Genomic DNA, 57,671 nt, shown 5'->3' with positions numbered 1-57,671 from the left:
CTGATGGACGGCTTCGACGCCGTGGTGGTCCGCAACAGCGGTCCGGTGCTGCACTACCAGGAGCAGTACGAGGCGTTCCGGGAGCAGGCCGCGGCGCGCGGTACCCGGGTCTACAACCCGCTGTCCGGCCGCGGCGACATGGCCGGCAAGCAGTACCTGCTGGACCTGACAGCCGCCGGGTACCCGGTCATCCCCACCGTCGACCGGCCCGAGGACCTCGGTCTGCTCGGCGGGACGGGCCGGTACGCCGTGAAGCCGAAGGCAGGGGCGGACTCCATCGGCCTGCGCTTCGTCGGGGAGGACGAGCTGGTCGCCCTCGCGTACGGCGACGTGCTGGTCCAGCCGCACGTCGACTTCCGCTACGAGGTGTCGTTCTACTTCGTCGACGACGCCTTCCAGTACGCCCTGCACGCCCCCGACCCGGACCGGCGCTGGGTCCTGGAGCCCTACGAGCCCAGCGGGGCGGATCTCGCCTTCGCCCGCCGCTTCGTCGAGTGGAACACCCTCGACCACGGCATCCAGCGGGTGGACGCCTGCCGTACCCGGGAGGGCGGGCTCCTCCTGGTCGAGCTGGAGGACCTCAACCCCTACCTGTCCCTGGACCGCGTCCCCGAGCCGGTCCGCGACGCCTTCGTCACCGCGCTGACGGCCTCCCTCCACCGCTTCCTGGGCACCCCGCGGGCCCTCTGAGCAGCCCCCGGAACCTCCTGGGAAGCATCTGGCAGCCCCTGAGCGCGCGCCGAACGCGCGCCGAGCAGGCAGAGCGGGCGCGGATCGGCCCGGCGGCGGACACCCTGGTCCGCCGCCGGGCCGGATCGGTTCAGCACCGAGGGTTCAGCACTGAGGCCGCCTGCCGTGGTTGGCTGCGTGCTTCCGGCGGCCCTTCTTCTTCCGGCGTCGCTTCGACGACATGGCCACTCCTCCCTGCTTCGCCCCCCGTCCAACGTCTCACACCGGCGCCCGGCCGTCGCGTCGGCGAGGGGCGGTCCGCGAGGGGTGGCCCGAGAGGGGGGTCGGCGAGGGGCGGTCGCCCAGGAACGGTCCACGCCGTCCGCGCGCGACGGGCTCGGCTCCCTCACCGACCGTAGCCGCCGGACGGGCCCGGGGGCGGCCCCGGGCGGACCGGTCGGCGCGGCCCCGCGGCACCGGTAGCCGCAGGCCGGGGGCGGTGGGGAGGGTCGCGCCGGAAGTCCTGCCCGAAGGTGCCATGAGTGCTGCCCCGAGTGACTCACCGTCAGAAGTTGTCATGTCCGAGGGATAGGATCTTGGTTCCGCGCGGAACGCCGCGTGAGGTGACGAGGCAACAGGAACAGGGGTCCTTCGGCATGGTGAAGACCGGGTTTGTGCGTTCGGCGGCGGTCGCGGTGGTCGGCGCGCTGCTGGTGGCCGGCGCCGGGGCGGGCAGCGCCGCCGCGGACCAGGTGGCGGCCGCGGCGCCGACGCCGGACCGGACCGCGGTGCGTGCGGCACTGCAGAACACCCTGAACGCGGGTGCGCCGGGCGCGTTCGCCGTGATCCGGGACCACGGCAACCCCGAGCTCGGCTGGTCGCTGAGCCTGGGCAAGGCCGACCTCGACGGCACGCCGATGAACGCCGACTGGCGGTTCCGGGTGGGCAGCAACAGCAAGATGTTCGGCGCGGTGCTGGTGATGCGGCTCGTCGAGCAGGGCCGGATCGACCTGGACAAGCCGCTGCGCGACTACCTCCCGGAGGGCACGCTGCCGGCCGACTGGGCGATGACCGTCCGGCAGGTGATGCAGCACCGCGCGGGCGTCTTCGACCACACCAACGACCTCCTGGAGCAGTCCGGCGAGGAGACCACCAGCGCCTTCGAGGCGCGCATCCGCAACAACGTCTACACCCCCCAGGAGCTGGTGGCGGACTCGGTCCGCCACGGGGTCCAGTACACGCCGGGCACCCGGTACTCGTACTCGAACACGGACTTCGTGCTGCTGGGCCTCGCGGTCGAGCACCTCACCGGCCGCCCCTACGCCGACGTGCTGCGCGATGAGGTCATCAACCCGCTGGACCTGCGCCGGACTTCCTTCGTCGTCCCGGACAAGGGCATCGCCGGCTCGCACATCACCGGCTACCTCACCAACGACGACCGCAGCAAGCCGCTGCTGGACTCCACCGAGCAGACCGCGTCCTGGCTGTGGAGCGCCGGGGCGGTCATCTCCTCGGCGAGCGACATGGACCGCTTTCTCACCGCGCTGCTGGCCGGCAGCGCCGGCGGACTTGTCACGGACGAGTCGCTGGCGCAGATGACCAGCGCGCTCCCCACGCCCACCGCGACGATCGGGTACGGGCTCGGCCTGCGCCGGATCTCGCTCTCCTGCGGGACGGTCTTCGGCCACGGCGGCATCGTCCAGGGCTACCAGACCCAGAGCTTCGTCACCCCGGACGGCAAGCGCAGCGTCGTCGTCTTCGCCAACGCCTCCAACAACGGTGCGGTGACGCAGGGGCTGATGGGCGCGCTGGAGCCCGCCTTCTGCGGTAAGAAGCCGGCCGCCGCCGCGCCCCGCACCGCCCTGAACGCGCCCGCGTCGGGTGCGCGGCAGGACGGCGCCGGCGCGGCGAACGGCCACCTCGTCCCGGTGGTGGAGGACACCCGGATCTGACCGCGGGGCACTGCGGCCACCGTGGCCGCAGTGCCCTCGGGGACCCTCCGGGGTTGTCCCCGGGGGCCCCGGTGGCTCAGCGCGGCGCTCGGTGGCCGCAGCGGAACAGCGGTTCGCGGGTGTCGAAGGGGACGTCCTCGCGGGCGGCCTCGACGGCGGCCATCGAGGACGGCAGGTCGAAGGGGAGCACGCCGGGCGGCTCGGTGCGGCCGAGCGCGGCGTCCAGCACCACCTCGTCCGAGGCCCCGAACTCGCCGATGAGCAGGGCGGCGTGGGGCGCCAGCGGGGTGAGCACGGCCGGCCGGTCGAGGTGGACGGCGAAGGCGGTGGGGGTGGCGGCGGCGATCGCGAGCAGCCGGTCGGCCTCCGCGGGCGGGTACTCCAGCGAGCCGCTGTGGAAGAAGGGCTCCAGGAAGCCCTCGCGCGGCTCGTACGGCGCGGCGATCCGGATGACGGCGGCGTCGGCGTCCTCGGGCCGGTCGACGAGGGTGCCGTAGGACGCGGCGGTCGCGGGGTCGATCCCCTCGACGTACAGGCGCGGTCCGGTCACCGGCTGCCCGGCGAGGTGGACCAGGGAGCGCTGCTGCACCCGGCGGCCGAGGGCGCGTCCGGCCGGGGTGCCGACCGTCTCGGCCGCGGCGTCCGGGTCGACGTACGGGTCGTCGAAGAGGCCGAGGCGGAACTTGTCGCGCAGGATCCGCCGGGCGGACCGGTCGATCCGCTCCTCGCTCACCGCGCCGGAGCGGACGGCGGCCAGGATCAGCTCCGGGTCGCTCTCCCCGCCGAGCTGGTCGGCGCCGGCGTCCAGGGTGAGGACCACCTGCTCGGCCACCGAGAGCTGCTCGACGCCCCAGTTGCGCGGGGGCAGCGTGACGATGCCGGGGACCTCCATGCCGGTGATGGCGTTGAAGTCGGTGCAGACCACGCCGTCGAAGCCGTAGCGCCCGCGCAGCAGACCGGTGATGACGTCCCGGTTGAAGTTGGCGCCGACCTCGGACACACCTGCCTTGGACGGGATCGCGTAGGCGGGCATGATCTGTGCGGTGCCGGCCGCGAAGGCCGCCTCGAAGGGGCGCAGGTGGTGCTCGAACGCGCCGCCGGGGTAGACCAGTCGGCGGCCGGCGGTGAAGTGCGAGTCCTCGCCGCCCTCCTGCGGGCCGCCGCCGGGGAAGTGCTTGGTCATGCAGGCGACGCTGTCCGGGCCGAGCCGCTCGCCCTGGAGGCCGCGGATGTAGGCGGCGATCATGCGGGACGCCCGGTCGGCGTCCTCGCCGAAGGTGCCGCTGATCCGGGCCCAGCGCGGTTCGGTGGCGAGGTCGGCCATCGGGTGGATGGCGAGCCGGATGCCGACGGCGCGCAGCTCGCGGCCGATCAGGGCGGCGTACTCCTCGACCAGGGCGGGGTCGTCGGTGGCGGCGAGGCCGATGGGCTCCGGGCCGGCGCTGAAGCCGCCGCCGGTGAAGGAGGTGGCGGGGTTGGTGGTGAAGCCGTGCCGGGGGTCGGAGGCGAGGGTGGCCGGGATGCCGAGGCGCTCGGCGGCGGCGAGGTCCTGGACGTGGTTGTTCCACTCGGCCATGGTGCGGGCGTCGGGGACGGCCATCATGGCGAACGCGGTGAGGCCGCGGTCGCCGATCAGCGCGGCGCCGGAGGGGAACGGGCCCTGGTCGCCGGGGAGCATCCGGGCGTGGCACATCAGGGCGGCCTTCTCGGCGAGGGTCATCCGGCCGAGCAGGTCGTCGACGCGCTCCTCGACGGGCAGCCGACGGTCCTCGTAGGGCTCCATGGTGCCGTTGTGGTTGAGGTCGCGGAACGGGGTGCCGTCGTGGTGGCGCAGGGTGGTCAGCATGCGACGACCTCCGCGGCGGCCTTGGCGCGGAAGGCGTCCAGGGTGGCGGGGGCGACGCCGCAGGCGGTGAGGAACGCGGCGGAGCCGCCGTGCCGGGCGCGGACGAGGTCGAGGAAGACGGCCATCGCCTCGGCGGGGGCCTCCAGCAGCGGGGCGGGGACGTGGAACTCCCGGCTGTCGTTGAGGGCGGCCCGGTGGCGCTCGGCGAGGCCCGCGAAGATCTGCGGCAGCGCCTCGGTGGTGCGGGCGTAGTCGGCGACGATCCGCTCGGCGGGCACGTCGAGGAGGTCGAGCAGCAGGGCGGTGAGCAGGCCGGTGCGGTCCTTCCCGGCGGCGCAGTGCAGCAGGACCCCGCCGGGGCGGGCGGCCGCCTCGACGGCGGCGGCCAGGGCCCCGGGCGTGGTCTCGGCCATCAGCAGGTAGAAGGCGCCCAGGTCGGCGGCGGTGGTCATCGTGCGCATGGCGGCGTCGAGGGCGTCGCCGGTGGGCTCGAACCGGGCGGCGACGACGGTGACGCCGGAGGCCTCGGCGGCGGCCCAGTCGGCGGTCTCGCACTCGGCGGTGCCGCGCAGGTCCACGATCGTGCGGATGCCGGCGGTGTGCAGCTGCGCGACGACGGCCTCGTCGGCGGCGGGGAAGGGCTGGGCGGAGCGGTAGAGCGCACCGGGGCGGATCCGCAGGCCGTCGGGGTCGGTGAGGACGGCGGGGTCGCGGAAGTTGACCAGGGACATGCGGGACCTCTCGGTGGAGCGGGCGCGGGCGAGCGGGTTCTCGCCGCGGCGCGGGCGGGGTCGAATCCGTCGGGGTCGAATCCGGGGGAGTGGGGCCGCCGGACCGGAACCGGTGGGCGGCGGACCGGCGGAGTGGGGCCGGTAGGTGGGAAGGGGTCGCGCGACCTCTACGGGGTCGGCGGGCCCGGGGCGGATTTCGCCGCCGTTGGCAGCGAATCACGCCCGGTCAGGGCCGTTCAAGGGGCGTGCCAAGTCTTCGATGGCCCGTCACTGGAAGTTTGCACAACTGCCTTTTGGCAGTACTGCCACTTCCGGGGCGGGGTCGGTGGCGGGGGCGGAAAACGCCACCGCCGCACCGGTGGAGACTGCCCGTCGGGCACCGGTGCGGCGGTTGGCGGTCCGAGCCACAGGGGCGGTCGGACGAGCTTGGTTGGTCGGTCAGACGGGCCGGGCCGCGTCGCGGGCGCAGCGGAATCCGGCGTGGCCGCTGGAGCTGTCGGGGGTGTTGGCGCTGCGGGCGGCGACGCGGTACCGGTTGCAGTAGGACTTGTGGCACATGTGGGAGCCGCCGCGGATGACCTTGGCCGAACCGGTCGCCGGGCCGGTGGGGCCGGGCAGCGGCCGCTGCGCCGGGTGCTCGGTGGTCCACCAGTCGGCGCACCACTCCCAGACGTTGCCGGACACGTTGTACAGGCCGAAGCCGTTCGGCTCGAACGCGTCGACGGGGGCGGTGCCGCGGTGGCCGTCCGCGGCGGTGTTCCTGGTGGGGAAGGTGCCGCGCCAGATGTTGCAGCGGTAGGTGTCGTCCGGATTCAGTTCGTCGCCCCACGGGTAGCGGGCCTGCTCCAGGCCGCCGCGGGCCGCGTACTCCCATTCCGCTTCGGTGGGCAGGCGCTTGCCGGCCCAGGACGCGTAGGCGTGGGCGTCGTTCCAGGAGACGTGGACGACGGGGTGGTCGCCGCAGTCCGCCACGGAGCTCCCCGCCCCCTCCGGGCGGTTCCAGGCGGCCCCGGTCACCGCGCACCACCAGGGGGTGCGCTCCACCCGGGCGGCCGCGCGGCGGTGCTCGGCGGGGAGGAAGCCGGCGAAGACGTAGGACCAGCCGAGCTGTTCGGCCTCGGTCCGGTAGCCGGTGTCGGCGACGAACGCGGCGAACCGGTCGTTGGTGACGGCGCAGGTGTCGATCAGGAACGGGTCCAGCCGGACGCGGCGCACCGGGCCCTCGCCGTCGTCCGGGAACCCCTCGCGGTCGTCGGTGCCCATCAGAAACTCGCCGCCGGGCAGCAGCACCATGCCGTCCGGGGAGCCCTCCGTGCGGGCGGGGGCGACGTCGAGCAGGCGGATCGGGCCGCCGCCGCGCGAGGGTGTGCAGCAGGGCGCCGGGACCGGGGACGAGGACATGGGCTACTCCGGAGGTCGGACCGGCCGGCCGTGGTACGGCCGGCCGGGATCGGGGCGGGATCCGCGGTGGGACCGGGACGGGGGCGGGGGGCGGGGGTGGGACCGGGGCGGCTGCCCCTGCGTCAGGACGGGTGCCGGATGGACCGGGCCCGCATCAGAGCGCGGCGAGCTCCTCGGCCACCAGGCGCAGCGCGGACACGTCCGTCAGGCCGCCGGCGAGTGCGGCGACGTCGATCAGCGGGGTCGGGCCCAGGAACTGGAGGAACTCGGAGTCGACGATGCCGGGCAGGTGCCTGCGCAGCACCTCGACGGCGGCCGGGTCGGAGAGCAGGCCGAACACCGGGGTCCGCAGGGAGAGGCGTCCCGAGGGGTAGTCCTCCGGGCTGGGCAGCGGTTCGGCGGCCTTGCGGGCCTGCTCGTGCTGGGCGCGCACCAGCAGGTGCTGCCCGCCGACCGGGCCCTCGGCGGGCAGGCCGAGCCGCTCGTACTGGCTCGGCGGGGCGTCGCCCGCGCGCAGCAGCTCCACCAACAGGGTCGCCATCCGCTGCTCGACCGCGTCGTCGACGATCGGGGTGCGCTGCTCGGGGTCGGTCTCCAGGTCGAACAGGAGGGTGCCGTGCTGGTGGGGGTTGATGAAGGTGCGGCCCTTCAGGCGCAGCGTGCGCACGCCCTTGGTGAAGGTGAACGGCTCGGCGAGCTCCAGGTCCGCCAGCTCGGCGGGGGTGAAGCGGCCGCGCATGTGGGTGGGCATCAGGGTGTGCTCCAGCAGCGGCGTGTTGTCCGGCGAGGCCGGGGCGCGCATGTAGACGTACCGTCCGTCGGCGGCGTTGACGTGCCCGCCGTGGACGCCGAACAGCGCCGCCTCCCGCACGGGGGTGTCGGCGGCGACCGGCAGCGGGCTCCCCTGGACGTCCGCCGGCCGGTCGACGCCGAAGTACTCCAGCAGCGTCGGCGCGAGGTCGATCGTCTGGACCAGGGACTGCCGGCGCTCGCCGGCGGCACCGGCCCGCGGGTCCCAGACGAACAGCGGGAGGTGGACGAGCTCGTTGTACCAGGGCTGCACGACCTTGCCCCACCAGCCCTTCTCACCGAGCAGCAGGCCGTGGTCGGTGTTGACGATCAGCAGCGTGTCGTCCCAGAGGTCCTGCTCGTCCATCAGGTCGAGGACCCGGCCCAGCGACCGGTCGCACATCGACAGCAGCGCCGCGTACTCCAGGCGGGCGTGCTCGACCTGGCCGGGGGTCTCCACCACGCGCTTGTAGTCGGGCCAGTCGAAGTGCGGGCCGTCGTAGTCGTGCGGGTAGAGGTCCTTGTAGCGCTGGTGGCTGAAGAACGGCTCGTGGGGGTCGAAGGTCTCGATCTGGACGAACCACCGGTCGGCGTCCCGGTTGGTGCGGATGAACTCCAGGCCGGCGTCGAAGGTCAGCGTCTGCGGGTGCCGGTCCTCCGTGGTGAGGTACGAGCGGTTCACCCAGTCCTGCCGGTAGGCCTCGAAGCGCAGCTTCTTCAGGTCCTCGGGGGGTTCGGGGTCGGCCACGTGCCCCTTCCAGGGGTCGCCCTCCTGACCGCGGAAGAACTCCCAGGTGCTGTAGCGGCCGTGGTACGTGGCGCCGCCGTCCTCCCAGTAGTGCGGGTGGTCGCTGACCAGGTGGGTGTACACGCCGTTCTGCTTGAGCAGTTCGGGCATGGAGTCGTCGAACGGCTCCAGCGGGCCCCAGCTGCGGTGCAGGAAGTTGTACCGGCCGGTGTGGATCTCGCGGCGGGCCGGCATGCAGGGCATCGAGCCCGCGTAGGCGTTGTCGAAGGTGACCGACCGCTCGGCGAGGCGGGCGAAGTTCGGGGCGTGCGTCCAGTCCCCTCCGTACGGCGGCAGCATGTGCCGGTTGAGGCTGTCGAACATGACCATGATCGCCTTCATCGGGCGTTCTCCTCTCCAGCCGGCGCGGCCTTCGCCTCCGGCTGCCAGTGCTCAGGGTGGTGGAGCGGGCGCTCCGGCCGGGCCGCCCGGACATCCACCGGGCCGGTCGGGCCCGCCGGATCGGTCGGGCCCCACCGGACCGGCCGGATCGCCGCCGCGCGGCTCGGCGGCGAAGGCGAAGATCATCCAGGTGCACAGTGTTCTGGCCGTCGGCCGGGGGCCGTCAACGGCTGTGACGTTCATTTATCAGGCCGTTCACCGGGCGAAACAGGCCGCCGTGCGGTGCGGCGCCGGGGCGCGGTGCCGACGGGACGGCGCAAACGGGACGGTGCAGAGGGCGCGGTGCAGAGGGCGCGGTGCAACGGGGGCGGTGCAAAGGGGGACGGCGGCCGACGGCTACGGCGCCGTCAGCTCGCGGAACGCCGCCGTCCACGCCGACAGCAGCCCCTCCTCGCTGCCGACCATGATGTGCCGGCGGATCATCCCGCCGAGCGCGGTGCCGAGCGCCTGCGGCCGCAGGTCGGTCTCCGGGTCCACGCCCAGCCGCTCCCCGGCGACGGCCACCGCGCGCTGGGCGAAGGCGTCGATGGTGATCAGCGCGTGGTCGTGGACGGTGCGGATGCCGATGAAGCGCCGGCGCAGCGCACGGCGGCGGGCGGTGTGCTCGGCGGGCTCCTCCAGCCGCCCGCCGGTGGCGGTCAGGGCGTGTTCGAGGGCGGCCCAGGGGGCGAGGCCGACGGGGGCGGCGGCGAAGGCGTCGAGGATGACGTTGCCGAAGTCCCAGCCGAAGAGGAGGGCCTCCTTGTTGGCGTAGTAGCGGAAGAAGGTGCGGTGGGCGACGTCGGCGCGCCGGCAGATCTGGTCCACCGTGGTGCCCTCGAAGCCCTGCTCCTCGAAGAGGTCGAGTGCGGCCGTGCGGATCGTCTCCCGGGTCCGCGCCTTCTTGCGGTCGCGCAGCCCGGTCTCCGCCGCGCTGTCCGTCCCCTGCCCCTGCATGCGTGGTCGCTCCTTCTGCTTCTGCCTGCCGTCGCCGGGCCGTTCCCGGTCGGACCCGGTCGTTCCCGGCCGCCGGACCCGGTTGTTCCCGGCCGGACCTGGTCGGCCAACTGTCCTCATCCTCAAGGAAACACGGCTGATGGGGCGCGCTCAAGGCGAGTTCCGATTCGTCGACAGCTCGTCACGCGAAGTTTGCACTACTGCCTTTTGGCAGCTGTGCCACTTCCGAAAGGTGGTCCACGACGGCGGTCGCGCACCGCAGTCCCACCCCCCGATCCGAGGAACACCGAGGAACCATGAAGCGGCACAAGCACGTTCTGGCAGCGGCTGTCTGTACGGCGGCCATCACCCTCACCTCCTGCTCGGCCTCCGACGACGCGGTGTCCGGCGCCGGCACCGGGGCCGCCGCCGCGCAGGACGGCCCGGCGGCCGACGGCGGCACCCTGAAGGTCGGACTGGACCGCCCGTTCGCCAAGCTCGACCCGGCCGACACCGGGCTGACCTCGATGCCGATGATGATCCTGGCCAACGCGCTGTACGACCCGCTGATGGTCAACGGCGACAACGGGACCGTCCAGCCCTACCTGGCCAAGGCGTTCACCCCGAACGCCGACGCCACCGCCTGGACCCTCGAACTGCGCGAGGGCGTGACGTTCAGCGACGGCAAGCCGCTGGACGGGCAGGCCGTCGCCGACCACGTCGCCCGCCTCGCCAAGCCGGAGAGCAAGTGCTCCTGCGCCGCCGACGCCGCCACCATCGGCGGTGTCACGGTGAACGGCCCCACCACCGTCGCCTTCACCCTCAAGGCGCCGAACGCGGCCTTCCCCAACCTGTTCACCCGCTCCCTCGGCTACGTCTCCGAGGCCCCGGCCGGTGACGCCCCGGCCGTCGGATCCGGCCCGTACACCGTGGAGAGCGTCCAGCCGGGCGTCTCGGTGACCGTCGCCCGCAACGCCTCCTACTGGGGGGCCAAGGGCCACGCCGACAAGATCGTCTACCGGGTGCTGCCGGACGCCGACAGCCGCTACCAGTCGCTGCGCTCCGGCGACGCCGACCTGGTCTGGGGCGAGACGCCCTCCCAGCTGAAGCAGGCCGCCGCGGACGGGCTGCGCACCGCCACCGGCCCCGGCTCCACCTCCACCGTCCTGTTCAACACCAAGGTCGCGCCCTTCGACGACCCCCGGGTCCGCCAGGCCCTCCAGTACGCCATCGACCGGGAGGCCGTCGAGAAGGTCGTCTACCTCGGCCAGGGCAGGGTGTCGGACGGCCCGGTCAACTCCGCCTCCCCGTACCGCGCCGCCGGGGCGAGCGGCTACCCGGCCCACGACCCGGCCAGGGCCCGCGCCCTGCTCGCCGAGGCCGGGCACCCGGACCTCGCCTTCGAGTACCAGGTCGACAACCGCCCCGAGGGCCAGCAGCGCGCCACCGTCCTCCAGCAGATGCTCGGCGAGGTCGGCGTCAGGATGACCGTCAAGCCGCTCGACCCGGCGGGCCTGGGCACCGCCCTGATCCAGCGCAAGTTCCAGGTGATGGACTTCGTCACCAGCCTGTTCGGCGACACCGACACCGCGCTGAGCAGCCTGTACGGCACCGGCGCCGCGTACAACTTCACCGGCTGGAGCAGCCCGAAGGCCGACCAGGCCATCGCCGCCGGGCGGGCCACCGTGGACACCGCCCAGCGGGCCGCCGCCTACGGCGAGGCCGCCAGGGCCGTCGTCGAGCAGGCCCCGATGCTGTTCCTCACCGAGAACCCGGCCGGCTTCATCGCCTCCGCCAAGGTCGGCGGCCTGCCCGACCTCTCCAGGCGGACCGTCATCAACGTCTCCCCGGCCACGCTGTGGGTGAAGCCGTGACACCGCGGATCCCCGACCTCGCCGGGCGGGCCGGCCGCGCCGCCGCCGTCCTGCTGCTGGTCACCGTCGCCGCGCTCGCCCTGCCGCACCTGATGCCCGGCTCCCCGGCGGCCGCCGCCCTGGGCGCCACCGCCACCCCCGAGCAGATCGCCGCCTACGAGGCCGGGCTCGGCCTGGACGACAACGTGCTCACGGCCACCTGGCGCTGGCTGTCCGCCGCCCTGCACGGCGACCTCGGGCACTCGCTCGCCAACGGCTCCGCCGTCACCACCGAACTCGCCCACCGGATCCCCGTCACCCTCGAACTCTTCGTCGCCGCCCAGCTGGTGGCGCTCTGCATCGCCGTCCCGGTCGCCCTGCTCTCGGCCTGGCGCCCGGGCGGCGCGGTGGACCGGATCGCCACCGCCGGCGCCTTCGTCTGGCTCGCCGTGCCCGGCTTCGTGCTCGGCCTGCTCCTCATCTGGATCGCCGCCGTCCAGCTGAAGGTGCTGCCCGCCACCGGCTGGGTGCCGTTCACCGAGGACCCGGTGGAGAACCTGCGCCACCTGGTGCTGCCCGCGCTCACCCTCGGCCTCACCGAGGCCGCCGTCTTCACCCGCACCCTGCGCGGCCAGCTGCTGGAGACCCTCGACCAGACCTACGTCGCCGCCGCCCGCAGCCGCGGCATGGGCACCGCCCGCCTGCTGCTGCGCCGCGCCCTGCGGCCGTCCTCGCTGCCGCTGGTCACCCTGATCGGCATCGGCGTGGGCACCTCCCTCGGCGGCTCGGTCCTGGTCGAGACCCTGTTCGCGGTGCCCGGGGTCGGCAACCTGGCCTCCACCGCCATCGCCGGCCGCGACTTCCCCGTGGTGCAGGCCGTCGTGGTGGTCAGCGCCGCCGGAGTCGTGGCGGCCACCCTCGCGGTGGACCTGCTGTACCGCACGATCGACCCGAGGATCGCCCATGACCACCGCTGACACCGCGCCCGCCCAGCCGGCCGCCCTCGCCCAGCCGGCCGCGCCCGCCCGCGCAACCCGGCGCCGGCCCCCGCCCGGGGTCCTCGCCGCGACCGCCTGGCTGGCCCTGGTCGCCCTCGCGGCGCTGCTGCTGCCGCTGCTGCCCGGCTTCGACCCGCTGCACGGCGACTTCGCCCACCCCTCCGCCGCCCCGGGCCCCGGCCACTGGCTGGGCACCGACGCCTCCGGGCGGGACGTCCTGCAGCGGACCGTCGCCGGGGCCCGGGCCTCCTTCGCGGTGGCCGCCCTGACCATCGCGGTCGGCCTGCTCGGCGGGGGCGCGCTCGGCGTCGCCGCCGGGTGGTTCCGCGGCCCGCTCGACAAGGCCATCGGCTTCGCCACCGACCTGCTGATGTCCGTGCCCACGCTGATCCTGGTGATGATCGTGGTCGCCCTGCGCGGCCCCAGCCTGCCCGTGATCGGCGCCCTGATCGGCCTGTTCACCGTCCCGCACTTCACCCGGGTCGTCCGGGCGGTGGTGCTGTCGCTCACCGAGCGCGGCTTCGTCCTGGCCGCCCGGATGATCGGCACCGCGCCGCTGCGCATCCTGCGCCGCGAGATCGTCCCGCACGTCGCGCCGATCGCGCTGACCTTCGCCTTCACCGCCACCACCGTCGCCATCGTCGCCGAGGGCTCGCTCAGCTTCCTCGGCTTCGGCCTCCGCCCGCCGGAGCCGTCCTGGGGCGGCATCATCGCCGAGGGCCGCACCACCCTCGGCAGCGCGCCGTGGATCTCGCTCGCCCCCGCCGCCGTGCTGTGCGCCACCGTCCTCGCCCTCAACTACCTGGGCGAACACCTGCGTTCGCCGTCCCCCGCGTCCGCACCGAAGGGAGCGTCGAAGTGACCACCCCGGTCCTGGAGATCCGCTCGCTGAACACCGCCCTGGCCACCCCCGACGGCCGCACCGTGCAGATCCTGCACGACATCGACCTCTCGATCGGCGCCGGCGAGTGCCTCGGCGTGGTCGGGGAGTCCGGCTCCGGCAAGTCCGTGCTCGCCCGCACCGTCCTCGGGGTGCACCCCCGCACCACGCGGGCGCGGTCCACCGGCCAGGTGCTGCTGCACGGAGAGGACCTGCTCGGCGCCACCCCCAAGCGGCGCACCGAACTGCTCGGCACCGGCATCGCCATGGTCCACCAGGACCCGATGACCTCCCTCAACCCGGTGGTCCGGATCGCCGACCAGGTCACCGAGTCGCTCACCAACCGCCGCCGGCTCGGCCGCCGGGCCCGGCTGGAGACCGCCGCCGAACTGCTCGCCGCCGTCGACGTCCCCGACCCCGCCCGGCGCGCCCGCGCCTACCCGCACGAACTCTCCGGCGGCCTGCGCCAGCGCGTCGGCATCGCCGCCGCCCTCGCCGGCAGCCCCGCCCTGCTGCTCGCCGACGAACCCACCACCGCCCTCGACGTCACCGTCCAGCGCACCGTCCTCGACCTGCTCGACCGCCACCGCGAGACCCGCGGCCTGGCCACCCTGCTGATCACCCACGACATCGGCCTGCTGTACGGGCGGGCCCGCCGGATCGCCGTCATGTACGGCGGCCGGGTCGTCGAGAGCGGCCCCACCGAAGCCGTCACCGAACGCCCCGCCCACCCCTACACCGCCGCGCTGCTGCGCTCGGTGCCGCGGGTCACCGGCCCGCTGCGACGCACCCTGCCGGCCATCCCCGGCTCGGCGCCGGACCTTTCCCGCCCGGCCGCCGGCTGCCCGTTCGCGCCGCGCTGCGAACGCGCCGAGTCGCTCTGCGGCACGACGCCCCCACCCGTCCACCGGGCCGGCCCCGGGCACACGGCCGCCTGCCACTTCCCCCTCAGCACGATGGAGAACGCGGCATGAGCGCCGTCCCGACCGACCCCGTCCTGCACGCCACCGGGCTCTCGGTGGTCCACCGCACCCGCTCCGGGCCGCTGCACGCCGTCAGCGACGTCGACCTGACGCTGCGCGCGGGCCGCACCCTCGCCCTGGTCGGCGAGTCCGGCTCCGGCAAGAGCAGCATCGCCAAGGCCCTGCTCCGGCTGCCCCCGCCCACCGCCGGAACCGTCACCCTGGACGGCACCGACCTCGCCGCGCTCACCCCCCGCTCGCTGCGGGCGCTCCGGCCGCGGATGCAGATGGTCTTCCAGGACCCGCTCTCCTCGCTCAACCCGCGCCGCCGGGTCCGCGACCTGGTCGCCGAACCGCTCGACGCCCACCCCGACCCGGCGCGCGACCGCGAGGCCTTCGCGGCCGAGCAGCTGGACGCGGTCGGCCTGCCGCCCGCCCTGTTCGGCGACCGCCGGCCCGGCCAGCTCTCCGGCGGCCAGGCCCAGCGGGTCGCCATCGCCCGGGCGCTCGCCGCCGAACCCCGGGTCCTGATCGCCGACGAGGCGGTCTCCGCGCTGGACGTCTCCGCCCAGGCCACCGTGCTCAACCTGCTCCGTCGGCTCACCGAGGAGCGCGGCCTGGCGAGCCTGTTCATCTCGCACGACCTGGGCGTGGTCCGGGCCGTCAGCGACGACGTCGCCGTCCTGCAGCTCGGCCGGCTCTGCGAGCAGGGCCCGACCGAGGAGGTACTGGCCGCCCCCGCCCACCCGTACACCGCCGCGCTGCTCGCCGCCGTCCCCGAACCCGGCCGCCCCCTCGGCGACACCGGCCTGCTGCCCGCCGACCCGCCGTCCCCGCTCGACCCGCCCTCCGGCTGCCGCTTCCGCACCCGCTGCCCGCTCGCCGACGCCCGCTGCGCCGACGAGACCCCCGCCCTGCGCGAGGTCTCCCCGGGCCGGACGGTCGCCTGCCACCGGCCACTGCCCACCGGCCCCTGAGGCGCGGCGCCGACCCGTCCGACCTGCCCTTTGAGGCAGCGCCGCGCCGGACGGCCGGGCGGTTACCGGGCCCGGGTGTTGACCACGGGTCAGCCCGGCCTGGAGGCTTGTGGAAGGCCCGGACCGTCGGAACCGCCGCCTCCGGCACCCGGCCGGCCGGGCCCGCCGCGCCGACGGGCCGGCGCCCCGCAGACCAGGCAGGCCCCGCCATCTCCCCCCCCGGGGTGGCGGGGCCCAGCCGGCTCCCCGTGCACCGGTCGTGCCGTACCGATATCCGGCCGCCGCCGTCCGCGTACCGTGCCGTAGGCTCCGCCGTGTCCGTCGACGATCAAGGTGGAAAGGGGCGGAGCCATGGCGTACCGGATCGAGCGGATCGGGACGGCCGACTGGGAGCGGATGCGGGAGGTGCGGCTGGCGATGCTGCAGGACACCCCGCTCGCGTTCCGGGAGACGTACGAGACGGCGCTCGGCCACGGCGAGGAGGAGTGGCGCTCGCGGGTCGCCCGGGTCAGCGCGCCCGGGAGCGTCGGCCTGGTGGCCGTCGACGCGGCGGGGGAGTGGGTGGGGACGATGATCTCCTTCACCCCCGAGCCGGGCACGGCGCTGCTGGTCGGCGTCTGGGTGCACCCCGAGCACCGGGGCCGGGAGCGCGGTGTGACGGACGCCCTGCTCGACGCGGTCGAGGCCTGGGCCCGCACCGAGGCCGGGGCGCAGCGGCTGGTGCTCACCGTCCACGAGGGCAACCCCCGGGCCGCCGCCTTCTACCGCCGCCGCGGCTTCGACCTCACCGGCGCCCGCGAGCCGTACGTGCTCGACCCGACCGCCATGCTGCTGGAGATGGCCCTGCCCCTGCACTGAGCGGGCGTTGACGTCGCGTCGGCGCCGGGGCGCCGGGTGCCGGGGCGCCCCGGGTCAGGCCCTACGGCTTCGGCAGGGAGGCGTGCGGCCCGGGCCCGTGATCACTCGCCGACTCGGTCTCCGACCGGGCTCCGGGGCGCAGGACCGGCAGTCCGGCCCGTAGCCGGTCCAGGAAATCCTCGACCCGCAGGCTGCCGTCCTCCGCGTCCACGACCTCGGGCACGAACGCCTCGATGATGCCGTCCCCGACGGCGAAGTCGGCGTCGTCGTCGTCTTCGTAGTTGTTCACCCAGCGCGCGCCGCGGGCGCCCACTTCCATGTGGTGGTCGTAGTCGATCACCCAAGGGGTGTCGACGATCCCGGTCTGCAGAGAGCCGTGGTTGTACCAGCCGTAGACCAGGTGGGTGAAGACGCCGTCGTGGATGCAGATCTCCGCGTCGCCGCCCTCCAGGGTCTCGGCCTCGGTGCGTCCGCCGACGTAGAGCCCGGGCCGGTCCTCGTAGAGCGCGATCGGACCTCTGACCGTCAGGTCGCCGGTGACCACGATCAACTCGACGTCGTGCTCGTCGTCCCCCCGGCGCAGTTCGTTGATGGCGTCCAGGAAGTCCCCGTCGAGCGTGAGGTCGCCGTCGAAGAACAGCACCTCGTCGTAGCCGGGCGACGCTCCTGCCCCTTCGAACACGGCGGACAACGCCCCGCCCAGGCGGGCGTCGGCGTCGGCATAGGACAGGGCTGCGGGGACGGCGGATGTCGGCATGGGAAGAGTGTAGATACGTGCCATGACAGCGGAACGGGCTGTCCGGTGCCGTGGTGGGGCTGCTGGCCCACCCGTCGTGCACCACCGGCAGCGGAGGTTCAAGCACCGACCGGCCAAAGACTGTTGGAGAAGGCCGGAGGCGGGGGCATCTCGCCGGCCGGGGTGGGGTGCCGCGGGCTGAGCCGTTGTGGGTGGAGACGTTCGTGAACTGCCTGGTCCGCCCCGCCCGGTAGGCGGGCCCGCTCTCCGGCCGGCCCGCCCGGGTCGGGGTGGCTCCCGGGGCGGTCAGGCGCCGGTGCGGCGGTCGAGGCCGTCGAGCAGCAGTCGCAGGCCGTACTCGAAGCGGTCGTCCGGCGTGCGCTCGGCCCAGTGGCGGATGGCCGTGCCGATGGCCGGGTAGTCGCCGGTCGTGGCGGCGTCCGGGGTCGGGGTGCGGTCGGTGGTGGCGAGCTGGTGCTCCCGGCTCTGTTCCTCGATGACGTGGCCGAGGACGTAGTCCTGGACGGCGAAGAAGGCGAGCGCGGTCTCCGCCTCCGGCACTCCGGTGGCGGCCAGGGCCAGGACGGCGACCTCACCGAACCGGAGGGTGTTGGGCAGGCGGACGTACGTGCCGGACAGGACGCGGGCGCCGTCCCGGCGGGCGAGCAGTGCGAGCCGCAGCCGCCGGGCGAGTTCGGCGGTCCGCTCGCGCGGCGGCAGTGCGGCGTCGACGTCGGCGACGCCGCTCATGATCTCCTCGGCGATGGCCTCCAGCAGGGCCTGCTTGTCGCGGTAGTGCCAGTACAGGGCACTGGGGCCGACGCCCAGGGACGCGGCGAGGCGGCGCATGGTGAGCCCCTCCAGGCCTTCCTGGTCGAGCAGGCCGAGGGCTCCGGCGAGCACGTCCTCGCGGTGCAGGCGCACGCGGATCTCCTTGCTGGGCGGGCGGGTTGGGCCGAGTTCGCGGCCGTGGTCACCCGCGTTGACACACCGTTGAGCCTACCCTAACCTGAACACCGTTCTACTAGAACACTGTTCAGGTTAGGAGTCGACATGCCCCTGCCCTCCTCCTCGGGGGACCCCGCCGCGCCCCCTCCGCCCACCGTGTCTCCGCCCGCCGCGCCGCCGCCCACCGATCCGCCACCGCCCGGACCGCCGCGCCTGCTGCGGCCCGGCCTGCCCGTCGCGGCGGCGGTGGCGATCGCCTGCACCGCGTCGTTCATGGTCGTCACGGACGGCGCCATCGTGAACGTGGCCCTGCCCGCCATGAGCGCCGACCTCGGACTCGGATCCGCCGCCGCCCGCTGGGTGGTGGACGCCTACCTGCTGGTGCTCGGCGGCTTCACCCTGCTCGCCGCCCGCGCCGGCGACCTCTTCGGACGCCGGGCCACCCTCCAAGCGGGCCTGGTGCTGTTCACCGCCGCCAGCGCCCTCGGCGGACTGGCCGACAGCGGCCAGGCCCTGATCGCCGCCCGCGCCGCCCAGGGGCTGGGCGCCTCGGCACTGGCGACCTCGACCCTCGGCGTCGTCCTCGCCGCCACCGCCGACCGGCCGGAGCTGCGCCGACGCGCCATGTCGGCCTGGGCCGCCGCCGGTTCGTCGGCCGCGGCACTCGGCGTGCTGCTCGGCGGCGTCCTCACCGAACACGCGGGCTGGCGCTGGGTGATGTACGTCAACGTGCCCGTCGGCACCGTCCTGCTGATCGCCGTCCACCTCTGCCTGTGCCCCGCCGGTGCCCGGGGCTCCTTCGGCCGCCTCGACCTGCCCGGGGCGTTCGTCTCGACCGCCGGCGTGGGCCTGCTCCTGTTCGGCATCACCCGCGGCGGCGAGAGCGGTTGGACGTCCCCCACCACCCTCGCCACCCTTGCCGCGGCAGTCCTGCTGCTCACCGCCTTCGTGCGCATCGAGGCACGCAGCGCGAACCCGCTGGTCCGCCTGCCGGTCTTCCGGCTGCCCGGCGTACCGACCGGGAACCTCGTCGTACTCCTGCTCGGTTCGAGCCTGACGGCGTCGCTGTTCCTGGTCTCCCAGCTGATGCAGCAGGCCCTCGGCTACTCCGCCCAGCAGACCGGTCTGGCGATGCTGCCGATGGGTGTGTGCCTGGCCGCGGCCGCGCTGGTCTCCCGGCGCCTGCTGGACGCCGGGGCGCGCCGACTGCCGCTGTACGGGGGCGCCGTCGCGGCGGCCGCGCTGCTGTGGCTCGCCGCCGTGCCCTCCGACGCCCGCTACCCGGTCGACCTGCTCGGCCCGCTACTGCTGATCGGATCCGGCCTCGGCCTGATGCTGATGTCCGCCACCACGGCGGCCACCGCCGCCGTCCCGCCCGCCGAGGCCGGTCTCGCCTCGGGCCTGCTCAACACCTCCCGCCAACTGGGCGGCGCCCTCGGCCTCGCCCTGCTCGGCGCCATCGCCCAGTCCGCCACCGGCACGGCCGACGGCACCGCCTCCGGAGCCGCTGCCGCCCTGCTGCGCGGCTCCCACCCGGCGCTGCTCGCCGCCGCGGTGCTCAGCCTGCTGGGCGCGCTCGCCTCCCTCCTCCTGCCCGGCGCCCGGAGCGCCGACCGGGCCGCCGACCCCGGCCCGCAGCCGGACACCCGTACCCGAAGCCGCACCCGAAGCCGTTCCTGAACCCGTCTCAGCACCAGCCCCAGTGTTCCCTCAACACCCCTCAACACCCCCTCAGCACCAGCCCGGAGGACAGCCCGTGCACACCGGCAAGCACTACCCCGTCCTGGTCGTCGGCGGCGGCATCGTCGGCCTGACCGCCTCCCTCGCCCTCTCCCACCACGGGATCCCCTCGCTCCTGGTCGAGGCCCACCCCGGCACCCACGACCACCCGCGCGCCCGCAGCCTCAACGCCCGCGCGATGGAGATCTTCCGCGAACTGGGCGTGGCGGACGCCGTCCACGAAGCCGGCGCCCCACTCGCCCGCGCCGAGGGCCTGCACCGCGGCCCCGACCTCGCCACCGCCCTCGCCGACATCCCGCGCCGGACGAACCCCGGCGACCGGCCCGGGAGCATCTTCGCCCCCGCCGCGATGGCCCGCTGGAGCCCGACCACCGGCCGCCGCGCGACCCTCGACGCCGTCGAACCCGTCCTGCTGGCGGCGGCCCGCCGCCGACCGGCCGAGATCCGCTTCGGCACGCTGCGCACCGGCCTGCGGCACGGTGGCGACCACCTCGCCGTCGACCTGGCGGACGCGGCCATCGGTGCCACCGAGACCGTCACGGCGGACTACCTGATCGCCGCCGACGGCGCGGGCGGCGCGCTGCGCCACGAACTCGGCGTCTCCTCGACGTACGGCGCCGGCCACGGGCACCAGCTCAACATCCTGTTCCGTGCCGACCTCGAACAACTCGTCCGGGGAAGGGAGTTCAGCGTCGTCCTGATCTCGCGCCCGGGCGTGCGGGGCATGCTCACCGCCATCGACGCCCGCACCCGCTGGGCCTTCCACCTGCGCTACGACCCGGCCGTCGAGAGCCCCGCGGACTACCCGCCCGGGCGGTGCGAGCAGATCCTGCGGGACGTCCTCGGGGTGCCCGGCGTCGCACCCGAGGTGGTCAGCGTGCTGCCCTGGGAGGCCCGCGAGCGCACCCTCGACCGCCTGCGCGCGGGCCGGGTGTTCTTCGCCGGCGACGCGGCCCACCAGATGCCCCCGGCCGGTGCCCGCGGCGCCAGTACCGGCATCGCCGACGTCCACAACCTGGTCTGGAAGCTCGGCGCCGTCCTCGGCGGTCGAGCGGACGAGACCCTGCTGGACACCTACCAGGACGAGCGCCACCCCGCCGCCGTGCACGCCGTCGCCGCCTCGGGCGCCAACGCCCGGGCCATGACCCCCGGTAGCGCCGCCTCACCCGATCCCGACTGGTCCGCCCCGGCCGCCCACGGCCTCGGCGACCGCTACCGCTCCGCCGCCGTCCTGACCGGTGCGGGGGAGGACCGGGCGGGCCCCGTCGCCACCGCCCTCGACGGCGGCCCCGGCACCCGGCTCCCGCACGCCTGGACCGACGCCGCCCGCTCGGTCTCCACCCTCGACCTGTCCGCCGGGGACTGGATCCTGCTCGGTCCACCCGCCTGGCGCCTGCCCGCCGACACCGCCGGCCTGCGCCACGCCGACCCCGGTCCCGAGTTCGCCGCCCTCGCCGGTACCGGCCCCGGCGGCGCCGTCCTCGTCCGCCCCGACGGCCACATCGCCTGGCGCTCCACCGACCGGCCCACCGACCGGCCCACCGACCGGCCCACCGTCGGCGCCGCCGATCCGGCCGCGGCCGTCGCCGCCGCCCTGCGCCGGCTGCCGTTCCACGGCCGCCACGGCACGCACCGCCGGGCGCCGGGGCTCGCAGGATCCGAGGTCCACCCGTAGCCCCGGAGCCGTCAGGCCGCACCCGTGACCTCGCTCGGCCCTGCGGCGGCCCGGTCGGCCGACCGGGCCGCCGCAGAGCCGCCGCCCACAGGCCGCCGCCCAGTGGACGGCGCCCGCCCCACCGCTCGCGGGCCGTTCGGGTGAGAATGCGTGGATGGACAACGCGGTGGGGATGGCGGAGCGCCTGATGGTGGCGGCGCGAGTGGCGCAGGCATCGGAGGCGGACCACGACGGGCACGCCTACTGGGAGCTGCTCCGGGAGGCGGCGACGGGGGAGAGTGCGGAGACGGCGCTGTCCTGCGGATCGGGGTTGCTGGCCTCGGCCGAGCCCCTGGGGCGGACGGTGGGCTGCGACCTGGTGGGCAACGCGGCCGGTGCGCACGAGTCCCTGCGGGGCGAGGCGGCGACCGCCCTGATGGCATTGGCCGAGGTGGAGACGGAGGTCTGCGTGCTGCGCTCCCTCGTCGCCGGCCTGGGCTCGGCGCGGGACCGGCGCGCCGTTCCCGTGCTGGTGAGGCTCTCCGGACACGAGGACGCCGAGCTGCGGCGCCAGGTCGCCGCGGACCTCAGCAGCGTCAACAGCGGACTGCCCGACGGGCCCGATGTCCGGGCGCTGATCCGGCTCACCCGGGACCAGGACCCCGATGTCCGCAACTGGGCGGCCTTCACCCTGGGATTCCAACTGGAACAGGACTCGACCGCCATCAGGGACGCGCTGTGGACGTGCACCACCGACGCGGACGGCGAGGTCCGGGAGGAGGGCGCGCGGGGGCTGGCCAGGCGGCACGACCCGCGGGCCGTCCCCCTGATCGCGCACCTGCTGGACTCCGATGACGGGTCCCAGATCTTCACCCTCGACGCAGCCGAGATCCTGGGCGTTCCCGAGCTCCTGCCTGCTCTGACCGCCTACGGGTTCCACGCACCCGAGACCGACCGGGCCATCGCGGCCTGCGACCCGGTACGGCGTGCCCGGATGGAGGACGACGCCTGGAAGGTCGTCATGGAGCTGGAGCGGCTGCGCCCCGACCTCGGCGCGGCGCTCGGCTCACCGCGCTACGAGTCGGTGTACGAGATGCAGCTGACCCACCGGGGGTGGGCCGAGGCGGGCTACGACGCGGCCGCGCTGCTCACCCGCGCCGACGGGGACCCGCTGCGGGCGGCCGAGCTGGTGGTGGCCGACCTCACCGCTCCCGCGGTGCCGGGGTGAGGCCCTGACCCCGCATCCGCGCGGACGTGACCGCCCCGGTGCCGGGGTGCCGCCGCGCCGCAATCGCCGTCGAAACAAGCAGGCATGATTGCTTTTTTCCCGGGCCGGTGCCACGCTGCTGCCCGACGGCAAGCGTTGGGCCACCGGTTGGGGAGGCGCTCCTGTGGGGTCGCGTTCGGTACTGCGGATCGGCAATTCCTCGGGTTTCTACGGCGACCGCTTCGCGGCCGTCCGGGAGATGCTGACGGGCGGGCCGCTGGATGTCCTGACCGGCGACTACCTCGCCGAGTTGACGATGCTCATCCTGGCCAGGGACCGCCTGAAGGACCCCTCGCTCGGCTATGCCAGGACCTTTCTGCGGCAGCTGGAGGAGTGCCTCGGGCTGGCGCTGGAGCGCGGGGTGCGGATCGTCGTCAACGCGGGCGGCCTCAATCCGGCCCGACTCGCCGACCGGATCGGGGAACTGGCGAAGAGTCAGGGACTCGACCCGGCGGTCGCCCACGTCGAGGGGGACGACCTGCTGCCCCGCCGCTCCGAACTCGGCCTGCCGGACGGGCTGCTGGCGGCCAACGCCTACCTCGGGGCCTTCGGCATCGCGGAGTGCCTGACCGCCGGCGCCGACCTGGTGGTCACCGGGCGGGTCACCGACGCGGCCCTGGTCGCCGGGCCCGCCATCGCCCACTTCGGTTGGGGCGTGGGCGACTTCGACCAGCTCGCCGGGGCGGTGGTCGCCGGACACGTGCTGGAGTGCGGCGCGCAGGCCACCGGTGGGAACTACGCCTTCTTCCAGGAGCACGACGTCACCCGCCCCGGCTTCCCGCTCGCCGAGCTGCACGCCGACGGCTCCAGCGTCATCACCAAGCACCCGGGCACCGGAGGCGCCGTCACCACCGGTACCGTCACCGCCCAACTGCTGTACGAGACGGGCGGAGCACGCTACCTCGGCCCGGATGTGACCGCCCGGCTGGACACCGTCCGGCTCACCCAGGACGGCCCGGACCGGGTGCGGATCGACGGCGTCCGCGGCGAGGCGCCACCGCCGACCCTCAAGGCCGGACTGAACCGGCTCGGCGGCCACCGCAACGAGGTGGTGTTCGTCCTCACCGGGCTCGACATCGAGGCCAAGGCCGCCCTCGTGCAGCGGCAGCTGTCGGAGTCGATCGCCCCGCAGGACCGCCCGGCCGAGCTCCGCTGGACCCTCGCCCGCACCGACCACCCCGACGCGGACACCGAGGAGACGGCCTCCGCGCTGCTGCGGCTCACCGCCCGCGACCGCGACCCGGCCAAGGTCGGCCGTGAACTCGGCCGCACCGCAGTGGAACTGGGCCTCGCCGGCTACCCGGGCTTCCACCTCACCGCCGTACCCGGCGCGGGCGCGCCCTACGGGGTGTTCACCGCCGCGTACATCGACCCCGGGGAGGTCGAGCACACGGCCGTCCTCCCGGACGGCCGCCGGGTCACCGTCCCGCCCGCGCCCCTCACCCGCGCGGACCAGGCCGTCCCCGCACCCGCGCTCCCCGAGCCGCTGCCACCGGGCCCGACCCGGCGCGCCCCCCTCGGCCTGGTGGCCGGGGCCCGCAGCGGGGACAAGGGCGGCGATGCCAACCTCGGCGTCTGGGCCCGCACCGACGACGCCTGGCGCTGGCTCGCCCACACCCTCACCGTCCCGAGGCTGCGCGAACTCCTCCCCGAGACCTCGGAGTCGGAGATCACCCGGCACCTGTTCCCCAACCTCCGCGCGGTCAACTTCACCGTCACCGGGCTGCTCGGCGAGGGCGTCGCCGCCCAGGAGCGGTTCGACCCACAGGCCAAGGCCCTGGGGGAGTGGCTGCGCTCCCGCCACCTCGACATCCCGGAGGCGCTGCTGTGACCGTCCTGCCCACCCGCCTCGACCCGGCCGGCGCCGACCACGCCGAGCACCGTGCCGCGATGCTCGGCAAACTCGCCGACCTGGCCGCCGAACACGCCAAGGCGCTGGCCGGCGGCGGCCCCAAGTACGTCGAACGCCACCGCACCCGGGGCAAGTTGCTGCCACGCGAGCGGATCGAGCTGCTGGTCGATGCGGACTCGCCGTTCCTCGAACTCTCCCCGCTCGCCGCCTGGGGCAGCGACCACCCGGTCGGCGCGGCCCTGGTCACCGGCATCGGCGTGATCGAGGGCGTCGAGTGCGTCATCACCGCCAACGACGCCACCGTGCGCGGCGGCGCCAGCAACCCCTGGACGCTGCGCAAGGCCCTGCGCGCCAACGAGATCGCCCTGAACAACCGCCTCCCGTTGGTCAACCTGGTCGAGTCCGGCGGAGCCGACCTGCCCAGCCAGAAGGAGATCTTCATCCCGGGCGGGGCACTGTTCCGCGACCTCACCCGGCTCTCGGCGGCCGGGATCCCCACCGTGGCCGTGGTGTTCGGCAACTCGACGGCCGGCGGCGCCTACGTGCCGGGGATGTCCGACCACGTCGTCATGGTCAAGGAACGCGCCAAGGTCTTCCTCGGCGGCCCGCCGCTGGTGAAGATGGCCACCGGCGAGGAGTCCGACGACGAGTCGCTGGGCGGCGCCGAGATGCACGCCCGCACCTCCGGCCTCGCCGACCACTTCGCCGTGGACGAGCCCGACGCGCTGCGCCTCGCCCGGCGGATCGTCGCCCGCCTGGACCACCGCCGCCACGGCCCCGCGCCGGACCCGGCCGCCGCTGCGCCGAAGTACGCCGAGGAGGAGCTGCTCGGCATCGTCCCCGGAGACCTCAAGGTGCCGTTCGACCCGCGCGAGGTGATCGCCCGGATCGTCGACGGCTCGGACTTCGACGAGTTCAAGCCGTTGTACGGCACCAGCCTCGCCACCGGCTGGGCCCGGCTGCACGGCTACCCGGTCGGCATCCTCGCCAACGCGCAGGGCGTGCTGTTCAGCGCGGAGTCGCAGAAGGCCGCACAGTTCATCCAGCTCGCCAACCAGCGCGACATCCCGCTGCTGTTCCTGCACAACACCACCGGCTACATGGTCGGCCGGGCCTACGAACAGGGCGGCATCATCAAGCACGGCGCGATGATGATCAACGCGGTGTCCAACTCCCGGGTCCCGCACCTGTCCGTACTGATGGGTGCCTCCTACGGGGCCGGGCACTACGGCATGTGCGGTCGCGCGTACGAGCCGCGCTTCCTGTTCGCCTGGCCCAGCGCCAAGTCGGCGGTGATGGGGCCGCAGCAGCTCGCGGGCGTGCTGTCGATCGTCGCCCGGCAGTCGGCGGCGGCGAAGGGGCAGCCGTACGACGAGGACGCCGACGCGGCGATCCGGGCGATGGTGGAGCAGCAGATCGAGGCGGAGTCGCTGCCGGTCTTCCTCTCCGGGCGGCTCTACGACGACGGGGTGATCGACCCGCGCGACACCCGGACGGTTCTCGGCCTCTGCCTCTCCGCGATCCACAACGCGCCCGTCGAAGGCGCGCGCGGCTACGGCGTCTTCCGGATGTGAGGGGTACCACCGTGCTGACCACCGACCTGCCGACCACCGAGGCCTCGGCCACCGAGGCGCCGACCACCGGGGCCGCGACCGCACCCGCCCCGGCCGCCGGCCCGCTGATCACCAACCTGCTGGTCGCCAACCGCGGGGAGATCGCCCGCCGGGTCTTCCGCACCTGCCGGCGGCTCGGCATCGCCACCACCGCCGTCTACGCGGACCCGGACGCCGACGCCCCGCACACCCGGGAGGCCGACTCCGCCGTCCGCCTCCCCGGCGCCGCGCCCGCCGACACCTACCTCCGCGCCGACCTGCTCGTCCGGGCCGCGCTCGCCGCCGGCGCCGACGCCGTCCACCCGGGCTACGGATTCCTCTCCGAGAACGCGGAGTTCGCCCAGGCCGTCCTGGACGCCGGCCTGGTCTGGGTCGGACCGCCCCCGGCGGCCATCGCCGCGATGGGCTCCAAGACCGAGGCCAAGCGCCGGATGGCCGCCGCCGGCGTCCCCGTCCTGGCCGCCGTCACCGCGCCCACCGAGGCCGATCTGCCCCTGCTGGTCAAGGCGGCGGCCGGCGGCGGCGGGCGCGGCATGCGGGTGGTCCACCGCCTGGCGGAGCTGGAGCAGGAGCTGGCCGCCGCCCGGGCGGAGGCCGCGAAGGCCTTCGGCTCCGACGAGGTCTTCTGCGAGCGCTACCTCCCGACCGGCCGGCACATCGAGGTCCAGCTGCTCGCCGACACCCACGGCACGGTGTGGGCGGTCGGCGAACGCGACTGCTCGCTCCAGCGCCGCCACCAGAAGGTGATCGAGGAGGCCCCGGCCCCCGGCCTCGACGAGGAGCTGCGCACCGGGCTGCACACGGCCGCCGTCGCCGCCGCCCGCGCGATCGGCTACACCGGCGCCGGCACCGCCGAGTTCCTGCTCGGCCCCGACGGCCGCTTCCACTTCCTGGAGATGAACACCCGCCTCCAGGTCGAGCACCCCGTCACCGAATGCGTCACCGGCCTCGACCTGGTCGCCCTCCAACTGCGCGTCGCCGAGGGCGAACCGCTGCCCGCCCCGCAGCCGCCCGCCCCGCGCGGCCACGCCATCGAGGCACGGCTGTACGCCGAGGACCCGGCGCACGACTGGCAGCCCCAGACCGGCACCCTGCACCGCCTCGAACTACCGGACACCACCGTCGAGTTCGGTACCGCCCCGGGCGACACCGGGCTCCGCCTGGACTCCGGCGTCGAGCCCGGCAGCACCATCGGCATCCACTACGACCCGATGCTCGCCAAGGTCATCGCCTGGGCGCCCACCCGGGCCGCCGCCGCCCGCCGCCTCGCCGACGCCCTGACCCGCGCGCGGATCCATGGACCGGTCACCAACCGGGAGTTGCTCACCGCCGCGCTGCGCCACCCCGCCTTCCGGTCCGGCCGGGTGCACACCGCCTTCCTCACCGAACACGCCGCCGAGCTGCTGCCCGCCCCCAAACCCGACCCGCTGCCCGCCCTCGCCGCCGCGCTGGCCGACGCCGCCGCCCGCCGGGCCGGCCGGGCACTCCCCTCCGGCTGGCGCAACCTGCCCTCCCAGCCGCAGACCAAGCGCTACACCGACCTCCACGGCACCGAGTACGAGGTCCGCTACCGGTTCACCCGGGACGGCCTGGTGGCCGACGCCCACCCGGGCACCGCCCTCGTCCTCGCCACCCCCGACCGGGTCGTCCTGGACGTCGACGGACGGCGGCTCGGGTACGACCTCGCGGTCCACGGCGCCCAGGTGCACGTCGACAGCTGCACCGGGGCCACCGTGCTCACCGCACTGGACCGCTTCCCCGATCCCGCCGCCCACAGCGACCCCGGCGCCCTGCTCGCCCCGATGCCCGGCACCGTCGTGCGCACCGCGGCCGCCCCCGGGGACGCCGTCACCGCAGGCCAGCCGCTGCTCTGGCTGGAGGCGATGAAGATGGAGCACCGCGTCACCGCCCCCGCCGACGGCGTCCTCGCCGAACTGCGGGTGGCCCCCGGCCAGCAGGTCGAGCTCGGCACCCTGCTCGCCGTCATCCACCCGGCCGCCCCGCCCACCGCCTGACGGCCGACCCCCGCCCGGTCGTCCACCCGACGGCCGACCCCCCTGCCCGGCCGCCCACCCGACGGCCGACACCCCGCCCGGAAGGACCCCAGGATGTCCGCACCGCGCACCACCACCCCCGGCAGCCCGCTGATCGAGACCCCCGAACGCCAGGCGCTGCGCCGCGCGGTGGCCGACCTCGGCCGCCGCTACGGCTCCGACTACTACTTCGGCAAGGCCCGCGCCGGCCTGCCCGCCGACGAACTCTGGGCCGAGGCGGGCAAAGCCGGCTACCTCGGCGTCAACCTGCCCGCCGAGTACGGCGGCGGGGGCGGCGGCATCACCGACCTCGCCATCGTGCTGGAGGAACTCGGCACCGCCGGCTGCCCGTTGCTGATGCTGATCGTCTCCCCGGCGATCTGCGGCACGGTGATAGCCCGCTACGGCACCGAGCAGCAGAAGCGCGCGTGGCTGCCCGGACTCTCCGACGGCACCCGGAGGATGGCCTTCGGCATCACCGAGCCGGACGCGGGCTCCAACTCGCACCGGATCTCCACCGTCGCCCGCCGCGACGGCGAGGACTGGCTGCTGACCGGCCGCAAGGTCTTCATCTCCGGCATCGACCACGCGGACGCCGTGCTGTTCGTCGCCCGCACCGAGGACGCCAGGACCGGCAAGCTGAAGCCCGCGCTGTTCATCGTCCCGCGGGACAGCCCGGGCTTCGAGTACCGCCCGATCCCGATGGAACTGGTCTCCCCCGAGAAGCAGTTCCAGGTCTTCCTGGACGACGTCCGGCTGCCCGCCGACGCCCTGGTCGGCGACGAGAACGCCGGACTGCTGCAGCTGTTCGCCGGCCTCAACCCCGAGCGCATCATGACCGCCGCCTTCTCGCTCGGGCTCGCCCGCCAGGCGCTGGGCAAGGCCGTCGAGTACGCCCGGTCCCGGACGGTGTGGGACACGCCGATCGGCGCGCACCAGGGCCTCGCCCACCCGCTCGCCCAGTGCGCGGTGGAGATCGAACTCGCCCGGCTGATGACCCAGAAGGCCGGGCTGCTCTACGACGCGGGCGAGGACCTCGCGGCCGGCGAGGCCGCCAACATGGCCAAGTACGCGGCCGGCGAGGCCGCCGCCCGGACGGTCGACCAGGCGGTACAGACCCTCGGCGGCAACGGCCTCACCCAGGAGTACGGGCTCGGCGCCCTGCTCACCGCCACCAGGGTCGGCCGGGTCGCCCCGGTCAGCCGGGAGATGGTGCTCAACTACGTCGCCCAGCACACCCTCGGCCTGCCCAAGTCGTACTGACGCGGGCGTGCCGCGCGCCCGCCCCCGCTCGTTCGTCACAGGGGCGCAGCGCACATCCCCCGTCCGAATGCCCCCTGGCCGCGCGCCCGGACGACCCGGCAGTCTTGGTCCGGCCGACGGATCCGACTGTCCGTCACCCATCCAACTGGAGGCATGCCTTGGTGTTCCACAGCGAGTTCCCGGACGTCGACATCGTCGATCTGCCCATCCACGACGCGGTGCTCGGCGCCGCGGAACGCTTCGGGGACCTGCCGGCACTGGTGGACGGCATCACGGGGGAGACGGTCAGCCACGCCCGGCTGGCCACGGCGGTGCGCCGGGTCGCCGCCGGGCTGGCCGAGGCGGGCGTGCGCCGCGGCGACGTGGTGGCCCTGTTCAGCCCCAACACGATCGGCTACCCGATGGCCTTCTTCGGCGCCACCCGGGCCGGCGCCACCGTCACCACCGTCTCCTCCCTCGCCACCCCCGCCGAACTGGCCGCCCAGCTGTCCGACAGCGGCACCCGCTGGCTGGTCACCGTCTCGCCGTTCCTGTCCACCGCCCGCCAGGCCGCCGAGAAACTCGCCGCCGACGGCCGCCCGCTCGCCGAGATCATCGTGCTGGACGGCGCCGAGGGCCACCGCTCGCTCGCCGACCTGCTGGCCGCCACCGGCCCCGAGCCCGAGGTCGCCATCGACCCGGGCGAGGACATCGCCGTGCTGCCCTACTCCAGCGGCACCACCGGCCTGCCCAAGGGCGTGATGCTGACCCACCGCTCGATCGCCACCAACCTCGCCCAGACCGACGCCCTGTACCGGCCCAAGATCGGCGAGCGGATCCTCGCCGTGCTGCCGTTCTTCCACATCTACGGCCTCGCCGCGCTGCTCAACCAGCCACTGCGCTGCGGCGCGACCGTCGTGGTGCTGCCCCGCTTCGACCTGGAGCAGTTCTGCCGCACCATCGAGGAGCAGCGCGTCCAGGCCCTGATCGTGGCCCCGCCGATCGCGCTCGCGCTGGCCAAGCACCCGATCGTGGACCGCTTCGACCTGTCCTCGGTCGAGTACCTGCTGTGCGCCGCCGCCCCGCTGGACAGCGAGCTCTCCGAGGCCTGCGCCCGCCGACTGGGCCTGCCGCACCTGCTCCAGGGTTACGGGATGACCGAGCTCTCCCCGGTCTCCCACATCGTGTCGCCCGAGGAGAGCGACCCCTCGCCCGGCTCGGTCGGCCGGATGGTCCCCTCCACCGAGCTGAGGGTCGCCGCACTGGACGGCTCCGGCTCCGACCTGGGCCCCGGGGAGGCCGGCGAGCTGCTGATCCGCGGCCCACAGGTCATGAAGGGCTACTTCGGCCGCCCCTCCGACACCGCCGCCACCATCGACGCCGACGGCTGGCTGCACACCGGCGACATCGGCTACGTGGACGGCCGCGGCTACCTGCACGTCGTCGACCGGGTGAAGGAGCTGATCAAGTACAAGGGCTACCAGGTCGCCCCCGCCGAGCTGGAGGCCCTGCTGCTCAGCCATCCGCAGATCGCCGACGCCGCCGTGATCGGCGTGGTGGACGCGGAGGGCACCGAATGCCCCAAGGCCTTCGTGGTCCGGGCCCCCGGCTCCACCCTCTCCGAACAGGACGTCACCGCCTTCGTGGCCGGCCAGGTCGCCCCCTACAAGAAGGTGCGGTCGGTGGAGTTCCTGGAGGCCGTCCCCAAGTCGGCCGCCGGCAAGATCCTCCGCCGGGAGCTGCGGGCCCGCGAGGCCGCCCGCTGAGCCGTTCCCGCGGATCTGCGAGGATCGAGCCGCGACCCACCCGGAACACCCGTACGAACAGGACCAGCCCCCGCCGATGACCGCCCACGCCGCCGCCCGCACCCCCCAGCAGGACCGCAGCCGCGCCACCCGCCGGCGACTGCTGGCGGCGGCCGTGGACTGCCTCGCCGAGGTGGGCTGGAACGGCAGCACCGTCGCCGCGGTCGCCGAGCGGGCCGGCGTCTCCCGCGGCGCGGCCCAGCACCACTTCCCGACCCGCGAGGACCTGTTCACCGCGGCCGTCGAACACGTCACCACCGAGCGGCTGGCAGCCGTCCGCGCCCACGCGGACGAGCTGCCTGCCGCCGGACCGGACCGCACCGAGGCGGTGGTCGACATGATCGTCCGCCTCTACACCGGCCCGCTGTTCCGCGCGGCCCTCCACCTGTGGACCGCCGCGGCCACCGAGGACCCGCTGCGCGAACGGATCATCGCCCTGGAGGGCCACGTCGGCCGGGAGGCCCACCGGGCCGCCGTGGAGTTCCTGGACGCCGACGAAACCACCCCCGGCGTGCGGGAATCCGTGCAGGCCACCCTGGACCTCGCCCGCGGCCTCGGCCTGGCCAACCTGCTCACCGACGACAGCGCCAGACGAGCTGGTGTGATCCGGCAGTGGGCGAGCGTTCTGGAGGGTACGCTGCGCCCGGTACGCCCATGACGCCCGGGCACCCAGGGCGCCCGGCCCACTCCTGACCAAGGGGTCGCCGGGCGGCCGATGTCCGTGCAGTCTGGAGAAGAACCCCGGCCGGTACGGACCGCAAACGCCCCGGCCGGGAACGAGCCGAACCGGGGTGCTGCCTGATCATGCACGGACACGAGTGGGATGCGACCGCCGCCACCGGCCCAGCACCTGGTGCCACCCCCGCACGCCTCGACGGCCATCGGCTCGTCCCGCTCGCCACCGCCCTGCTCCAGGACGACGGACTGATCCTGCACTGGAGCGAGGACGCCGAGGCCCTGCTCGGCTACCCCGCCGACGAGGTCGTCGGCAGCTACGCCGCCCGACTGCTGGTCGACGACTCGGACCGCCCCGAGGTGCTCGCCCTGTTCGAGCGGATCATGGGCGGCAAGGGCTGGTCCGGCGTCTTCCCGGTCCGCCACCGCGACGGGCACCTGGTCGAGCTGGAGCTGCGCACCTACCCGATCGCCGGCCCCGGCGGCAGCCTGCTGCTGCTCGCCACCGCCTCCGACGTCCAGGCCCTGCACCAGGTCGAGGCCGACCTCGCCGTCCTGGACGGCATCTTCGGCCAGTCCCCGATCGGCATGGCCGTCTACGACACCGACCTGCGGTACGTACGGCTGAACGAGGCACTCGCCCGGATGAACGGCGTCCCGATCGTCGAGCACGTCGGCCGCCGGATCAGCGCCGTCCTGCCCGGCATCAACAGCGCCGAGATCGAGCAGACCATGAGACAGGTGCTCACCACCGGCAGGCCCGTGGTCGACGCCCGCTCGCACGGCCGCGTCCCCGGCGACCCGCGCCGCGACCGCGCCTGGTCCGCCTCCTACTTCCGGCTGGAGGACTCCACCGGCCGGGTCTTCGGCGTCTGCTCCTCCATCATCGACGTCACCGAGCGCTTCCAGGCCGAGGCCCGCGCCGCCCGCGCACAGGAACGTCTCGCCACCATCGCCGAGGCCACCGCCCGGATCGGCACCACCCTCGACCTCCAGCGCACCGCCGAGGAACTGATCGAGGCGGTCGTCCCGCGGTTCGCCGACTTCGCCACCGTGGACCTGCTGGAGCCGGTCCTGCGCGGCGCCGAGCCCACCACCATCCCGCTGGACCGCCCGATCAAGCTGCGCGCCGTGGCCGTCGGCGAGTCCTACGAGTCGGGCCTCACCCTCGCCGTCGACACCGTCGGCGAGGTCTCCGAGTACGCCCCCGACCGCAGCTACACCCAGTGCCTGCGCAGCGGCCGTCCGCTGCTGCGCTCGCACGTCGACGAGGACGTGCTGCGCGGGCTGGTCGCCACCGAGGAGCGGGTCGCCCCCGGCATCGAGGCCGGCATCCACTCCTACCTGATGGTGCCGCTCACCGCCCGGGGCATGGTCCTCGGCGGCTCCGAGTTCATCCGGATGCGCAACCCCGAGCCGTTCACCGCCGCCGACGTCGCCCTCGCCGAGGAGCTCGTCGCCCGGACCGCGCTCGCCATCGACAACGCCCGGCTCTACCGGCGCGAGCGCGAGACCGCGCTCACCCTCCAGCGCAGCCTGCTGCCGCAGGAGATCCACCGCACCCTCGGCCTGGAGATCGCCTACCGCTACCTGCCCAGCAGCGTGGTCAGCGAGGTCGGCGGCGACTGGTTCGACGTCGTCCCGCTCTCCTGCGGGCGGGTCGCCCTGGTGGTCGGCGACGTGATGGGCCACGGCATCCGGGCCGCCGCCACGATGGGCCAGCTGCGTACCGTCGCCCGCACCCTGGCCACCCTGGACATGCCGCCCGAGCAGGTGCTCACCCGCCTCGACGAGACGGCCTCCGGCATCGGCGAGGGCCAGTTCGCCACCTGTATCTGCGCCGTCTACGACCCGCTGGAGCGCACCGTGCAGGTCGCCTCGGCCGGCCACCTGCCACCGGTCTGGGTCGCCCCCGACGGCACCGCCAGCACCGTGGAGATACCGCCCGGCGTCCCGCTCGGCGTCGGCGGCGTCGCCTTCGAGAGCATCGAGTTCACGCTCCCCGAGGGCGGCATGGTCGCGCTCTACACCGACGGCCTGGTCGAGCGGCGCGGCCAGGACATCGACGACGGCATCGACCTGCTGGCCCGCACCCTCTCGGGGCCCGGCCGGACCCTGGAGGAGAACTGCGACGCCGTCCTCGGCGCCCTGGTCACCGACGGCACCGACGACGACATCGCCATGATCATGGGCCGGGTGCTGCCGCTGCCCGCCGACCGGGTCGCCACCCTCCCCCTCACCGGCGGCGGCCGCCTGCCCGGCAAGGCCCGCCGCTTCACCCGCGCGACCCTCGCCGACTGGGGCCTGACCGCGCTCGCCGACTACGCCGAACTGCTGGTCAGCGAACTGGTCACGAACGCCCTGCTGCACGCCGACGCCCCGCGCCGACTGCGGCTGTTCCGCGACCGGGTGCTCACCCTGGAGGTCGCCGACGCGGGCGGCCAGGCCCCCCAGCTGCGCCCCTTCGCGGAGCAGGACGAGGGCGGGCGCGGCATGTTCCTGGTCAGCGAGCTGGCCCAGCGCTGGGGCAGTCGGCTGACCAGGGACGGCAAGGTGGTCTGGGCGGAGCTCGAACTGCCCTTCGGGACGAACTGACGCCGGGCACCCGCGCCGCCGCGTCCTGACCCCCGAGCCCCGACCGGTGTGCCCTGAGCGCCGTGCCCGGACCGGTGTGCCGGGTCCGGGCCGCGGGTAGGCTCCGCGGCACCCGGGGGCAGGGCCGGGCGCTGCCGGGAGGGGTGGGGGATGGGGCGTGTTCCGCACGCGGTCGAGGACCGCGCCTGGTGCGGCGGCTACGGCCGGTTCCTCTCCTGCGAGAGCGACCGGGCCGGCGAGCGCGGCTCGGCGCTGCTCCTGACCTCCCCGAGCCTCCTGCTGTCGCTGCCCGGGGCCCTCCAGCTGGCGCACGGCGTCCTGGGGATCGGCGCCTACGTGGCCGCCGGGCCGGGACTGCTGGTCTCGCTGGTGGTCTGGCACCACCGGAAGGGCGGCCGCAAGCCCTCGCTGTACTGCTACGAGCGCGGGGCGGTGCTGTTCCGGGCCGGACACGCCCAGCCCTACCTCTGGTCCGAGCTGCGCTGGCGGGCGGACCGGTTCACCAGCCGCGAGGAGCACGGGGACGTCCACCGGGTGCGGCTGGAGCTGACCACCGGGGACGGCACGCCCGTGATCGAGCTGCGGGAGCTGCGCGCGGTGGTCATCGAGCGGGCCCCCCGCTCCCGCTAGCGGGAACGGGGGGCCGGACAGGGACTAGTGCCGCGTCAGGCAACCTTCGCCCCGTCGCGACGCCCGGCACGCACTCTCGCCGCACCGGCCGAAAGCCCAAGTACGTCCAGTACGAGGGCTTCCGGCCGGCACGCCGATAGCACGCACCGGACGCCGCTCCTTGACGGGCAAAAGTTGCCTGACGCGGCACTAGCCGCCGGTTAGACGCCGGTCTTCTCCAGGGCCGGGCGGTCCTGCGGCTGCCGGTCCTGGACCGGGCCGGGCAGGCCGCGCAGCAGCCGCCAGGCCACCGCGGAGGCGACCAGCAGCAGGCCGCCGGCCAGGTACGCCGCGATGTTCATGCCGTGCACGAAGGAGTCGCGGGCGCTCGCCAGCAGCGGACCGGCCAGCTCCTGCGGCAGGCCGTGCGCGGCCTCGACCGCGCCGCCCAGCGACTCGCCCGCGCGGGCGGCCACCGCCGGGTCCGCCCCGGCCGGGACGGCCAGCGAACCGGCGTAGAGCGAGCCGACCACGGAGCCGACCAGCGCGATCCCGAGCGCGGTGCCCAGCTCGTACGCCGTCTCCGAGACCGCCGAGGCGGCGCCGGCCTTCTCGGCGGGCGCGGCGCCCAGCACCAGGTCGGCGCCGAGCGTGTAGACCACGCCCTCGGCGGTGCCGACGATCAGGAAGGCGACCGCCAGCAGCAGGTACGTGGTGTCCTGCTGGACCCAGCCGAGCAGGCCGATGCCGGTGCCCATGGCCAGCAGGCCGAGGGTCAGCGCCAGCCGGGCGCCGGTGCGCCGGGCCAGCCGGGCGGTCAGCAGGCCGCCGACCACCGCGCCGGCGAAGGCCGGCAGCTCGGCCAGACCCGCCTTCAGCGGCTCGTAGCCGCGGACCAGCTGCAGGTACTGCGAGGTCACGAAGACCACGCCGGACAGCCCGACCAGGGCGGTGAGCGAGGCCAGCACCGCGCCGGTGAAGCGCCGGTCGGCGAAGAGCCGGACGTCCAGCAGCGGGGTCTCCAGGCGCAGCTGGCGGCGGACGAAGACGGTCAGCGCGGCGGCACCGAGCAGGGCGGTGACGGGGACGTCCCAGCGCAGCACGCCGTGGGCGGCCGCCTCCTTGATCGCGTAGACCACGCCGATCACCCCGGCGAGCGAGAGCACCACGCTCGCGACGTCCCAGCGGCCGGGCTTGGGGTCCTTGGACTCGGGCAGCAGCCAGCCGCCGAGGACCAGCAGCAGCAGGACGACCGGCAGGTTCAGCAGGAACACCGAGCCCCACCAGAAGTGCTCCAGCAGGACCCCGCCGACCACCGGGCCGAGCGCGGCGCCGGCGGTGGCGGCCGCGCCCCAGATGCCGATCGCGGTGGCCCGCTCGCGGTCGTCCGGGAAGAGGCCGCGGATCAGCGACAGGGTGGAGGGCATGATCGTCGCCCCGGCCACGCCGAGCAGCGCGCGGGCCAGGATCAGCCAGCCGGGGCCGGGCGCGTAGGCCGCGAGCAGCGAGGCGGCTCCGAAGGCCGCGGAGCCTGCGAGCAGCAGCTTCTTGCGGCCTATCCGGTCGCTCAGCGAGCCCATGCTGACCAGCAGGCCGGCCAGCACGAAGGAGTAGACGTCGCCTATCCAGAGCAGCTGGGTGCCGCTGGGGCGCAGGGTCTCGCTGATCGAGGGGATGGCCAGGGAGAGCACGGTCGCGTCGACGGCGACCAGGGTGACGGCCAGGACGAGGACGGCGAGGCCGGTCCAGCGCTGGTGGGAGCGGGTGTGGACGGTGCTGCTCATGGTGTATCGGTGTCCGGTTTCCGGTCCGAGGTGCGGTGGTGGGAGGTGTCGGCGGTGGGGGCCGGGGGTGTCCGGAGGGCGCCGCCGAGGAAGAGCTCGGTCAGCGAGAAGGCGCCGTCGCGCGGGGCGAGCCGGCCGTCCTGGACGGCCCAGCCGACGCCGGCCACCAGGTCGAAGAAGGCCTCGCTGAGCCAGCCCGCGGCGAGCTCGATGCGGAAGACCCCCTGCTGTTGGCCGCGCAGGAAGAGCGCCTGCAGCCGGGTGATCTGCGACTCCCAGAGCTCGTTGATGCCCTCGTCGTCGTAGAGCTGGTTCTCGCCGGCCAGGAAGGCGCAGAGCGCCGCGTCCGGGACTATCGCGTCCACCAGGCGGCGCAGTGCGAGCTGTGCGTCGCCGTCCTCGACGGCGGCGGTGTCCAGCGCGGCGCCGAACTTGCGCAGGCCGAGCAGGCCGACCTCGCGGATCAGCGCCTCGCGGCCCGGGAAGAGCCGGTGCAGGGTGGCGCGGCTGATGCCCGCGGCGCGGGCGATCTCGTCCAGGTGGGCGGTCGGGCGGCGGGAGAGCACGCCGACGGCGGCTTCGAGGACAGCGTCGCGATCGGTGGCCATGCGGCAAGTGTAGGTCAAATGAGACATGGATGTCTCAATATTTTCTCGGATGATGCAGTTGAGGGCTCTGTGACGTGGGTCGGGCTGGGGTCGGACCGGGGGCCCGGCCGGTAAAGGGCGAGGTGGGGGCGGTGGGGGCCGGATCCGGGCAGCAAAAAACCGGGGACGGCGGTTGCCGTCCCCGGTCGCGGGCCGTGGTGCCTCAGCTCTGGTTGTAGAACCCGGTCTCGTCCAGCGGCCGGTCGATCACCATGACCTCGACGTCGGCGGGGGTGAGCAGGAACACCCGGCGGGCGATCCGCTCGATCCCGCCGCAGGTGCCGAAGATCAGCCCGGAGGCGAAGTCGACCATGCGCTTGGCCTCGGCCTCGCTCATCTCGGTGAGGTCCATGACCACCGGCGTGCTGGCGCGGATGTGCTCGCCGACCGTCCGAGCGGCCTCGAAGCCGGTCGGCCGCAGGGAGACGATCTTCGTGGGGGCGGGAGCGGCCGGTACCGTCTCCTGCTCGATCCACTCGTCGTCGTACACCGCGGCCGGGTAGTTACCGGAGGGCATCAGCCACCCGTTGTGGTGCTCGTCGCGAAGTGCTCCCATGCCGCGCCTCCCTGCCTCGTCCCGTACGCGTCCCCGGTGCGCGTGTCCTTTTGACACGTCATCCACTCGTCGGAACTGTCCGAGTATCGCACTGATCACCGGTCCCGTGCCCGCTCGCGACCCCCGTCCGGGTCGTGCCGCGCCGGAAACCCGGGCGAACCCGGGCATCTGTTGCGACGCAGCAGTTCGCCGTACGGTTGCGCGCGTAGACCATATCGGTCGCGGTCACCGCTTAATTGACCTTCTGTCAACAATGCGGAAACGATTTCACTCGCCGGTGACGCCGTCCACGAGTTCGCGGAGCAGATCGGCGTGTCCGTTGTGCCGCGCGTACTCCTCGATCATGTGGACCAGGATCCATCGCAGCGTCACTTCCTCGCCCCGGCGCAGCTGCTTGCCGACCGTCTCCAGGGGAAGGCCCTCGGCGGCCCGGCGGGCGGCGTCGATCTCGGCCCGCCAGGTGGCGAAGTCCTGCTCGGCGTCGGCGGTGTCGACGTTGTCGAAGTCGCCGTCCGGGTCCGCCTCCGTCCAGTAGTGGCCGGTCTCGAACGGCTTGCCGAGCAGGATGCCCTGGAACCAGTGGCGCTCCACCTCGGCCATGTGCCGGACCAGGCCGAGCAGCGAGAGGCCGGACGGCGGGACGGAGCGCAGCCGCAGCTGCTCGGGCGTCAGGCCCTCGCACTTGACGGCGAGGGTGGCGCGGTGGAAGTCGAGCCACGCGGTCAGCATGGCCGTCTCGTCCGCGGCGAAGGGGGGATCGATCCGAGGGGTGGTGGTCGTCATGGCGGACATCCTGGCGCAGCCGGGCACCGGAGGCGACCGAATAGTCGGTCCCCCGGCCTCAGACGGTCGCCGTGCGCCGGCGGGCGGCGCGCCAGAGCGAGACCAGGCTCCCCAGGACGAGGGCCGCGATCACCCCGGCCGACACCAGGAACGCCGCCGAGCCCGGCTCGCTCGCGCTGGCCGCCGCCGTGACGTAGACGGCGGTGGTCGGCACCACGCCGAGCGCGGTGGCGGTCAGGAACGGCGTGAAGCGCACGCCCGAGAACGCGGCGCCGTAGTTGGCCGCCTGGAAGGGCATCCCGGGGAACAGCCGCAGCAGCAGCACGCTGCGGAACCCCTGCTCGGTGAACCGCCGGTCCAGCGTGGTCAGCATCCGCCCGCGCAGGTACGGCCGCAGCGCCTCGCGGCCGAGCAGCCGGCCGAGCGCGAAGGCCAGTGCGGCCCCGAGGGTGGTGCCGAGCACGGCCATCAGCAGGCCCTGCTGGATGCCGAGCAGCAGCCCGGCCGCCGCGTTCAGCGCCGGGCGCGGTACGAAGGCGAGCGTGCCCACCGCGTACACCGCCGTGAGCACCGGGACCCGCCAGTACCCCGGCATGCCGTCCGGCAGCCCGCCGGTCAGCAGGGCGGTCGGGCTCCAGAGCAGCAGCGAGCCGGCCGCCGCGCCGAGGATGACGACCAGCAGGGCGAACCGCAGCCACGGGCCCAGGGCGCGCCGGGCCGGGACGGCGGGCTGCGGTGGCGTGGGTGGCGTGGCGTCGGGCATGGCCCGAAGCTTAATCGCTGCGTCGGCGGGGGAGCCGCGGCGGTCGGGGGCCCGGTCGGGGGGTTCGGGCCGGGGCTGGCGGGCAGGGCTCAGCGGGCCGGGCGGTCCGCGGCGGCGAGGAAGCCGAGCAGGCGGTGCCAGGCGTCGGCGGCGGCGGGGGCGTGACCGGTGGCGGCCAGCTCGAAGAAGTTGTGCGGGGCGCCGGGGTAGGTGACGAACTCGTGCGGGCAGTCGGCCGCGGTGAGGGCGGCGTCGAAGGCGGCGACCGCGGCGGCCGGGATCGCCTCGTCCGCGCCGCCCCAGAAGGCGAGGACCGGCGCGCTGAGGCCCGGGGCGAGCTGGGTGGGGCCGGGGGCGCCGTTCAGGGCGTCGGGGTAGCCGTAGAAGCCGACCGCGCCGGCCAGGCCGAACCGGGGCGCCGCGGTGCGGAACGCCTGGCGGCCGCCGAAGCAGAAGCCGAGGGCCACCACCCGGTGGGCGCCGGCCGCCCGCAGCCGGTCGGTGGCGGCGGCGATGTCGCCGTCCAGGCCGTCCGGGGTGAGGGCGAGCAGGTGCGGCAGCAGGCCCGGCATTTCTCCGAATTCCGCTGGACGGTTTTCCGGATCGGCACCGGCGGTTCGGCCGAAATAGTCGACGGCGATGGCCGGATATCCCTGCTCGGCGAGTCGCAGCGCGGTCTGCCGGTAGAAACCGGAAAGGCCCCGGTTGTCCGGCAGGACCAGGACGCCCGGGCCCGCGGGGCGTTCCGGAAGGGCGAGGAAGGCGGCCACCGCGGTGCCGTCCCCCGCGGTCAGGGTGAGGGCGCCGGCCTCGGCCACCTCGGTGGTGGCGGGGCCGAACACGGGAGGGGCGGCGGTTGCCTCGTGGCACACGGCGGGGAATCCCTTCGCTGGGGTCGCGGAACCGCCGGGCGCGCGAGGATGCGGGCCCGGCGGTGGCGATATTAGCGAGAAATCCCTTGGAATTCTTGCATCATATCGCCGGGAAATTGCTTTCGGAAGTCTTTTCCGGTGACGGTGTGGTCACATTTCCGCCGGTCGGGAAATCCGTGGCCTGGATTTCCGTGGCGGGGAGGTCGGTGCCGCCCGGTTCGGCCCGGCGCAGGGCGCCCGCGCCGAGGACGAGCGCGAAGGCCAGGGCGGTGACCAGGCCGAAGGAGACGGTCAGTGAGGTGGCCTGGGCGAGCGAGCCGATGATCGCCGGTGCGACCAGGCCGGCGGTGTAGGTGACGGTCGCCACGCCCGCGATGGACTGGCTGGCGTTGGAGCCGATCCGGCCGGCCGCCGCGAAGGCCAGCGGGACGACGACCGCGATCCCGATCCCGATCAGTGCGAAGCCCGGGATGGCCAGGGCCGGAGTGTCGGCGGCCACCACGAGGAGGCCGCCCGCGGTGGCGATCACCCCGCTCAGCCTGGTCGCCCGGACTGCGCCGAGCCGACGGATCACCGCGTCGCCCGCCAGCCGGCTGACCGCCATGGTGAGCGAGAACGCCGTGTAGGAGGCGGCCGCCAGGGTGGCCGAGGCGCCGGTGACGTCCCTCAGGTAGACGCCGCTCCAGTCCATCGACGCACCCTCGGCGAACACCGCGCACAGGCCGACCAGGCCGATCACCAGCGAGCTGCGCGGCGGCAGCGCGAACCGCGGCGGCGCCTGCTCCTCCGCCGCGGCCCGGAGGTCCGGCAGCCCCCGGCAGACCGGCTGCGCCAGGGCGAGCAGCACCAGGGCGGTGACGGCCAGCTGGATGCGGGCGTCCAGGTCCCGGTGGGCGGCCAGGATGCCGAACGCGGAGGCCAGCAGACCGCCCGCGCTCCACATCCCGTGCAGGCCGGACATGATCGAGCGGCCCAGCCGCTGCTCGATCTCCACGCCCTGCGCGTTCATCGCCACGTCCGCCATGCCGGCCGTCGCCCCGAACGCCAGCAGCGCCAGGCAGAGGGCGGGCAGCGAGGGGGCGAGCGCGGGCAGGGCGAGGGCGAGGCACCAGATCGACAGCAGTCCGCGCACCGCCGCCCGGCCGCCGAAGCGGTGGACGAACCGCCCGGCGAGCGGCATCGCGAGGGACGAGCCGATCGCCGGCATCACCAGCGCCAGGCCGAGCTGGCCGGTGGAGAGGTCCAGGCGGTCCTGGATCCAGGGGATGCGGGTGACGAAGCTGCCGCTCACGGCGCCGTGCACGCCGAAGACGAGGGCGATGCCCACCCTCGCCCGGCGCGGGGATCCCAAGGAGTCGAGCGGTGGTCGTGCGGTCAGGCTGTCGGTCATCCGTGCGTCCCTCCCGGTCGCGCGCCCGGCGCGACGGTGCCCTGGTGGGTGGTTGCTGTTGATATGTGCCCGGGTGTGGTGCGGTTCGCGCCCCCGGGGCACGTTCGATAAATTATCAGGAAGGGACCCTGATAGAAACACTCTGGAAGGATGCACTTCCATGACCACCGCGCGCACGGCCACGCCGAGCACCGCCCGGGCGATCAACGACCGGCTGGCACTGAACCTGCTGCTCGAACAGGGCCCCCTGACCGCGACCGAGCTGCGCGACCTCACCGGGCTCTCCCGGCCCACCGTCTCCGACCTGCTGGAACGCCTGCAGCGCGGCGGGCTGGTCGCCGTCGTCGGCGAGCGCGGGGAGCAGCGGCGCGGCCCCAACGCCCGGCTGTACGCCCTGGTCGCCTCCCGTGCCCACCTCGCCGCCGTCGACGTCCGCGAGAGCGGCGCCAGCCTGGTCGTCGCCGACCTCGCCGGGCGGACCCTGGGCGCCGCCGAGGTACCGGTCGAGGGCCCCGGCGACGACGGCACCGCCGCCCGGATCGTCCGCACCCTGCTCGACACCGCGCGGGAGGCCGGCGTGGAGCAGCTGCACACCGTCGCCGTCGGCGCCCCCGGGCTGGTCGACCCGGCCACCGGGCGGCTGCACAGCACCGGCGCGCTGCCCGCCTGGCACGCCGAACTGCTCGCCGAGCTGCGGGACCTGCCCGGCACCGAGGTCATCCTGGAGAACGAGGTCAACCTGGCCGGCCGCGCCGAGTACCGGATCGGCGCCGCCCGGGGCCGCGACACCTTCGTCCTGATGTGGCTCGGCCACAGCGTCGGCGCGGCCGTGATCCTCGACGGGAAGCTGCGCCGCGGCGCCTCCGGCGGCACCGGCGAGATCTGCTTCCTGCCCGTCCCCGGCACGGTCGGCCTGCCCAGCGCCACCAGCTGCGAGGGCGGCTTCCACGACCTGGTCGGCAGCGCCGCCGTCTGCGGGCTGGCCCGCGCCCACGGTCTGCCCGCCGACCCGGCCGACGACGCCTCCGCCGCCGAGGCCGCCGTCCACGCCGCGCTCGGCGCGCTCGGCGAGGGGGAGCCCGGCGGTCCCTTCCTGGACGAGCTCGCCGAGCGGATAGCCGTCGGCGCCGCCTCCGTCTGCGTCGTCCTGGACCCGGGCTGCGTCGTCCTTGGCGGCGAGATCGGCCGGGCCGGCGGCGCCGAGCTCGCCGGGCGGGTCGAACTCCGGCTCACCGTCCTCTCCCCGCTGCGCACCGAGGTCCGGGCCGGTACGGCGGGCGGCGGCGCGGTGCTCGCCGGTGCGGTCCTCACCGCGGGCGACGCCGTCCGGCGGGACCTCTTCGGGGAGCCGTAGGGCGTGTTTGCAAAGTCGCGGCGGACCCGGCGGGACTTTGCAAAGCGCGCCGTAGGCACTTCGCGGCACCTCCGGTGCGGCGCCGCGGTGCTCCGCTTCGCGGACCCGGCGCCCGGTACGGCAGGATGGCGGCGGCGGGCCGGGGCGGACACCGGCCGGCCGCCGTTCGAACCGCCGTTCCCGAACCACCGTTCCCGAACCATCGTCAGGAGTCGTACATGGGCCAGCCCGAGGTGCCGGTCAACCCGTACCGCATCGGTGAGGCCGCGGCGATGCTCGGCGTCAGCGCCGACACCATGCGGCGCTGGGTGGACGCCGGCCGGGTCGCCGCCGAGCGCGACGAGCACGGCCACCGGATCATCCCCGGCGCCCAGCTGGCGGCGTTCGCCCGTGAGCTGGCCCGCCCGGAGAACGCCGAGGCCGAGGGCCGCCCGTCCTCCGCCCGCAACCGCTTCCCCGGCATCGTCACCGACGTGGTGCTCGGGGACGTCGCCGCGCAGGTGGAGATCCAGGCGGGCCCGTTCCGGGTGGTGTCGCTGATCAGCCGGGAGTCCGCCGAGGAGCTCCGGCTGGTGCCCGGCACGCCGGCGACGGCGGTCATCAAGTCGACCAATGTGATGGTCGAGCGGCGCTAGGGCGTGTTTGCAAAGTCCCACCGGTTTTGCAAAGTCCTGCCGGGCCCGGTCCGGCGCGACTTTGCAAACACTCCCTGACTTTGCAAAGACACCCCGGGCCCTGTCCGGCCCAAGCCCCGTCCGATCCCATGCGATCCCACCCGATCCCGCCCGACCTTCCGAGATGCCCGTGAGAGGCCAGGTACCGATGCCCCATCCGCCGCTGCCGTCCACCCAGAGTGCCGTGTTCGCGGTCGAGGCGATGGCCGCCCGGCACGGCCGGGAGGTCCGCGCCGTCCACGACATCGGCCGCGACCAGACCTACGCCGGACTGGTCGGCGACGGCGGCGGCGAACTGGACGCGATACCGCACGAGGCCCTGCTGGAGATCAGCGGGCCCCCGGCGCTCACCGTCCGGCTCTTCGCCGCCCACGAGGACGCCGTGGTCGGCGTCGAGGGCATCGACTTCGACGTGCCGCGCGACAGCGTGCCCGCCTTCCTCCACTCGGTGTGGAGCGGCCTGGTCCGGATCAGGACGCGCACCTTCCCGCCGTCCAGCACGCTGATCGTCACCGTGCCCGGCGAGGACGCCTACCGCGAGCACATCGGCATCCACGACCTCACCCCCTGGCTCGCGGGGCTGGTCCGATGAGCGCCCCCGCCGACCGCCGCCCGGTCCTCGCCGTCGCCCACCGCGGCGACCCGTACCGGTACCGCGAGAACACCCTGCCCTCCGTCGAGTCCGCGCTCGCCGCCGGCGCCGACGCCGTCGAGGTCGACGTCCAGCTCACCCGCGACGGCGTGCCCGTCCTGCTGCACGACGAGACGCTGGAACGCCTCTGGGGCGACCCCCGGCCCGTCCGCCGGGTCACCCTCGACCAGCTGGACGAGCTGCGCGACGGCCACCTCACCGTCCCCACCCTCGCCGAGGCGGTCAAGGCCGTCACCGCCACCCCGGCCGCCCGGCTGCTCATCGACCTGGACGACCCGGGCCCCGCCGCCGCCACCTGGGCCGCCGTCACCGGCCTCGGCGCCGAGCGGCGGGTCGCCTTCTGCGGCCCCGCCACCGCGATGCTCGCCGTCCGCGCCCTCGCCCCCGAGGCCGAGATCGCCCTCACCTGGAAGCAGCCCCGGCTGCCCGCCGCCGATCTGCTCGCCGACCTGCGGCCGCGCTTCATCAACCCGCCGTTCGGCCTGGTCACCGCCGACTTCACCGCGGCCGCCCGGGACGCCGGCCTCGGCGTCTCCACCTGGACCGCCGACCTGCGCCGTACCATGCGCCGACTGCGGGCCGCCGGCGCCGACTCCATCACCAGCAACCGGATCGGCGTGCTGCGCAGCGTCCTGGACGGCCGCCGATGAGCCCCGGCGACCCCGCCGTGCTGGGCACCCGCGCGCTCGGCCGCGCCCTGCTGGCCCGTCAGCACCTGCTCGCCCGCACCACGGCGACCCCGGCCGCGATGATCGGACACCTCGGCGGGCTGCAGGCCCAGGCCGCGCCGCAGCCGCCCTACCTCGGGCTGCTCGCCCGCCTGGACGGCTTCACCCCCGAACAGCTCAGCGGGCTGATCGAGCGGCGTGAGGTGGTCCGGATCGCGCTCCAGCGCAGCACCATCCACCTGGTCACGGCGGAGGACTGCCTGACGCTGCGCCCGCTCATCCAGCCCGTCCTGACACAGGGTCTGCGCAACTCCTACGGCAAGCGGCTGGCCGGTCTGGACCTCGACGCGCTGGTCGCCGAGGCCCGCGTCCTGCTGGAGGAGCGCCCGCGGACCTTCCAGGAGCTCGGGCCGCTGCTCGCCGCCACCCGCCCGGACCGCGATCCGGCCGCCCTGGCCCAGGCCGCGCGCTGCCTGCTGCCGCTCGTCCAGGTGCCGCCCCGGGGCCTGTGGGGCAAGGGCGGAGCCGCCGCGCACACCACCGCCGAGGCCTGGCTCGGCCGCCCGCTCGATCCGGCGCCCTCGCTCGACGCGCTGGCCCTGCGCTACCTCGCCGCGTTCGGCCCGGCCAGCGTCGCCGACCTGCAGAAGTGGTGCGGCCTCAGCCGGCTGGCCGCCGTGCTGAAGCGGCTCGCACCGCAGCTGGTCACCTTCCGCGACGAGCAGGGGCGCCTGCTGTACGACCTGCCCGACGCGCCCCGGCCGGACGCCGACACCCCGGCGCCGGTCCGGCTGGTCGCGCCCTTCGACAACCTGCTGCTCTCGCACGCCGACCGCACCCGGGTGCTGCCCGAGGAGTACCGCGGCCGGGTGATGACGCCGAACGGCATCGTGCTCGGCAGCCTGCTGGTGAACGGCCTGGTCGCCGGGAGCTGGGAGCTGACGGAGGGCCGGGGCGGCGGGCGCACGGTCGTCGTTCACCCGTTCGGGGCAGTGACCCCGGCCGACCGGGGTGCGGTGGAGGCGGAGGGCGAGCGGGTGCTGGCCTTCGCCGGCGGGGGAGACGGCGTCCGGATCGAGGCGGCGGACCGGTAGGTCGTTCGACCTCCGGTCTGACGTTCGGTTCGCCGTGGCTCGATGGGGTGGCGCCCCGCGTTTCGTCTGTGCACGATGCGCCCGTCGTGGGTTGAATCGACTCGCCCGTTGATCAGCGGCGCCGTGTCCGGCGCCGCTCAGCAGAGTGGAGTCGGCCATGGCACCTGTACCGAACGGCGTCTACGCCATCGGCAAGCCGGAGGAGCAACTGCTCACCCTGATGGGGGCGAAGGAGTTCGTGGTGCTCCTCCCGCCCACCGGCAACCCCGGCGACCAGGAGTGGCAGGTGGAGGCGCTCGACAACGGCAACGTCCGGATCCGCAGCCTCCGGCACGAGACGTTCCTCGGCTACGACGAGGATCCGATCGTGAACGCCCAGGTCAAGGGGAGCGCGGAGCCGCGCGAGTGGGCGCTCTACCAGGCGGCCGAGCCGTTCACCTTCCACGTGGTCGTCCCGGGCGGTCCCATCGACGGTGTCGAACTGGCACTGGACCTCAGCCTGCTGCGGATCTTCCCGCCGCGCACCGCGCTGCGGCCGCTGGACGTCGACGACCAGCAGCAGGCGTGGCGCTTCCAGTTCCACGAGTAGGAGCCGGACGAGGACGCCCCGGGTCGGTGCCACCGGTCCGGGCGTCTCCGTCTCGGGCCGCCCCGTTCCGGGCGGCCCGTTCCCGGCGGCCCGTTCGCGGGTGTGCCTCGATCGGACATGTCGCGCAATTGGTCAGATCATCTGCTGAGATTGGTGAATCCGGACCAATCGACCCAGGCGGAGGTGGGGCATGCCGGGGGAGCTTCCGTCCAGCGGTGCACCGGAGGCCGGCGGCACGCCGGAGGAGCGTCCGGTGGACGACCGCAGGCCCTACCTCATGCTGCCGCCGTCGGTGCGGGCGGCGGCCGCCTGGTCGGTGGCGGTCATCCTGCTCATCACCGTCGCCTCACTGGTCGTCTTCGCGGTCGTCGAACTGCGCGCCGCCACCATCCCCGTCATCCTCGCGCTGCTGGGCACCTCGCTGCTCTACCCGGTGATGCCCTGGATGGTCCGCCACGGCCTCGGCCGGGGGCCGGCCGCCGGGCTGACCTGCGCGGTGCTGGTACTCGCCGTCGGCGGGGTGATCGCCCTGCTGGTCAACTCGCTGGTGCACAGCGCCCCGCAGATCACCGAGGCGCTCAAGCAGGCGGGGGACCGGCTCGCGGACTGGCTCGGCCCGATCGGCGAGCAGATCCAGCACGCCCTGGACAGCAGCAGGGGCGAGGGCGGTTCGCTGGTCTCCGCGCTCGCCAGCGGGGTGCTCTCCGGCCTGGGCCTCGCCACCGAGGTCCTGACGGGGGCCGTGCTGGCGCTCGCCCTGGTCTTCTTCTTCCTCCGTGACGGCCACCGCACCGGGGAGACCGTCCGCGCCCACCTCTCCCCGCGCAGCGCCGAGACGGTCATCGCCTGCGGCCGCCAGGCCTTCGACGCGATGGCCGGCTTCATGCGCGGCACCAGCCTGATCGCCCTGATCGACGCCGTCTTCATCACCATCGGCCTGGTGGTCCTCGGTGTGCCGGGCGCCCCGGGGCTCGGTGCGCTGGTCTTCATGGGTGCCTACATCCCCTTCGTCGGGGCGTTCCTGAGCGGCACGGTGGCCGTGCTGGTCGCGCTCGCCGACGGCGGACTCGCCATCGCGCTCTGGGCGCTGGGCATCGTCCTCGCCGTCCAGGCGATCGAGGGCAACGTCCTGCAGCCGCTGATCCAGAGCCGCACGGTGGAGCTCCACCCGGCCACCATCATGGTGGCCGTGGTCGCCGGAGCCGGCATCGCCGGCATCCTCGGCGCCCTGCTGGCCGTCCCGCTCTCGGCCGCGGGCGTCGGCATCGTCTCCGTGCTGCGCGGCACCGACGGGCAGTCCCGCCGCCGCACCCGCCGCACGGGCGGGGGTGACGAGGCGTCGGCCCCCGATCGGGAGTAGTCGCGGACGGGAGCCGCCCCGGTCGGGAGTGGCCGCGCTCGGGAGTGGCCGCCCGGGGGCGGGTGGTGGTTGCCGTGCGGCCGAGGCGTGTGCGAGAGTCTTAACGCGATGAAGGTCGCAATAGTGAGGCGATGGGGGTTCGCATGGGGATGCAGTCCTTCGAGGTGTCGGACGGGAAGGCCGGGCCGTACGCGATCGCCGCCGGTCCGGACGGGGCACTCTGGTTCACGCTGGTGCACGCCGGGGAGATCGGGCGGCTGGCGGCGGACGGGACGGTGGACCGGTACCCGGTCGGACAGGCCTCCGGGCCGTCGGGGATCGCGGTCGGGCCGGACGGCGCGCTCTGGTTCACGCTGATGAGGGAGTCCGCGATCGGCCGGATCGGGCCGGACGGGCGGGTCCGGCGGTTCGACCTGCCGCCGGGCGCGGGCTCGCCGTTCGGGATCGCGGCCGGGCCGGACGGTGCGCTCTGGTTCACCGAGCTGGACACCGACCGGATCGGGCGGATCACCGTCGACGGCGAGGTGACGGAGTTTCCGCTGCCGGTCACGGGCGGCTACCCGTCGATGATCACGGCCGGGCCGGACGGCGCGCTCTGGTTCACGCTCAACCAGGCGAACGCCGTCGGGCGGATCGCCGTGGACGGGGGGATCGCCGTCCACCCGCTGCCCACCGGGGGCGCCGCGCCCGTCGGGATCGCGGCCGGCCCGGACGGTGCGCTCTGGTTCGTCGAGATCGGCGCCGGGGCGATCGGGCGGATCACGGTGGACGGCCGGGTGACGGAGTACCCCCTGCCGGACCGCGCCGCCCGTCCGCACGCCATCACGGCCGACCGGGAGCGCGGCCGGCTCTGGTTCACCGAGTGGGCCGCCGACCGGATCGGCTCGATCGGCCCCGACGGCCGGATCGAGGAGTACGAGCTGCCGACCCCGTCGTCCGAGCCGCACGGCATCGCCGTGGGCCCGGACGGTGCCGTGTACGCGGCACTGGAGATCGGCGAGATCCTCCGCCTGGAGCCATTGGAGCCATTGGAGCCATTGGAGCCATTGGAGCCGTTGGAGCCGTTGGAGCCGTGACGGGCGGTCACGGCTGGCTGCGCAGCAGCTCCTCCAGATCGGCGAGGAGGCCGAGCGCGGCGCTGCGGTCGGCGGCGGCGACGGGCGCGGGGGTGCGTTCGGCGATGACGCGCAGCGCGGCGGCGGCCTGGCGGGCGAAGAGCGCCAGCAGGTCGAGCTCCGGGAGGCTGGAGCGGGCCTGCGGGGCCGGGTCGAGGACCTCCAGCACGCCGAGGACCCGGGTGCCGTGCACCAGCGGCGCCGCCATCAGGGAGTTCGGGACGTAGGCGGTGGACTCGGCGAAGGCCCGGTCGAAGGTGGCGTTGGCGGCGAGGTCGTCGACCACCATTGGCTCGCCGGAGGCCGCGACCCAGCCGGCGATCCCGCTCCCGGCCGCGAAGCGGCGGCCGACCAGGGACTCCTCGCCCCGGCCGGACACCGCCTGGAAGACCAGCTCGCCGGCCGCCTCGTCCAGCAGGCAGACCGAGCCGGCCTCGGCGCCGAAGATGGCCCGTGCGACGTCGACCACGGACTGCAGCAGCTCGCGGGCGAGCGGGTCGGGGGGCTCGGGGGTGCCGGTGGCGGTCACGGGTTCAGTACTGCTGGTCATGGGGCGACTCCGTGGTGGGGGCGGACGGGCGCGGGCCGAGCCGGACGTTGGCCGCGCTGAGGTAGAGCGCGTCCTTCAGCTGGAACGTCGTCAGCCTCGGGTGCCGGGACAGGATCCGGGCACAGAGCCCGGCGACGTACGGGGTGGCGAAGCTGTTGCCGGTGGTGCGGATCGTGGAGCCGCCGAGCCAGGGCACCCGGACGTTCTGGCCGGGCGCGAAGAACTCCACCGGCGGCTCGGGGTTGTAGAGGTGCAGGTCCGGGTCGTCCTCCTGGTGGCTGCCGACCGAGATCACCGAGGAGAACCGCCAGGGGAAGCTCTCCACCGGTGTGTTGTGGGCGGAGGCGACGATCGCGGTGCGGGCGAAGTACGCGTCGTCGGCGAGCGAGTGCAGCTCCTCCAGGAAGCGGGTCCGGGTGGTGGAGAGGCTGAGGTTCACCACGTCGAAGCGCTGCTCCACCGCCCAGCGCAGCCCGGCGAGCAGCATCTCGCCGGTGCCGGAGAAGCGCTCGCCGAGCACCCGGACGCTGTACAGCTCGCAGTCCGGCGCGGTGCGGCGGATGATGCCCGCGCAGGCGGTGCCGTGGCCGCAGGTGTCGCCGGTGTCGGTGGGCCGGACGACGGTCTCCTTGGTGTGCGGGTCCTTGCCCACCACCCAGGAGCCCTGCAGCGGGCCGACCAGCGGGTGGTCGCGCTCGATGCCGGAGTCGACCACGCAGACCCGCACGCCGCGGCCGGTGCCCTCGGCGGTGCCGGCGGGGGTGCCGGAGTCGGCGAGGACCGGGACGTCGTCGGCGCCGCGGCCGCGCAGGCTCCAGGTGAGGCCGGCCGGGGCGGTCATCGCGGCGGCTCCCCGGTGGCGGCGGCCAGCCGCTCGGCCCAGCGGACGCCGGGCAGGTGGCCCTTGGCGGCGTACCGGGCCCGGGCGGTGTGCGCCGAGGCGGCGGCCTCGGCCGTGCGGCCGAGCAGCAGCAGGACGTGCGCCCGGTCGAGCGCGGTGACGGCCTGCAGCAGCGGGGACTCGGTGTCGGCCGCGGCGTGCACGGCGGCGTCGGCCAGTACCAGGGCCGGGTCGGCCTCGCCGCGGGCGGCGGCCAGCCGGGCCCGCAGCCCGTCCAGCTCGATCGCCGCGGTCGGCGGGAGGTCCTCGGGGGCGCCGAGGCCGTCCAGGTGGCGGGCGGCGAGCGCCGGACCGTCGGTGTCCAGCAGCAGCCGGGCGGTGTCCAGGCCGATGCCGGTGAGCAGGGTGGCCGCGCCGAGCCGGCGGCCGTTCTCGGCGGCCTCGTCGAGCAGGTCCAGGGCCTGCGCGGTGCGGTCGGTGAGGGCGGCGACCTGGGCGGCGAAGGCCGGCAGGAAGACCAGCGCCTCGGCGAGCGAGAGCTCGCCCGCGAGGTCGCCGGCCTCGGCGAGCAGGGTCTCCGCCTCGGCGGGCCGGTCCTGGAGGGCGAGCAGCACGGCGAGCGGGCCGTTGAGGGCGATCCGGACGGCGCGCCGGCCGCCGCCGTGTCGGGCCAGCAGGGTGCGGCACTGGGCGGTGGCGCCCGCCACCGGCTCGGGGCCGCGCAGCAGCGAGGCGCCCAGCGCGCCGAGGACGGCGGCGCGTTCCGGCTCGCTGTCGGCGCGCACCGCGTGGGCGAGGGCGTGGTCGAGCAGGCGGTCGGCCTCGCCGTGCCGGCCGGCCAGCCGGTGCTGTTCGGCGAGGTGGAGCCGGGCCCGGGCCTGGCCGGTGTCGTCCCCGGCGGTCTCGAAGAAGGGCAGGACGGCCTCGGCGGTGGCGGCGGGCTGGTCGGGGCCGGGCGGCAGGCCCAGCGCGGCGAGGTGGAGCCGGGCGTGGGCGGCGTCCAGGCGGCTGCCGGCCGTGTCGCGGACCTGGATCAGCACCGCGCGGCCCTCGTCGGTGCGGCCGAGCGCGATCCGGGCCTCGCCGAGCCGGCGCAGGGCGGGGCCGGCGCCCGGCTCGCCGGGGTAGTGCAGCCGGGCGGCGCGCTCCAGCAGCTCGGCGGCCGCGGGCAGGTCGGTGCGGGCCAGGGCGCGTTCGCCGGCCAGGCCGAGGGCGGTGGCGGCGCGGGTGCGCAGCGCCTCCGTCCGGCCGTCGAGCAGGCCGAGTTCGAGGCGGTAGCGGTGGGCGCGCTCCAGGTGCCCGCCGACGGTCGCGTCGCCGCCCTCGCGCACGCTCGGCAGGTCCGCGGCGCGCTCGTGCCGCTCGGCGCGGGCCCGCTTGGACATCGACTGGTAGGCGCTCTCCTGGACGAGGGCGCTGCTGAACCGGTAGGCGCCGGGGCCGGCCGCCTCGACCAGGGAGCGGCGGGCGAGCTGCGCGAGGGCGGCGTGCAGACGCGGCGGGGTGGCGGGGCCGTCGAGCGGGTCGCCGTCGGCCGGCAGGCCGTCCAGCGGGCCGGTGAAGACATCGTCCTCCGGGTCGGCGAAGGCGTCGTTCTCCGGTCCGGTGCGGGCCAGTTCGGCGATCTCGGCGCTGCTGAAGGCGCGGCCGAGGATGGCGGCCAGGTCGAGGGTGGCGCGCTCGTCGCGCTCCAGCTCGTCGATCCGGGCGCTCAGCAACGCCCGACCGGTGGGCGGGAGTTCGTCGTCGAGGGTGGGCTCGTCGGCCTCTGCGAGGGCGGCCAGCAGCTCCTCCAGGTGCAGCGGGTTGCCCTCGGCGCGCTCCAGCAGGCGGACCGGGACGGCGTCCTGGTGGGCGCTCAGTTCGGTCAACTCGGCTGCCAGCAGGGCGGATTCGTCCCAGGAGAGACCGCCGAGCGGGAGCGTCGGGAGGTCCGGGCGGGAGGAGGCCAGCTCCGGGCGGGCCGCGCAGAGCAGCAGTACGGGGGCCGGGCCGAGTCCGGCGACCAGCTGCTCGACCGCGTCGAGCAGTACCGGGCCGGCCCACTGGCAGTCGTCCAGGACCAGGACGGCCGGGCGGGTGCGGGCGTGGGAGCGCAGCAGTCCGGTCAGGACCGCGCGGGTGCCGTCGGCGGAGGCCGCGGCGGCGAGCGCCTGGTCGGCGGCCGCCCGGTCGGCCGGGGTGGCGTCGGCGTCGGCGAGCAGCGCGTCCACCGCCTCGACCAGCGGGGTGAGCGGTCCGGCGGTGCCGTGCCCGCCGTAGCTGCGGCAGCGGCCGGTGCCGACCGCGGCGCCGCGCCGGCCGGAGCGGTCCAGCCAGTCGCGCACCAGGCGGGTCTTGCCGATCCCGGCCTCGCCGCTGACGACCAGCAGCTCGGCGCCCTCGCTGCGCGAGACCCGCTCCAACGCGGCGTCGAGCAGGGCGAGTTCCCTGGTCCGGCCGACCAGTGGAACGTCGAAGCGGCGCAGCAGCTCCGGGTCGTCCTCGTCGAGCCCGAGCAGCCGGTAGCCGGTGACCGGGTCGGTCTTGCCCTTGAGCTGCAGCGGGCCGACCTCGTGGACCTGGGCGGCCGGCCCGGCCGCGCGCAGGGTCTGCGGGCCGATCAGCACCTGGCCGGGGGCGGCCTGCTGCTGCAGCCGGGCGGCGATGTTGACGGTCTCCCCGGAGATCAGTGCCTGTCGCGCCGAGGCGTCCGAACCGGCCACCACCTGACCGGTGTTGACACCGATCCGGACATCCAGACGGACCCCGAGGGTGGCGTCCAGCTCGGTGTTGAGGTCCTCCAGGTCCTCCAGCATGGCGAGGGCGGCGGCCAGCGCCCGGCGGGCGTCGTCCTCGCGGATCACCGGTACCCCGAACACCGCCATCACCGCGTCGCCGATGAACTTCTCCAGCGTGCCGCCGTGGGCCTCGATCTGGCGGTGCATCTGCTCGAAGTAGCGAAGGGTGACGGCCCGCAGGGTCTCCGGGTCGAGGGTGCCGGAGAGCGGGGTGAAGTCGACCAGGTCACAGAAGACCACCGTGACCAGCTTGCGCTCCTCGGCGGCCACCTCGGGCGCCGCGCCGCGGGGCGAGCCGCACGAAGGGCAGAACTGGTCGGTCGGGTTGGGCAGATGGGCGGCGCAGAGTGGGCAGGGCATGGTGGTAGTCCTTCGCTGTGCGGAGTCGGCGTGGCGCGGGGAGGGCGTGGTGCGCGGGCCGGGCGCGGGCACCGGGTCAGCCTGCCGCCGGGGGCTTCGGGCCCGGTTCGAAACCGCCTAGCCCGCGGTATGTCCGCAGCTGGGAGGGGGTGCGGGTGGGGCGGGGGCCGTCCCAGCGGCCCCACCCGTACCCCCGCCGGCCCGCTGACCTGCGGCCATACCGCTTCCCTACCGGTTTCGAAGCCCTCGCCAGGCCGGCCTTCCTACCGTCGGTGCAGCGGCGGGCACCCGTCGGCCGCTCCGCTGCGGATGCCGGCAACCGGTACGCCGCCGGCGGGAGTCGGGCCAGACCGAGCCGGGCCACTGCGGGCCGGTTCGCACAGGGAAGGGGAACACCATGAACGAGAACATCGAGCCGGTCGTCGGCGAGGACAACGAGGAGACCCCCGAGGTCGTGGCGCACGCCGCCGGTGTCCTCGACCTGCAGAGCCTGAAGGCCTTCAAGGACGCCGCGGACGACGGCTGCTTCAGCCTCATCAGCTACGTGAACACCGGCGACACCACCGCCTGAGGGGTACCTCGCGCACGGTTCCCCGGTACGGGGGCGGCACCGCCGCCCCCGTCCGGCGGGCCGTCGGCCGGCACCGGGGCGGCCTCGCCCGGGCGGGGCCGCCCCGCCCCGATCCCTCTCCCGCCACCGGAGGACCCGTTGAAGAGCCTGCCGAGGACGCCGCCGCAGACCGCCCAGCCCGAGGCTGCGCAGCCTCCGTCGCAGACCGCACGGCCTCCGGCCGCGCAGCCGCAGACCGCGCCGTCCGGTCCGCCGACCTCCCCGCTCGGTCCGCAGACCGCGCCGTCCGGTCCGCCGACCTCTCCGCTCGGCGCCAACCGGGACTTCCGCCTGCTCTGGGCCGGCGGCCTGCTGGCCTCGCTCGGCGCCCAGCTGTCCTCGATCGCCCTGCCGCTGCTGGTCCTGCGGGACACCGGCTCGGCCGCCCAGGCGGGCGCCATCGGCACCGTCTCGGTCGGCGCGCTGCTGCTGACCATGCTGCCCGGCGGCGTTCTCGCCGACCGGATCGAACGGCGCCGGCTGATGCGGCTGTGCGACGTCGGCAGCCTGCTGGCCGTCACGGCGCTGGTCGTGGCCGTCCTGCACGGCCACGCTCCGCTGCCGCTCGTCCTGCTGGTCGCCGCCGCCGGGGCGCTGATCGCCAGCGCCTACGGGCCGGCCGCGTCCGGACTGCTGCGCGCCGTGGTGCCGCCCGAGCAGGTCCGGGCCGCCGCCTCCCGGATGCAGGCACGCGGCGCGGCCGCCCGGCTGGCCGGGCCGCTCGGCGGCGGCGCGCTGTTCGCCTGGCACCCCGCGCTGCCGTTCGTGGCCGAGGGCGTCGGACTGCTGCTCTCGACCGTCTGCGTGGCCCTGATGCGGACCCGCTCCCACCCTGCCAAGCGGGCCGGATCGGCCTTCAGTAAAACGGAGTTGACCGCCGGGCTGGCCTTCATCTGGCACCAGCCGTATCTGCGCACCCTGCTGCTGATCTTCGGCCTGGGGATGAACTTCGCCTTCAGCGCCCTGATGTTCGCGACCCTGGCGGTGGCCTCCGACGGCGGCCGCTCGGGCGTCGGCGGCGGCACCGTGGTCTCCTGCACCGCCGCCGGGGCGCTGGCCGGCGCCCTGCTGGCACCCCGGCTGGACGCCCGGGCCCGCAACGGCAGCCTGGTCGCGGTCAGTTGCTGGGCCGCGGCGCTGACCGCCGGCGTCCTGGTCGTCATCCGGGTACCGCTGCTGATCGGGCTGCTCTGCGCGGTCTGCATCTGCCTCTCCACGGTGGCCAGCATCGGCTTCGTCTCCGGCATGCTGCTCGCCGCGCCCCCGGACCGGATCGGCCGGGTGCAGAGCGCGGCGGGCTTCCTGTCCACCCTCGTCCAGCCGTTCGGCCCGCTGGTCGGCGGCCTGCTGCTCGGCGCCCTCGGCGGCGGCGCGACCTTCGCCCTGCTGGCCCTCGTCATCGCGCTCTGCGCCGCCGTGGTGACCTGGGCGCCGCCGGTGCGGCGCGGCCCGGCGCCGCAGCCCGCCCCGGCCTGAGCGCCCGCCCCTCCGGCCCTCGCGAGCCGGAGCCCGGGCAACCGCAGGGGCCCGAGCGCCCACCGGGCCCGGGCACCCCGCCCCGACCGGAACGTCCACCCGTGCGAAGGAGGCGCGCCATGGCCGGCGCCCAGGAGACCCAGCTGTACTGCCTCGCCGACCGCACGTACTACGACACCCCCGGCCGGCTCCGCGACCGCGCCACCCGCTACCCGCTCACCCTGGCCGAACCGCCCGCCGGCTGGCGCCGCGACGGCCGGGGCCTGTGGACCGTGCTGCGCCCGGACGGCGTCCAACCCCCCGAGCAGGGCTGGAAGATCCACGTCTCCACCGTCCCCGCCGAGGCCGAGCGCACACTCGCCGAGGTGTACCGGATCTGCGTCGCGGCCCGGGTGCCGTTCAAGTTCCTGCGCAGCGCCCAGGCCCTGCGGCTGGCCAACGGCAAGCACATGCCGCGCGGCGGCAGCGGCAAGTTCGCCGCCGTCTACCCGGCCGACGAGCAGGCCTTCCTCGCCCTCGCCCGGGAGCTCGCCGAGGCGCTCGACGGCCGCCCGGGCCCGTACGTGCTCACCGACCTGCGGATCGGCCGCGCCCCGGTGTACGTGCGCTACGGCGCGTTCGTCGAGCTCTGGTGCCAGGACGCGCAGGGCCGGCCGGTGCCCGCCCTGCGCGCGCCCACCGGGGAGCTGGTGCCGGACCGGCGGGACCCGGTGTTCCGGCTCCCCGCCTGGGTCACCCTCCCCGAGGAGCTGCGCCCGCACCTGGCGGCCCGGCGGACGGCCGGGGCCGGCGACATGCCGTACCTGATCCGTGAGGCGCTGCAGTTCTCCAACGCGGGCGGCATCTACCTCGCCGAGCACCGGGAGACCGGCGAACGGGTGGTGCTGCGCGAGGCCCGCCCGCACGCCGGGCTCGACGCGGCCGGCGACGACGCCGTCACCCGGCTGCACCGCGAGCACCGCGCCCTGCGGCGGCTCGCCGGCCTGGACTGCGTCCCGAAACCGTACGGCGTCCACACGGTCTGGGAGCACACCTTCCTCGCCGAGGAGTACATCGAGGGCGTCCAGCTGTTCCGCGAGGTGATCCGCCGCTACCCGCTGGTGCACCAGGACTGCACCCCCGGGCAGCGCGCCGAGTACGTCGCCTGGGTGGACGGCGTCGTCGCCGGCCTGGAGAAGGCGCTCGGCGCGCTGCACGAGCGGGGCATGCGCTTCGGGGACCTGCACCCCGCGAACGTCCTGCTCCGGCCGGACGGCTCGGTCGCCCTGGTCGACTTCGAGTACGCCGACGAGCTGACCTCCCGGCTCGTCCCGCTGGCCGGCGCGCCGGGGCTCCAGCCGCCGCCCGGGCTGGACGGCGCCGAGGCCGACCGGTACATGCTCTGGGCCACCTGGCTGATGATGCTGATGCCGATCATGGAGATGGCCGACCGCGAGCCGGCCAAGCTGGCCGGCTTCGAACGGCGGGCCCGCGAGTGGTTCGGGCTCGGACCGGACGCCGGCCCGCCCCGCCCGGCCGCACCGGCGCCGCCCGCCCCGCGGCCCGCGGGCGCCGCCCACGGCGAGGACCGGGTCCGGCTGCTGCTGGAGGCGGACCGCCCCGACCTTCCCGCCGTCCTGGCCGACCTGGTCGCCGGCATCCACGCCGGAGCCACCCCCGAGCGCGCCGACCGGCTCTTCCCCGGCGACCCGGCCGGATTCACCGGCGGCGGCACGGGCGTCGCCCACGGCGCGGCGGGGGTGCTCTACGCCCTGCACCGGGCCGGGGCCCGCCACCCCGCCGAGTACACCGACTGGCTGGTGGCCGCCGCCCGCCGCACCGGCCGGCCCGGCGCCGGCGGGCTCCTCGACGGCCCGCTCGGCACCGCCGTGGTGCTGGCCGCGCTCGGCCGCCGCGAGGACGCCGCCGAACTCGCCGAGCGCGCCCGGCTCGCGGCCCCCGGGCCGAGCGCCGCCCTGTTCGGC

General features: G+C 75.0%; 47 protein-coding genes (1 of these 47 running past the window's edge). 30 read left to right on the top strand and 17 right to left on the bottom strand.

Translation table 11 applies throughout. The features are described 5' to 3' along the window. A protein-coding gene (locus ACFVVX_RS08960) for a hypothetical protein (protein ID WP_387943031.1) crosses the window boundary here: on the top strand, window positions 1-690 show its 3' portion. Its footprint begins 147 nt before the window's first position; only the last 690 of its 837 coding nucleotides appear in the window; the start codon falls outside the window, past its left edge; the stop codon is at window positions 688-690. 602 nt (window positions 691-1,292) lie between these two features. Then, on the top strand, window positions 1,293-2,621 hold the full coding sequence (locus ACFVVX_RS08955) for a serine hydrolase domain-containing protein (RefSeq protein ID WP_387943030.1): 1,329 nt from the start codon (window positions 1,293-1,295) through the stop codon (window positions 2,619-2,621). 76 nt (window positions 2,622-2,697) lie between these two features. On the opposite strand, the gene ACFVVX_RS08950 is transcribed toward ACFVVX_RS08955, so the two are convergent. The 5 genes from ACFVVX_RS08950 to ACFVVX_RS08930 all read right to left on the bottom strand — a co-directional run bounded on the left by ACFVVX_RS08950 (window position 2,698) and on the right by ACFVVX_RS08930 (window position 9,513). Beyond that, complete coding sequence (locus ACFVVX_RS08950) at window positions 2,698-4,467, bottom strand: glycoside hydrolase family 3 protein (protein ID WP_387943028.1); 1,770 nt, start codon at window positions 4,465-4,467, stop codon at window positions 2,698-2,700. Beyond that, window positions 4,461-5,198: a tyrosine-protein phosphatase gene (locus ACFVVX_RS08945; RefSeq protein WP_387943026.1), complete on the bottom strand. Its 738-nt coding sequence runs from the start codon at window positions 5,196-5,198 to the stop codon at window positions 4,461-4,463. Before ACFVVX_RS08945 ends, ACFVVX_RS08950 begins: the two co-directional genes overlap by 7 nt. A 438-nt stretch (window positions 5,199-5,636) precedes the next feature. Then, a complete protein-coding gene (locus ACFVVX_RS08940; RefSeq protein WP_387943024.1) occupies window positions 5,637-6,599 on the bottom strand; it encodes a formylglycine-generating enzyme family protein in 963 nt (320 codons plus the stop codon). A gap of 154 nt (window positions 6,600-6,753) precedes the next feature. Then, window positions 6,754-8,517 (bottom strand): sulfatase, encoded by a 1,764-nt coding sequence (locus ACFVVX_RS08935; RefSeq protein ID WP_387943022.1) that lies wholly within the window; start codon window positions 8,515-8,517, stop codon window positions 6,754-6,756. 396 nt (window positions 8,518-8,913) lie between these two features. After that, window positions 8,914-9,513 (bottom strand): TetR family transcriptional regulator, encoded by a 600-nt coding sequence (locus ACFVVX_RS08930; protein WP_387943020.1) that lies wholly within the window; start codon window positions 9,511-9,513, stop codon window positions 8,914-8,916. A gap of 296 nt (window positions 9,514-9,809) precedes the next feature. Here ACFVVX_RS08930 and ACFVVX_RS08925 point away from each other — a divergent pair, with 296 nt between their 5' ends. From ACFVVX_RS08925 to ACFVVX_RS08900, 6 genes are all read left to right on the top strand, one after another. Continuing rightward, the gene (locus tag ACFVVX_RS08925) at window positions 9,810-11,366 is read left to right on the top strand and encodes an ABC transporter substrate-binding protein (RefSeq protein ID WP_387943018.1); all 1,557 of its coding nucleotides are present in this window, start codon (window positions 9,810-9,812) and stop codon (window positions 11,364-11,366) included. Beyond that, on the top strand, window positions 11,363-12,322 hold the full coding sequence (locus ACFVVX_RS08920; protein ID WP_387943016.1) for an ABC transporter permease: 960 nt from the start codon (window positions 11,363-11,365) through the stop codon (window positions 12,320-12,322). Before ACFVVX_RS08925 ends, ACFVVX_RS08920 begins: the two co-directional genes overlap by 4 nt. Further along, window positions 12,309-13,205, top strand: a complete 897-nt coding sequence (locus ACFVVX_RS08915; RefSeq protein ID WP_387943014.1) for an ABC transporter permease — start codon at window positions 12,309-12,311, stop codon at window positions 13,203-13,205. The genes ACFVVX_RS08920 and ACFVVX_RS08915 overlap by 14 nt, the downstream gene beginning before the upstream one ends. Further along, window positions 13,202-14,197, top strand: coding sequence for an ABC transporter ATP-binding protein (locus tag ACFVVX_RS08910; RefSeq protein WP_387943012.1), 996 nt, complete (start codon window positions 13,202-13,204; stop codon window positions 14,195-14,197). Before ACFVVX_RS08915 ends, ACFVVX_RS08910 begins: the two co-directional genes overlap by 4 nt. Continuing rightward, window positions 14,194-15,162: an ABC transporter ATP-binding protein gene (locus ACFVVX_RS08905; RefSeq protein WP_387943010.1), complete on the top strand. Its 969-nt coding sequence runs from the start codon at window positions 14,194-14,196 to the stop codon at window positions 15,160-15,162. Before ACFVVX_RS08910 ends, ACFVVX_RS08905 begins: the two co-directional genes overlap by 4 nt. A 351-nt stretch (window positions 15,163-15,513) precedes the next feature. Further along, the gene (locus ACFVVX_RS08900; RefSeq protein ID WP_387943008.1) at window positions 15,514-16,020 is read left to right on the top strand and encodes a GNAT family N-acetyltransferase; all 507 of its coding nucleotides are present in this window, start codon (window positions 15,514-15,516) and stop codon (window positions 16,018-16,020) included. Between the two features lie 61 nt (window positions 16,021-16,081). On the opposite strand, the gene ACFVVX_RS08895 is transcribed toward ACFVVX_RS08900, so the two are convergent. Beyond that, window positions 16,082-16,777, bottom strand: a complete 696-nt coding sequence (locus ACFVVX_RS08895; RefSeq protein WP_387943006.1) for a hypothetical protein — start codon at window positions 16,775-16,777, stop codon at window positions 16,082-16,084. 285 nt (window positions 16,778-17,062) lie between these two features. Beyond that, window positions 17,063-17,680, bottom strand: coding sequence for a TetR/AcrR family transcriptional regulator C-terminal domain-containing protein (locus ACFVVX_RS08890; protein WP_387943004.1), 618 nt, complete (start codon window positions 17,678-17,680; stop codon window positions 17,063-17,065). Window positions 17,681-17,809: 129 nt separating this feature from the next. Here ACFVVX_RS08890 and ACFVVX_RS08885 point away from each other — a divergent pair, with 129 nt between their 5' ends. From ACFVVX_RS08885 to ACFVVX_RS08835, 11 genes are all read left to right on the top strand, one after another. Next, window positions 17,810-19,384 (top strand): MFS transporter, encoded by a 1,575-nt coding sequence (locus ACFVVX_RS08885; RefSeq protein ID WP_387943002.1) that lies wholly within the window; start codon window positions 17,810-17,812, stop codon window positions 19,382-19,384. A gap of 76 nt (window positions 19,385-19,460) precedes the next feature. Further along, the gene (locus tag ACFVVX_RS08880) at window positions 19,461-21,119 is read left to right on the top strand and encodes an FAD-dependent monooxygenase (protein WP_387943000.1); all 1,659 of its coding nucleotides are present in this window, start codon (window positions 19,461-19,463) and stop codon (window positions 21,117-21,119) included. 154 nt (window positions 21,120-21,273) lie between these two features. After that, complete coding sequence (locus ACFVVX_RS08875; RefSeq protein ID WP_387942998.1) at window positions 21,274-22,326, top strand: HEAT repeat domain-containing protein; 1,053 nt, start codon at window positions 21,274-21,276, stop codon at window positions 22,324-22,326. 163 nt (window positions 22,327-22,489) lie between these two features. Continuing rightward, window positions 22,490-24,196, top strand: a complete 1,707-nt coding sequence (locus ACFVVX_RS08870; RefSeq protein WP_387942996.1) for an acyclic terpene utilization AtuA family protein — start codon at window positions 22,490-22,492, stop codon at window positions 24,194-24,196. Further along, complete coding sequence (locus ACFVVX_RS08865; protein ID WP_387942994.1) at window positions 24,193-25,791, top strand: acyl-CoA carboxylase subunit beta; 1,599 nt, start codon at window positions 24,193-24,195, stop codon at window positions 25,789-25,791. The genes ACFVVX_RS08870 and ACFVVX_RS08865 overlap by 4 nt, the downstream gene beginning before the upstream one ends. A gap of 104 nt (window positions 25,792-25,895) precedes the next feature. Further along, complete coding sequence (locus ACFVVX_RS08860) at window positions 25,896-27,845, top strand: biotin carboxylase N-terminal domain-containing protein (RefSeq protein ID WP_387943387.1); 1,950 nt, start codon at window positions 25,896-25,898, stop codon at window positions 27,843-27,845. A gap of 93 nt (window positions 27,846-27,938) precedes the next feature. Further along, window positions 27,939-29,126, top strand: coding sequence for an acyl-CoA dehydrogenase family protein (locus ACFVVX_RS08855; RefSeq protein WP_387942992.1), 1,188 nt, complete (start codon window positions 27,939-27,941; stop codon window positions 29,124-29,126). A 158-nt stretch (window positions 29,127-29,284) separates the two neighbouring features. After that, window positions 29,285-30,871, top strand: coding sequence for a 4-coumarate--CoA ligase family protein (locus ACFVVX_RS08850; protein ID WP_387942991.1), 1,587 nt, complete (start codon window positions 29,285-29,287; stop codon window positions 30,869-30,871). Window positions 30,872-30,947: 76 nt separating this feature from the next. Further along, complete coding sequence (locus ACFVVX_RS08845; protein WP_387942989.1) at window positions 30,948-31,568, top strand: TetR/AcrR family transcriptional regulator; 621 nt, start codon at window positions 30,948-30,950, stop codon at window positions 31,566-31,568. Between the two features lie 146 nt (window positions 31,569-31,714). After that, on the top strand, window positions 31,715-34,180 hold the full coding sequence (locus ACFVVX_RS08840) for a SpoIIE family protein phosphatase (RefSeq protein WP_387942987.1): 2,466 nt from the start codon (window positions 31,715-31,717) through the stop codon (window positions 34,178-34,180). A gap of 150 nt (window positions 34,181-34,330) precedes the next feature. Beyond that, window positions 34,331-34,810: a hypothetical protein gene (locus tag ACFVVX_RS08835; protein WP_387942985.1), complete on the top strand. Its 480-nt coding sequence runs from the start codon at window positions 34,331-34,333 to the stop codon at window positions 34,808-34,810. Between the two features lie 200 nt (window positions 34,811-35,010). Here ACFVVX_RS08835 and ACFVVX_RS08830 read toward each other — a convergent pair whose 3' ends face one another. The 7 genes from ACFVVX_RS08830 to ACFVVX_RS08800 all read right to left on the bottom strand — a co-directional run bounded on the left by ACFVVX_RS08830 (window position 35,011) and on the right by ACFVVX_RS08800 (window position 41,584). Then, on the bottom strand, window positions 35,011-36,573 hold the full coding sequence (locus ACFVVX_RS08830) for an MFS transporter (RefSeq protein ID WP_387942983.1): 1,563 nt from the start codon (window positions 36,571-36,573) through the stop codon (window positions 35,011-35,013). Then, entirely contained in the window at window positions 36,570-37,181 is a 612-nt protein-coding gene (locus tag ACFVVX_RS08825; RefSeq protein WP_387942981.1) for a TetR/AcrR family transcriptional regulator, read from the bottom strand. Before ACFVVX_RS08825 ends, ACFVVX_RS08830 begins: the two co-directional genes overlap by 4 nt. A gap of 202 nt (window positions 37,182-37,383) precedes the next feature. Beyond that, window positions 37,384-37,776 carry a cell division protein SepF gene (locus tag ACFVVX_RS08820; protein ID WP_387942979.1) on the bottom strand — a complete coding sequence of 131 codons (393 nt, stop codon included), beginning with the start codon at window positions 37,774-37,776 and terminating at the stop codon, window positions 37,384-37,386. A gap of 267 nt (window positions 37,777-38,043) precedes the next feature. After that, a complete protein-coding gene (locus tag ACFVVX_RS08815; RefSeq protein ID WP_387942977.1) occupies window positions 38,044-38,559 on the bottom strand; it encodes a DinB family protein in 516 nt (171 codons plus the stop codon). Between the two features lie 58 nt (window positions 38,560-38,617). After that, window positions 38,618-39,322: a TVP38/TMEM64 family protein gene (locus ACFVVX_RS08810; protein ID WP_387942975.1), complete on the bottom strand. Its 705-nt coding sequence runs from the start codon at window positions 39,320-39,322 to the stop codon at window positions 38,618-38,620. A gap of 89 nt (window positions 39,323-39,411) precedes the next feature. After that, window positions 39,412-40,194, bottom strand: coding sequence for a dienelactone hydrolase family protein (locus tag ACFVVX_RS08805; RefSeq protein ID WP_387942973.1), 783 nt, complete (start codon window positions 40,192-40,194; stop codon window positions 39,412-39,414). A 100-nt stretch (window positions 40,195-40,294) separates the two neighbouring features. Then, entirely contained in the window at window positions 40,295-41,584 is a 1,290-nt protein-coding gene (locus ACFVVX_RS08800) for an MFS transporter (RefSeq protein WP_387942971.1), read from the bottom strand. Between the two features lie 160 nt (window positions 41,585-41,744). Here ACFVVX_RS08800 and ACFVVX_RS08795 point away from each other — a divergent pair, with 160 nt between their 5' ends. The 8 genes from ACFVVX_RS08795 (at window position 41,745) to ACFVVX_RS08760 (ending at window position 49,051) form a co-directional block, all read left to right on the top strand. Next, a complete protein-coding gene (locus tag ACFVVX_RS08795) occupies window positions 41,745-42,938 on the top strand; it encodes an ROK family transcriptional regulator (RefSeq protein ID WP_387942969.1) in 1,194 nt (397 codons plus the stop codon). Window positions 42,939-43,156: 218 nt separating this feature from the next. Beyond that, window positions 43,157-43,573, top strand: coding sequence for a molybdopterin-binding protein (locus tag ACFVVX_RS08790; protein ID WP_387942967.1), 417 nt, complete (start codon window positions 43,157-43,159; stop codon window positions 43,571-43,573). Between the two features lie 187 nt (window positions 43,574-43,760). Beyond that, a complete protein-coding gene (locus ACFVVX_RS08785) occupies window positions 43,761-44,204 on the top strand; it encodes a hypothetical protein (protein WP_387942965.1) in 444 nt (147 codons plus the stop codon). After that, complete coding sequence (locus tag ACFVVX_RS08780; protein WP_387942963.1) at window positions 44,201-44,914, top strand: glycerophosphodiester phosphodiesterase; 714 nt, start codon at window positions 44,201-44,203, stop codon at window positions 44,912-44,914. Before ACFVVX_RS08785 ends, ACFVVX_RS08780 begins: the two co-directional genes overlap by 4 nt. Next, window positions 44,911-46,026, top strand: coding sequence for a winged helix DNA-binding domain-containing protein (locus ACFVVX_RS08775; protein WP_387942961.1), 1,116 nt, complete (start codon window positions 44,911-44,913; stop codon window positions 46,024-46,026). Before ACFVVX_RS08780 ends, ACFVVX_RS08775 begins: the two co-directional genes overlap by 4 nt. Window positions 46,027-46,183: 157 nt before the next feature. Further along, window positions 46,184-46,615: a hypothetical protein gene (locus ACFVVX_RS08770; RefSeq protein WP_387942959.1), complete on the top strand. Its 432-nt coding sequence runs from the start codon at window positions 46,184-46,186 to the stop codon at window positions 46,613-46,615. 253 nt (window positions 46,616-46,868) lie between these two features. Beyond that, the gene (locus tag ACFVVX_RS08765; protein WP_387942957.1) at window positions 46,869-47,975 is read left to right on the top strand and encodes an AI-2E family transporter; all 1,107 of its coding nucleotides are present in this window, start codon (window positions 46,869-46,871) and stop codon (window positions 47,973-47,975) included. A 143-nt stretch (window positions 47,976-48,118) separates the two neighbouring features. Further along, a complete protein-coding gene (locus tag ACFVVX_RS08760; RefSeq protein WP_387943385.1) occupies window positions 48,119-49,051 on the top strand; it encodes a virginiamycin B lyase in 933 nt (310 codons plus the stop codon). Between the two features lie 7 nt (window positions 49,052-49,058). Here the strand turns inward: ACFVVX_RS08760 and ACFVVX_RS08755 are convergent, their stop codons facing one another. The 3 genes from ACFVVX_RS08755 to ACFVVX_RS08745 are packed head-to-tail and all read right to left on the bottom strand — an operon-like array spanning window position 49,059 to window position 53,621. Next, window positions 49,059-49,640: a GAF domain-containing protein gene (locus ACFVVX_RS08755; RefSeq protein ID WP_387942955.1), complete on the bottom strand. Its 582-nt coding sequence runs from the start codon at window positions 49,638-49,640 to the stop codon at window positions 49,059-49,061. Beyond that, window positions 49,624-50,481: a S8 family serine peptidase gene (locus ACFVVX_RS08750; RefSeq protein ID WP_387942953.1), complete on the bottom strand. Its 858-nt coding sequence runs from the start codon at window positions 50,479-50,481 to the stop codon at window positions 49,624-49,626. Before ACFVVX_RS08750 ends, ACFVVX_RS08755 begins: the two co-directional genes overlap by 17 nt. Next, entirely contained in the window at window positions 50,478-53,621 is a 3,144-nt protein-coding gene (locus ACFVVX_RS08745) for an adenylate/guanylate cyclase domain-containing protein (protein WP_387942951.1), read from the bottom strand. Before ACFVVX_RS08745 ends, ACFVVX_RS08750 begins: the two co-directional genes overlap by 4 nt. A gap of 397 nt (window positions 53,622-54,018) precedes the next feature. Between ACFVVX_RS08745 and ACFVVX_RS08740 the strand changes: the two genes are divergently transcribed. The 3 genes from ACFVVX_RS08740 to lanKC all read left to right on the top strand — a co-directional run. Then, entirely contained in the window at window positions 54,019-54,192 is a 174-nt protein-coding gene (locus ACFVVX_RS08740; protein WP_387942949.1) for a hypothetical protein, read from the top strand. A gap of 138 nt (window positions 54,193-54,330) precedes the next feature. After that, window positions 54,331-55,707 carry an MFS transporter gene (locus tag ACFVVX_RS08735; RefSeq protein WP_387942947.1) on the top strand — a complete coding sequence of 459 codons (1,377 nt, stop codon included), beginning with the start codon at window positions 54,331-54,333 and terminating at the stop codon, window positions 55,705-55,707. A 119-nt stretch (window positions 55,708-55,826) separates the two neighbouring features. Further along, window positions 55,827-57,671, top strand: a 1,845-nt coding sequence (lanKC, locus tag ACFVVX_RS08730; protein ID WP_387942945.1) for a class III lanthionine synthetase LanKC, incomplete at its 3' end; no start/stop codon positions are given.

Source organism: Kitasatospora sp. NPDC058170, from assembly GCF_042883905.1.
Taxonomy (GTDB): domain Bacteria; phylum Actinomycetota; class Actinomycetes; order Streptomycetales; family Streptomycetaceae; genus Kitasatospora.
This window is presented reverse-complemented; position numbering and strand designations above follow the sequence as displayed.

Coding starts and splice junctions, on each gene's coding strand:
- ACFVVX_RS08940 (WP_387943024.1), bottom strand. CDS start 6,599: ATGTCCTCGTCCCCGGTCCCGGCGCCCTGCTGCACACCCTCGCGCGGC.
- ACFVVX_RS08795 (WP_387942969.1), top strand. CDS start 41,745: ATGACCACCGCGCGCACGGCCACGCCGAGCACCGCCCGGGCGATCAAC.
- ACFVVX_RS08895 (WP_387943006.1), bottom strand. CDS start 16,777: ATGCCGACATCCGCCGTCCCCGCAGCCCTGTCCTATGCCGACGCCGAC.
- ACFVVX_RS08855 (WP_387942992.1), top strand. CDS start 27,939: ATGTCCGCACCGCGCACCACCACCCCCGGCAGCCCGCTGATCGAGACC.
- ACFVVX_RS08835 (WP_387942985.1), top strand. CDS start 34,331: ATGGGGCGTGTTCCGCACGCGGTCGAGGACCGCGCCTGGTGCGGCGGC.
- ACFVVX_RS08925 (WP_387943018.1), top strand. CDS start 9,810: ATGAAGCGGCACAAGCACGTTCTGGCAGCGGCTGTCTGTACGGCGGCC.
- ACFVVX_RS08790 (WP_387942967.1), top strand. CDS start 43,157: ATGGGCCAGCCCGAGGTGCCGGTCAACCCGTACCGCATCGGTGAGGCC.
- ACFVVX_RS08935 (WP_387943022.1), bottom strand. CDS start 8,517: ATGAAGGCGATCATGGTCATGTTCGACAGCCTCAACCGGCACATGCTG.
- ACFVVX_RS08800 (WP_387942971.1), bottom strand. CDS start 41,584: ATGACCGACAGCCTGACCGCACGACCACCGCTCGACTCCTTGGGATCC.
- ACFVVX_RS08745 (WP_387942951.1), bottom strand. CDS start 53,621: ATGCCCTGCCCACTCTGCGCCGCCCATCTGCCCAACCCGACCGACCAG.
- ACFVVX_RS08900 (WP_387943008.1), top strand. CDS start 15,514: ATGGCGTACCGGATCGAGCGGATCGGGACGGCCGACTGGGAGCGGATG.
- ACFVVX_RS08915 (WP_387943014.1), top strand. CDS start 12,309: ATGACCACCGCTGACACCGCGCCCGCCCAGCCGGCCGCCCTCGCCCAG.
- ACFVVX_RS08750 (WP_387942953.1), bottom strand. CDS start 50,481: ATGACCGCCCCGGCCGGCCTCACCTGGAGCCTGCGCGGCCGCGGCGCC.
- ACFVVX_RS08950 (WP_387943028.1), bottom strand. CDS start 4,467: ATGCTGACCACCCTGCGCCACCACGACGGCACCCCGTTCCGCGACCTC.
- ACFVVX_RS08830 (WP_387942983.1), bottom strand. CDS start 36,573: ATGAGCAGCACCGTCCACACCCGCTCCCACCAGCGCTGGACCGGCCTC.
- ACFVVX_RS08845 (WP_387942989.1), top strand. CDS start 30,948: ATGACCGCCCACGCCGCCGCCCGCACCCCCCAGCAGGACCGCAGCCGC.
- ACFVVX_RS08945 (WP_387943026.1), bottom strand. CDS start 5,198: ATGTCCCTGGTCAACTTCCGCGACCCCGCCGTCCTCACCGACCCCGAC.
- ACFVVX_RS08780 (WP_387942963.1), top strand. CDS start 44,201: ATGAGCGCCCCCGCCGACCGCCGCCCGGTCCTCGCCGTCGCCCACCGC.
- ACFVVX_RS08825 (WP_387942981.1), bottom strand. CDS start 37,181: ATGGCCACCGATCGCGACGCTGTCCTCGAAGCCGCCGTCGGCGTGCTC.
- ACFVVX_RS08755 (WP_387942955.1), bottom strand. CDS start 49,640: ATGACCAGCAGTACTGAACCCGTGACCGCCACCGGCACCCCCGAGCCC.
- ACFVVX_RS08820 (WP_387942979.1), bottom strand. CDS start 37,776: ATGGGAGCACTTCGCGACGAGCACCACAACGGGTGGCTGATGCCCTCC.
- ACFVVX_RS08775 (WP_387942961.1), top strand. CDS start 44,911: ATGAGCCCCGGCGACCCCGCCGTGCTGGGCACCCGCGCGCTCGGCCGC.
- ACFVVX_RS08810 (WP_387942975.1), bottom strand. CDS start 39,322: ATGCCCGACGCCACGCCACCCACGCCACCGCAGCCCGCCGTCCCGGCC.
- ACFVVX_RS08760 (WP_387943385.1), top strand. CDS start 48,119: ATGGGGATGCAGTCCTTCGAGGTGTCGGACGGGAAGGCCGGGCCGTAC.
- ACFVVX_RS08875 (WP_387942998.1), top strand. CDS start 21,274: ATGGACAACGCGGTGGGGATGGCGGAGCGCCTGATGGTGGCGGCGCGA.
- ACFVVX_RS08785 (WP_387942965.1), top strand. CDS start 43,761: ATGCCCCATCCGCCGCTGCCGTCCACCCAGAGTGCCGTGTTCGCGGTC.
- ACFVVX_RS08840 (WP_387942987.1), top strand. CDS start 31,715: ATGCACGGACACGAGTGGGATGCGACCGCCGCCACCGGCCCAGCACCT.
- ACFVVX_RS08930 (WP_387943020.1), bottom strand. CDS start 9,513: ATGCAGGGGCAGGGGACGGACAGCGCGGCGGAGACCGGGCTGCGCGAC.
- ACFVVX_RS08740 (WP_387942949.1), top strand. CDS start 54,019: ATGAACGAGAACATCGAGCCGGTCGTCGGCGAGGACAACGAGGAGACC.
- ACFVVX_RS08770 (WP_387942959.1), top strand. CDS start 46,184: ATGGCACCTGTACCGAACGGCGTCTACGCCATCGGCAAGCCGGAGGAG.
- ACFVVX_RS08885 (WP_387943002.1), top strand. CDS start 17,810: ATGCCCCTGCCCTCCTCCTCGGGGGACCCCGCCGCGCCCCCTCCGCCC.
- ACFVVX_RS08815 (WP_387942977.1), bottom strand. CDS start 38,559: ATGACGACCACCACCCCTCGGATCGATCCCCCCTTCGCCGCGGACGAG.
- ACFVVX_RS08905 (WP_387943010.1), top strand. CDS start 14,194: ATGAGCGCCGTCCCGACCGACCCCGTCCTGCACGCCACCGGGCTCTCG.